Below are 55448 nucleotides of genomic sequence, written 5' to 3'. Positions count from 1 at the left end.
AACCATTGCGCATAAGAACATTGATAGACCAAAGGATAAAACAATGGGTGGGAAGGTCTGGTGGAAGCAAGTTAACAAAATGAAAACATACCGCCTGCAGCAAAATGTAATCAGTCAGCACTATCGAATTTTAGATGAAGATGATTTTCGTTGGTACAGTTCATTTCATAAGGAAGATGCGGTCCAAAAACTAATGGAACTATCTAAAAAGAAAGGACAATGAAAAATGGAAATCAATATTATTTTTCTGATTGTCGTTCTATGCCCTATTTTTCTAGCAGCATGTTATTTATCTGAAATGCTTGATTTGCGTTAATTGATGGTTTTTTCTTTAAGAATTTATAGTGGAGGAGTTTTGAGGTGAAAAAGCGACTTCTCAAGATAATTATAATTCTTATTTTTGGTTCTATCATATTATCGATCTACTCTTTATTTAATGGAATTCCTTTTGGTAGCAATATAGCAAAAGCCAAAATCACTAATTATGTGGAGCAGGTCTATGACTTTAATGAAAGTGTTCCTAAACCACATTACAATTTTAAAGACTCATCTTATGATGTTTCCCTTCCACTGTTAGGAAGTGAATTCTCTTATGATCTTTTAAATAATAAAATTTTTGATGAAAGACTGTCAGATGATGTGTATAACCAATTCCAAGGTGATTACGAGGCGCTAAGAAGCTCGTATAATGAAAATATTGAGATACCACAAGCATTTTTGTTTAGTACAATCTTAGCAAACGGTGAATATTCAGAGAGTATCACACTTCATCAAAAAATTTACCTATTAAGCTTTGTGAACCGAGAGAAGATTGCTCCTGAAGAAAGTATGAAAATGCCGGCAAAACTTACAAAAGAAATAATAGATAGTTTAGGTGAAAGCTATAATATTACATCAGTTCAAGTAATATATAAGGATTTAAATGGTTTATATGAAATTTCATTAGATGGCAAAAAAGCAATTTCGATTGAGATGTTGGAAAATAGTACATTAAAAACGGATCGTTTTGGTGAGGAAGATAGAGAGCTCTTCCTTGAACTAAATGAGCGTTACAACTAATTAGCAATAAAAAACGCAGGAGTATATCTGTGTTTTTTATTGGTTTAATGCGTATCTTCTATGTTAATATCCCTATTTCTTTCACTAAATTCTTCTATCCAATCCCTATCAATCGGCCCATTAAGCACTTTAATAATCTCCAACAAATGTATGTATCACATTTCCTATGCATGCCCTTATTCCCTTTTTCAAAACAAATTTGTTTGAATTTTCTAAAAAAACACTCCTTTTGTACGATATAATATACATATCGTATTTTAGGGGGAATTATATGATACGTACACCAGAATCTCTATTTGAGCATATTGCGCAAGACAATGAAATATTAAGACTTTTCAAGCCTCACTCTTGGAGGGTAATGTATTTATCATCGATGCTAGCGAAAAAGATAGGTATTTATGACGAGGACTTAAGGGTAGCAGCGCTTTTACATGATATTGGGAAGATGGGGATCTCGAAAAAGATACTGTTAAAGCCAGGCCGCTTGAACACAATTGAAAAAACCATTGTGGAAAGTCATTGTCATATTGGGAATATAATCGTGCGAAAAGAGCTTGGAAAAACGCGTGCTGCCCGTTTTATTAGGGATCATCATGAAAACTGGGACGGAACTGGCTATCCCCGTAGATTGGTTGGGGAGGACATTTCTATTCAAGGTAGGATAATAAGAGTCTGTGATTCTTTTGATGCTATGACATATGATGTTAGAAATTATAAGGTTTCAAAAATGACCTACAAGGAAGCATTTAAAGAATTAAGAAAATGTTCCTGGACACAATTTGATGGAAATATAGTAGAGGAATTTATATCATTGCTAATGGACTTACATATACCAGATGATTGGTACTACAATTTTAATCCGAATTTTATTGAAGAAGCGTACGAGAAAATAGAGAAAGCTAACTTAGGTTACAGCACTAATTGAGATAATTCAATTGAGTATAAATGATCACTTGTATCATTTTGTATTCAACATGAATTACCTTACTGTACATCGAGAGTGTACCAACCGTAATAATTTTTTTATGGAGTGGAGATGAAATGCAGTGGTAAACTATCCTTTCTTTAATGACAAGTCACCTTTATTGAAGCAGCTACCAGATGGTTTTAAATCTGCTGCCTTTATACTGAACCCTTTTGAAAAAATGCCGGATGGCTGGGAGAGCAGCAAAAAAAGGATACAAATGAATGGCATTATCCAAATGATGAAGAATTACTTCGTTTAGGAAAGCCTGTAAGTTGGGAATCAATGAGAGAAGCAAGTGGATTAGCAAGCCTGGCAGAAATGGCAATGGCTTTGAGGACATATATTGGAGCATTAAACAGAGATTATGCAAGAGAGGATTTATGTGAAAGGTTAATATCAGTAGTTCAAACTGATATTTTTCTTCCTGTTGAAGATTATACATCCCTTTTTCTTTCAGATAAATTATTGGGATTGTTAGGTTCTAGAGGAGCGACACACTTATACTACCATGACCCTATCTTGGAAAAGAGAGGGAAGCATGAAATTAAAACTATTGACCCGGTTTCCTTTCAGGGGTTAGCACATAAAGAATTATTAGTTTCAGACGAAAATAACGATTTTGCATTCATGGTGGAATTCGACTCCTTTGAAACAATTCTTATGTATAAAGGGGAGAGTTTAGAGGAATTTATTAAAGCCGTAAATGTGGAAGCAAAAATCTGCAGAGAGTCTACTTATGTAAACTGGTATTTAGATGACTTGGAAATTAATAATTAGCCTCTGTTAAAAATTAAAGGAAACCCCCGATAATCTTTTGAGTTTCCTTTAATTCTTCACTAAAGTTCTGTTATTTAATTGTTAAAAGTGTTACTGTCAGTCTGCTGTTGCAAAGGTTTTTCAAAGATTAGTTCGTAATATGTACCTACTGCTACACCTGAAGTGGCAAAGTCAGGAGAGAACACTTGAACAAAACGCCATCCTTCCTCTGCGTGACTTTTAATTACTTCTCGATAGTCTTCCTTAGGCTTACCAGATAATTTTTTAAACTCTATTTTAACGAATTTGTATTCAAACATATTATAACCTCCTTCTATATATAATTATTGTACGGTTTCATATTAATAATAGTTTCAAAGTATTAGAAGCCACATTGCTCCAATACCAGCGTTAATAAAAACATGTTCTAAATCCAGATTGATAGACTTATTCTTTTTTGTATGCAGTAATTTGCCGTTAGACTTTAATAAACTGCTAAAGGCTTTGCTCACACTTGTAAACTCCTGAAGAGTTATGAAAATACGTTCTTAGTTATTACAGAAAGCTTATGGAAAGTAATCATATATCAACATTGTTCTTTAACAGAACAAGTAACTAATAAAGGATCTTGGTGAGACATGACATGAAACAAAACAAATACGATAATCAACATTTTTTTAAACAATATCAACAAATGTCCCGTTCTATAAAAGGTCTAGAGGGTGCGGGTGAGTGGCATGCACTGAAAGAAATGATTCCTTCCATTGAAAATAAGCATGTCCTTGATTTAGGGTGTGGCTATGGTTGGCATTGTAAATACATGATAGACCAACAGGCTAGTTCTGTTATTGGAGTAGATATATCAGAAAAAATGCTAACAAAAGCTAGGGAGATAAATTCCCATTCAAACATCACGTATCAGAACATGCCGATAGAGGATATTAGCTTTGAGAAGAATCAATTTGATCTGGTTTTCAGCTCTCTTGCTTTTCACTATCTTGAATCTTTTAAAGCTGTTTGTGAGAAAGTTTATAATTGCCTAAAAAAAGGAGGATTCTTTGTTTTTTCTGTGGAGCATCCTATTTTCACCTCTCGTGAAAAGCAGGATTGGTATTATGATGAGCATGGTAATCGCATGCATTGGGCGGTTGACGCTTATCAAGAAGAAGGTGTCAGAAACACATCGTTTCTAACAGCTAACGTCATTAAATACCACCGCACACTTTCCACCTATATGAACAATTTAATTCAGACAGGCTTTCGAATAAAAGTAGTGAAAGAGCCAGTGCCGTCTGAAGAAATATTAAATAACATTCCTGAAATGAAAGATGAACGAAGAAGACCGATGTTTTTATTAATTTCAGCAGTAAAATAAGGGCTCTCCTGCATCATAGCAGGAGAGCTCTATTAATTGTTTGAAAATCTTATAGCTGATAGTCCAGCTGCCTAGCATATAATCTAGAATATGGTCCTTCCCGTTTAAGCAAGGTTTCATGTGTTCCTTGCTCTATGATCCCCCTGTCTTGGAGAACCAAAATTCTTTCTGCATTTTTTATGGTCGATAGGCGATGAGCAATGACAATTGTTGTTCGTCCTTTTGATAAAAGCTCAAGAGAATCTTTCACAATACTCTCGCTCTCGTTATCTAATGAACTTGTCGCTTCATCAAAAATGAGAATAGGAGGATTCTTTAGGAAAACTCGCGCTATACTAAGGCGCTGCTTTTGTCCTCCAGATAGGCGAACTCCACGCTGACCAATTTCTGAATCGTATCCATTAGGTAATTCCATAATAAAATCGTGAGCATTTGCTCTTTTAGCAGCTTCTATCACTTCCTGATTTGTTGCATGTGGAAGTCCATATCGAATGTTTTCCATAATGGTTCCGGAAAACAGATAAATATCCTGTTGGACGACACCGATACTGTTTCGTAAGAAGGTAAGGTCTAAATTTTTTACATTTTCATTATCTAAATAGATGCCGCCTTCATTAACGTCGTAAAAACGTGGGATGAGGGAGCATAACGTAGTTTTCCCAGCTCCAGAGGGGCCAACAATTGCCACATACTCGCCTGGACGAATGTCTAAGGTTAAATGCTCAAACACCGGATTTGCTGAGGTGCTATAACAAAATGATACCTCTTTAAACCTAATCTGACCTGTTAGATTGGAAAGCTTCTTCGCATTTACATCATTCTGAATGGCTGGCTTCTGCTTCATTATTTCTATGAAACGTTGAAAACCGGTAACTCCTTCTTGAAATTGTAAACTCATATGAGTAAGCCGTTGTATCGGCTCAATCATGAAGGTGCTGTAAAGTAAAAAGGTAATTAAATCTGGTAAATCCATAGAAATATTCACAATTTGAATCGTGCCGAAAATGACGATCGTAATCGTAATTAGCTGTGTAAAGGCTCCAATTCCATTAAAGAAATACGACTCTGCTAGATATGTCCGTTTTCGGCTTTCCAAAAACCGCATATTCTCTCTATTAAACTTCTCCATTTCAATTGCTTCATTGGAAAATGATTGAACAACACGAATGCCTGATAAAGCATCTTCTACTTGGGCATTAATGTCGGCGATGCGCTCTTTGTTTTGTAAAAGAGCTTGGTTCAGTTTCTTATTGAAAAATAAAGAAAAGAAACCGAGTATCGGGAAAAAGCAAAATACTGCAAGTGTCAGCGGAACGTTAATAAACAAAAGAATAATAAACGCTCCAAAAAAACGAATAAAATATTTTACATAATCTTCTGGTCCATGATGATATAGCTCTGACACCATTAACAAATCATTCGTCACCCGTGTCATCAATTGTCCCGTTTTTTGTCTGTCATAAAAGCTAAAAGAGAGTTTTTGCAAGTGGGAAAATAGCTCACTGCGCATGTCGCTTTCCATTCTTGCACCTAATTCATGTCCTTTATAATCAACAAAAAAGTTTGTGATATTTTGAAAGAGCATAAGTAGTATCATCCACACACCAACCCATAAGCTTGTATGAAGAGCTACTGAGAGGTCCCCTTCCAAAACATCGCTCGTCACATAGCGGACAAGCAATGGAAAAACAAGTGTTAGCAAGGAAGAAACCAATGCGCATGACAAAATGAAAAAGAACATTCTGTAATACGGCTTATAATAAGAAAGAAATTTTTTAATTGGAAAATTCATAAAGTACCCCTTTAAAATGTGATTTAATTAATCACATTTAGAGGCAGGTAAAAACGATTATAGTAGTACTCCACCTCTAAATGTGTGTACGTTTAATCCTGCAATTTTTCTCATGAAAATAGCCTCCTTTTTATGAATTAACTTTATTGTATGCTCTTTGTCAGAAAATTTAAAGATAAAATGAAGAATATAGTCAAATGGTAAAAAAGGTAAAAAGTCAATAAAAGTAGAATAATTTAAACGTATAGGTAGAATGGAGCTGAAAATATTGATATGAAAAGAATCGGTGGTATTGGGATAATGCTAATGATGACCATTTGTTTATTTGTGTATTTCTCATTCGAGGAATCCCAATCATTTGAGGGGTTTCCAATTCCTAAAAGCGCAGAACTGACAAATAAAAAGGTCAATTTTGAAGAATATGATTGGAAACCTGCATCAGAGGAAAATGGCTTGCCACTAAGATACCTTGCTATTATCAAACTGTGGGTTGGAATATAAAAGAACAGATGGGAAGCTTAACGGTTTACGAAAAGGAAGGAAAAGAAATGGATGTAATTTCTCAGACTAGTTATGTATCTATTAGTATTAATGGAGATTAGAAAGCAGTCTTAAATTTTTTATGGTTGTTTGACTATTCATCCCACCATTTAAATAGATTGCAAAGTAGTGATGTTAACATTGTAAGATATGAAAAAGCTACTTTTTATGAATAATTTTATATATAAGTATATTCTTAACAAGAAATAGGGGGATATGATATGAATAACTGGTGGTATGGATTTTATTTTATTATTTTAGGTGTTTTGGCTTTTTTTACTGGGGAAATTGTCACCTTTACTATGCTAGGATTCATTCTAATAAGCTTAAACAATATCAACACAACATTAAAGAAAAATAATAAGGCAACGAATGAGTAAGTATACAAACTGGGGGATTCTTTTTGAGTAGGTCTAGTATAAAACGTATATTCTTCTCCTTATGCATCTCCTTTATTGCAATCATCATAATAAGTATAGCTATCAACTTTCATCAGTATCGCGAACAAAATTTAAGTGATGTGTTAGATTTTCGGAACGTGGAGAAAATTCACTATCATGATACCACCAATACACAATCCGAAACTGTTACATACACAATAGAAGATAAGGCAACAATGAACAAACTAAAAGAGTATTTTAATCATTATAAAGTAAAGGCAAGTAAAGAAAGAGGATGGGTCTCACACAATCCAAGCGATTTCTCCTTTGAATATAAGGGGGGAGAATTTATCCCATTTACATTTGATAGTGAGATTGTTGCATCCTATCGAATTTATCATGTTGTAAACGGCCCGATGGATGATAAATGGTTGAAGGAATTCATTTGAAGTAATATTTAGAGTAGGAGGGGATCATTAGATATGATTGAAACACATTTAGTGAATCTAACAGAGCTAAACAGAGAGAGAATGGTAAAAGTATTACTACCTAAAGGTTATGAACAATCTACAAAAAATTATCCCATTTTATATATGCATGATGCACAAAATCTATTTCGAGACGAAGATGCCTTTTTCGGAGCAAGTTGGGGAATAGAACAATGTTTAAAAGAAAGTGAATTAAAACTTATAGTAGTAGGTATTGATTGCAATACAGTGGGTACAAAACGAAATGACGAATATGGACCGTGGATCAGTGATAAACACGTTAATAAAGGTTTATCTATGGATACATCAATAGACCTTGGTGGAGAGGGAAAGCTTTATATTGATTTTATCGTAAAAGAATTAAAACCTTTTATAGATAGTAAATATAGAACCATCCAAGATGATACTGCTATGGCAGGAAGCTCTGCGGGGGGATTAATATCTACCTATGCTATGTGTAAGTATCCTCACATATTTAAAAAAGTAGCTGCGCTTTCCAATGCTTATTGGTTCAGTCAAAACGATATTGAGAAGTTTGCAGAGAGAAGTGACTTATCAGCAATAGATAGGTTCTACTTTGATGTAGGCACTAGAGAAGAAACTGCAACCTTCGGACCGGATGAGTATATTCATTCTAATGTATCCTTTGAAAAAATAATAAAGAAAAAGAATATCGAATATCGCTTTGAATTAGTTGAGGATGCTGTTCATAATGAAAAAGCTTGGAGAGAACGTTTCCCATCCATTCTTCATTACTTGTATAAAAATTAATTCAAATTGAGGTAGAGATAAATGTTTAAAAACATATTAAATTTCAACAAAAACAGAATAAAAAGACTTACTCTAGCAAACTTACACCAAAAAATGCAAGAAGAAAAATTTGATCCCAACCTAATAGAGCTACTATTAGTAATGTTTAAAAAGAGAATACAAGAAAATGGTGAATGGGAATTCCAAAAATGGTTGAATGACTTAAATTTCAGAGTGCCTGAAGAATTCCAAAACCAAGAAGCATGTCGTAAAGTTTATCTCATGTCACAACCATGGTTGAAGGCAGAAGTGCTTCAATTAGAAAAAGAAACAAAATTGCCATGGGGAGTGCAGGATGAAGATCTAAGCCACTTAGATGAAGAAGTGAGAAAGGTACAGTTAGTGATCAGGCATAGATTGACGGAAATCGTAAATGATCTACTATATTCTTCATAGAACTGCCTATTTAGTCATCTTGGCTAGTTAACATTAATACTTCCTTCTTTCCATCCCATTCTATCGTGACCTCTATTTCTCCATCTTTAGGAATAGGCATGCAATCATAGCATTCCATTGAGGTCCATTCTATTCCTTTTTCTGGATAAGTAGCATCGCCTTCTCGTTTAGAATTCATACCTTCAATGGAGTAATAGATATGTTCGGGATGTTCATCGGAACCTGTATAAAGAATGGAAATTTTACTTTCTACGCCATTACCTGGGGTTGTTACCTGGTACTCCATTTTCCAATTATCGCTTTGACCTGAGAAGCTGTAACTATTTGTGCATGCTGTTAACAATAAAATGACTAAAAACAAACATATTGATCTTCTCAAAAAATCACCATCCTTTTCTGCATTCAATGCTGTCAAATATAATAAACTAGCTAAAAAATACATTTTATGATTTTATGTAAAGTATACCGTATTTAAAAGAGCTCCATCAATATTTATCCATGTTTGGTGAGGTGACAAATGCGCTTTTAGTCTCCACTCCCTTCTTAAAAAAAATTCATTTAATGACAGCATAACACAGCAGTTACAGCAGCTGGGATATCCTATGACATTATTGCTGAAATACAACCAGAGCCAACGATTGGCCATATAGAAAAAATTTTTAGTAAAACGTCTAATAAGAAATATGACTTCTCAGTGGCCTAGGTGGAGGAAGTGTGCTTGATTCCACCAAGCTTCTATCAGTAATGAGTACCAATAATCAGTCGTTAAGAAGTATGGTAGGAACAGATAAAATCGAGTACCCTGGAATCCCAACTATGTTAATTCCAACAACATCTGGTACAGGCTCGGAGGTAACACCTAATGCCAACGTGACTCTTCCAGATGAAGAGTTAAAGGAAGGAATTGTTAGTCGTTATTTACTGCCAATCTAGTTATATTAGATTCACTATTAACGTTGAAATTGCCACCAGCAATTATTGGTGCAACGGGAATGGATGCTTTCACTCATTCTTTTGAATCTTTCATATCTAATAAAGCAAATCCAATTTGCGATATGTTTGCACTAGAATCTATGAAGTTATTATCTCAAAGTATTCTAGAAGCATATCATGAAGGTACAAATGTTCATGCACGTCATAAAATGCTCCTTGGTTCTACTGATGGAGGAATGGCGCTAACTGCTTCAGGTACAGCAGCTGTTCATGCACTAGCGTATCCATTAGGTGGTAAATTTCACATTCCGCATGGTGAAGCGAATTCGATGTTGCTTCCTCACGTAACTCGATATAATCTTGACAAAATACAAGATAGAATGGCAATTATCGCGAAAGAAATTGGATTAATTAAAGACGATACAATCTCAGCAGACAAAGCAGTAGAATTACTCATTGAACAAATGGAGAGTTGGACACAGGAATTAGCTATTCCTCAGGATTTAAAAGCTTTCGGTGTAAAAGAGACTGATATTGAGGAACTTGCTCTTGCAGCCTCTAAGGTGACAAGACTTTTGAATAATAATCCTAAAACTCTAGATATAAAGGATATAGAGGAACTATATCGAAAACTACTGAACTAGAAACCGTCAACGTTCATCTATTCATCATAAAACAAATTAAACTTATTAAAGTTCTTTAAGTAGAATTTTAAAAAAGTTTTTTTGTTGAAGTTTGTAGCTTGTAGCTTTTTTAGAAAAGCTTTCATTATAAAAAAATAGTGAAACCTATGATTCCTTTCTAATGTATATAAATATGAAGGGGGAATCCATATGTTGAATATCGTATTAATAATCGGGGGAATGTTCATTGTCATATCAGGAATATTTTTTGGTGTTTGGACGAGTGGACAACAGCATAGAGCAAATGTTAATTCAGAAACAACTGTGCATAAAGACTTCAGGACAAAAGTTGGGATGTATTCGGGATTATTGGGATTAATTTGTTTTGGATTAGCAGCTATCATCTATTATTTTTAATTGCCGGAAGAACAGGGGGAAGAAAAGTGAAAAAGGAGAAGCTTTTTTCAATATTTTAGGTTCCTTATCTAGAGGAGTGATCATTATTCTTTTATTTGTCGGCATGTATTACCTTATTTACTAATCAAATTAAAGTAGAGGAAATGTTACGATGGATACTTATATTTATATGGTAAGACACGGTGAATCTCCAAAGGAAGGAGACGAAAGAACAAGAGGATTGACGGCAAAAGGATATGAAGATGCTCTATTAATTGGTGAATTGTTACGAAATGAAGAAATTGACGTGGTGCTTTCCAGTCCCTACAAACGCTCAATCCTTTCCGTACAACCTATCGCAAAGCAGATTGGTCAAGAAGTAATAGTGATAGATAACCTCAAAGAAAGAATGTTTACTGGTGAGAATAATAGAATGTCAGATAAGGAGTTACTACCTTTATTAAAAAAGTCGTTTGAAGATCCATATTTTTCTTTATCAGGAGCTGAATCTAATACAGATTGTCAGAAGAGGGCAGTAAAAGTTTTGCAGGAGATTTTGAATGTCTATAAAGGACGCAGAGTAGTAGTAGGGACACATGGAGCCATTATGACCTTAATGATGGGGTTTTATAGTCCTGATTATAGTTTGGATTTTCTACTACAAACCACCAAACCAGATATTTATCGCATGCAATTCAATGTCCAGCAGTTAGTAGAAGTTAAGAAACTTTGGAAGGAATAAGAATGTGAAACACTTAAATGATAAAACATTAGAATCTTTTTTGAAAAGTAGAATTATCAATCGAGAAATAATAGATGATACGAAACAGGAGAGAATCATTGAAAAGATAACAACAAAACATGGTGATGTATTTATTAAATATGGACAGGATATCGCTATACGAAAAGAAATAGAAATATATGAAACGTATTTCAGTAGTCCTGAGACACTTTATGTTCCGCGGCTTTTAACAAGTCGATATTGGGATAATAGTTATTTTTTGGCATTGGAATGGTTAGATGGGATTCATCCAGATTTTCAAAATTCCTCTCATGTTGAAAAGGTTTTTTCAGGACTTGGAAAGTGGGCTGCCAACTGGAACAGACGTATAACGGAAAAGCCTCCACAACACTATACAAACTTTGAGGAACTGCAAGATTTACTTGAAAGTTATACACATGTGCTTGAAGAGATGATTGGTCAGTCACTAGCTCTGTTAAAAGATTGCCTCAGCAGGATTGAAGATATTATTAAAGTGATGGAAAGTACACCTCTAACGTTAGATCCAGGAGATATTTCACTTCTTAATATTTTCATGAATGAAGACGAAATAACGTTTATTGATTTTGAATCCTGTAAAATTGGGACAATGACTTCTTTAGTTGAGCATCTTGGAGAGAAATATCAATCGATTCCTCACCATTCAGTGCATATTCAAATAGCATTAAAGTCTTATTTACATGCATGGAATACTACTTCGAATATTCACCTTAATTGGCATGACTTCTATTATAGTCAGCTTTGTGTAAGGCTATATTATAAATTAGGAATTTACGTCTATTGGATAGAGAGAATAATAAGGAAAAATAACATAAAAGCAACGATAGAGTGGATAAATCAAGACAGAGATAATTTAGCAGCACTACTTGAGAATTTAGATAAAAAAAGAGTCTCGTAAAAGATATTTTACGTGACTCATCATAGTTTAACCGTTTAGAGTTAAATACCTCTAAAATTGTGCTTTTTAATATTCTTTTTAGAAATATGGTTATTGGTTAAATGTCCTGAAATGGAATCTACCATTGATTTTGAGCCTGCAATATAATATTTCCCGTTGTTTTTGTGAGTGGAAATGAAGTTTTCTATGCTTTTATATAACTCATCTCTGGATTCAAGGTATGAAATATCTATAGATGTGTTCTTTGCAATTTGATCCAGTTCTTCCTTAAATGCAAATGATTTCTTACTATCCAAATATAATAGTGTTATTTTATTGTTCTTTCCGTTACCTTCTGTCTCCAGCTGCTTTACCATTGCTCTAAATGGTGTAATGCCAATGCCACCAGCAATCAATAGTGTAGGGCTGTTGTCTTTTAGATAAAAGGAGCCTACAGGACCACTCATGCTAACCTTCATTCCACTTTTTAATTCAAGTAAAGCCTTTTTAAATTCACTTGGATTTTCTCCAATCCTTGTCGTGATTTTTATAACATCTTCATTAGAAGAAGAAGCTACACTGAATGGTCGAATAGAGTCCTTTATCTTTTTATGAGTAATGGTGAACAAGCCGTGCTGTCCAGCGTTCCATGTTAAATCTTTATCTTTTTTGAATGAAAAGGTATAAACATCAGCTGATTCTTTATAGCTTTCAAGTAATTCCAACTCACTCTTTTTAAAAATAGAAAATATGTCATTAAAAAATCCCATTTGCCAATCTCCTTTATTATTTACTCTTGCTCTAACATATTTGTTAACGTATCTACCATATTAGCCCAGCCGTATTTTGCACCATGGAACGCCTGGTTTTCCGCTTCAAAGCCTGTATGATCTAAGTGTAGATGTGTAATATCCCCTTCTTGCTTTAACGTCCATGTAACAATAGTGTCTATCGGACCACCAATCCAGGTGTATGATAATGTATTAGGCTCGTCTACGACTAATACTTCACTTTTCACCACTAAACCAATCTCCCTATTTTGAAACTGACACTTATATCCTACGATAGGTTTGAAATTATTCTCCATCACCCAAAGTGCAAGGGTTTCCGAATGGGTTAATGCATTCCACACCTTATTTACAGAACTTTTGAACTCAAAATCTAGTGATAAATTTGCCATCTTTTATTCCTCCAATAAATTTTTTAGTAGTGCTGCTCGTTCATTCCAAAATTGTTCATAATATGCCAACCAATCTTTTACTTCTTGTAAGGGGGCAGGATTAAGCTTATACCTTGTTTCCCTTCCTATTTTTCGGTTCGTTACTAAATCAGCAGCTTTAAGAATAGCTAAATGCTTCGAAACTGCAGTACGTCCCATTTCAAAATGAGGAGTCAGTTCATAAAGTGGTACCTCATCTGATTCTGCCAACAGCCGAATTAGCTTACGGCGAGTTGGATCTGCAATGGCAATATATACATCACGCTCTTGGTTGATAGTATTCATAACCCTCTCCTCTCAGCTATTTAAAAAGCGACACTTATCGGTGTCTTAATTATATGACACTATTTGGTGTCTAGTCAAGAAATTTTATTACTTAAAAATTACTAGAATTAAAACCATTATGATTTTGTAGTAACTATATTTATCATAGAACTTTGCAAATAGTCAGCAAGAAACCAATTATGGACTGCATAATAACAAACCGCCATTTCAAGGTAGTGAAATGGCGGTTTGTAAATTTTATGATGTTATTACTATTTCTAAGGATAGTGAAGGGTATTCACTCTAACTTAATGTTTTAGGATATTATGGTAAATTAGCATTCGTGAAAACACTGGTTACTTATAATTTGTTGGTAATTAGAAAAACGACTTAAATATTGGGACCTTCATAGTTTCCTTTTTTAATTTGTGCGTCTATTTCGTTAATTTTCTGCTTCATTCTATCAAGTTGGTTTTTTCTTTTCTTGTTAGAACGAAAAAATGACATAATCAAAACTATTATTAGTACAACTAATCCAATACTGAACAATTGAAACAAAGCATCTCCTAAAGTGAAACTCATCTACTTCTCCCCCGTAATCTTCTTTTTTATAGTACTTTCCATTTTAATTGTTTGTCTCCTAACCAACAAGTAGCCGGCTTTTAAAAAATACTCTATTAATGATTATTTTCGTTCAAATAATATTGTGAAAGTATAATTTATTTGAAATAATTGGTATAATGGTCGATCTAATACTATCTTTACAGGGAGGTTGTAATTATTGAATAAAGAATTAAAGCAACTGTTTGAGGAAGACCAAAATGACCTCCGTGAAATGCCTCAAAATAGAATAGAACGTGATCGACAAAGAAGAAATCAAGTGAAGCGAATTATGAATGAAGAAGGAGCAAGTGAAGGAATAGATTTTATCCACGCTGCCATTATCTATCAACATGGTGATATTTTAGATGATTGGTGACAGGCGTATAAATGGAGCCTAAAAGCAGTAGAAATAGGTTTTCGACCTAAGTGGTTAGCAGCCCTTGCTTTAGACAGGTGGCTCCTTTGGCAAGGTAAGCAACTTAAATATGGAAATCAAGTTATGCCTTTTGGTGGAGTATATAGAATCCCTAAAATTGAGGTAAATACCACAGATGAGGAAAGAAATGAGTGGGATGTGCCATCGTTAAAAGATCTTTATTCCTTTCAAAACCTTAGGGGATTTATGAATTACACTGTGATTGGTTCAATTGATAATACTAGCTTTATAGTTAACATATTAAAGTTAGAAAGAGCACCTGTACATAGTCCTTCATTAAAAAGTACTCCATGTGGTGTGACAACTGATAATCAATTAATATATGAAAACCCTTATGGTTGGAAATGGACTGAAAATAGTGATGGTTCATTAGATTTATGCTGGCTTATAATGCCAGAAGTCCCTGTAATAGCTCATGCAGTAGCTGAAGAAGGAACCGCTATAACTCGAACTATCATAATAAATGGGCATTCGTGCGTGTTTATATATTTTAATAACACTAAAACTATTTACTTTAAAACAAATGAAGGAATATGGTCGATAACAGGAAAGAACGAAAAAAACGTTATAAAAAAAGCAGAGGAATTATTAATCTAGGAAGGTAAAGAAACATACTATGTTATTTCAAATCAAAGAATATTTCCGTTATGCCCTTTATAAAATACGGAAGAAACAAAACAAAAGCTACACCAACTTTGCACCACTAACAATCACACCAGAGTATACGAACATTGATAAAATTAATAAAAATGTAACTGGTGTAATAAAGCATGAAAACAAGATTTACTTGACGGTTGTGGTGGATGTAGTGCGTAATAAGGCAACTGTGAAAGGCAGTCTTAGAGGAATTTCTCATCTTACCAAGCCATTTAATAAACGGCATTACATAGAGATAATTCAATCAGATGATTATAGTTTTTTTGAATAGGGGGAAGCAAAATGACAAAAGAAAAGTTTGGCATTGTCGTTTTCATAAGTGTTCTATTAGGCATTGTCGGATTCATCATAATTTTCTTTAGTGTTAATTTTGGAACAACAAGAGCGGAATCATGGTTACGTGAAAGAGGGGGAGCGGATACGGAATATTTCCATCTTATGATAAATGGATATATTACTTCCTTTCTTATAACGGGTATTATGCTTTTTCTCCTCAGTATTGTTGTGTTCACTATAAGTTTCATTCAAATACATACAAAGGGATTCAAAGAGTCTCTTCATCTGGAAGAATAAAATGAGTCAGACTCAAGGTGAAAATCAAATCAAAAAATTAATGATTTTCACTATCCTTTTTGGTATCTATGTTGTATTAAGTAGTGTTGTTATCATTTTTACTCCTCATTTATTTGTAAGAACAGTAAACATATTGGGACTAGTTGTTGCCTCGATTATTATTGGAGCATTCGTGAGAGAGTTATTTTTATTAAAGCATAAGGATATAAAACAATAATAAGATTGGTGGAAAAAAGTGTGAAGAAGACTCATAAAGTACTTATTGGCATAGCATTAGGGATTGTATTATTTGTCGGAGGCCTGACAACAGGAAAACTAATATTTGAAAAACCAACACGTGAGGTATGGATTGGGTATGAAAGTCTAGAACACGAAAGGCAAATTAACTTCCCTCTTATCATTACAGACCTCGATGATCTAAATATTATTGATAATTTACAAGGGATATTTATGTATAGTCAACAAATAGAGGATGATGGTGTGGATAGGGGCATTCCGGATCTTCATATTTATGTTAATAGTCCTCGGGCTTACTATACTCAAACTCATGCAAGAATATGGTTTGATGATGAAGGTGCCATTATAATATTCAATGATGACGATTTTAGAAAAATAGATAGGAAGGATGCGAACTATTTACGGGAAATTGCTGATTCTGATAACCTTTAAGATATTTTTCTCTATAAATATAAGCTTAGTCCGTACAAGTGGAGCGAAATGGTGCTTCACTTTTTTACAATTAGAGAATTTAGCCAGACCGTAAAGGCAAGAATGAGGATGAAAAGGAAGTTCATTACTTGTTAAAATGGCTTCAGTTATACTTATTGATATAAAAATAATAATTGAGAACGAAAGGAAGGTGGCAATATGCTTACTTTTGAAGAAATGTGGCAAAGGATTATCGAGTGCGACAGAAAGTATGATGGCTTGTTTTTTACAGCTGTGAAAACAACGAAAATATATTGTCGCCCCTCATGTAGGTCAAGGAAACCGAAAAAGGTGAATGTGGAATTTTACGATCAGATTGGGAAAGTAGAAGAGGCTGGGTATCGGGCCTGTAAGAGATGCCAACCAGAAGTGGAGCATTCCCCGCAGGTGGCTATTGTTAAAAATGTCGTGACTTTTTTAGTGAATAATTATAAACAGCATCTCCAATTAAAAGATTTAGCAGAAGAAGTTGGCGTAAGTCCGTTCTATTTAGAGCGTGTATTTAAACAAGAAACAGGAGAAACGCCAAGAATGTATTTAGAAAAGATAAGGATTGACAAGGCAGCATATCTATTAAAAAGTACCAAGCTTACAAATTTAGAGATCTGCTTTGAGGTGGGATTCCAAAGCTCTTCTAATTTCTATAAAATATTCAAGAATATAAAAAGCTGCTCACCTAGCGAATATCGAAAGGGCCTGCACTATGAATTGGATGGATCGTGAATCATATGTAGAAATATTTCCTCCTAAGGAATTTAGCTTTGAAGAATGCCTTATTTTCTTAGGTAGGTCTGATAAGGAAGTGCTACATCGTATAAGTGAAGGAACTATTTATAAACTTATTCAGGGTAGTGATGCTATCATTTTATGTAAAATAGGATTTTGGAATGGTGTGATAAAGGTAGAGTTTCCCCTTAATCCACCTGCTTATCATGAACGTATAATGGCTGCCGAATTTATTTGGTATTGGTTTGACTTAGACTTCGATTTAAGCGGGTTTTATCACCTCGCTGAACAAGATAGTGTATTAAAAACGGTTGTTCCAAAATATATGGGGCTCCGAATGATAGGTATCCCGGATTTATTTGAAGCCATAGTGTGGGCGATAATGGGACAGCAAATCAATTTATCTTTTGCTTATACTTTAAAAAAGCGTTTTGTAGAGCAATTTGGTGAAGGTGTAACATCGGCAGGAGAGACATATTGGTTATTTCCCACTTCAGAAAGGATTGCTTCTTTGAAAGTGGAGGAATTAAAATCCCTTCAGTTTACCACTAGGAAAGCTGAATACATTTTAAACATTGCTAAATTAATGGCAAACGGTGAGTTATCAAAGAAAATGTTGCTTCAAAAAGAAACAAATGAGCAAAGAAGAAATGTTTTATTAAAGATTAGAGGCATTGGAGCATGGACAGCAGATTATGTGTTGATGAAATGTCTGCACAACCCAACCTCCCTTCCGATTGCAGATGCGGGTCTCCATCAGGCGCTAAAGAAAATATTAATGTTAGAGAAAAAACCGACTTTAGAACAAATTGGACAGGTTGCGGAAAATTGGGAAGGCTATCAAGCCTATGCAACCTTTTATCTATGGAGGTCCCTATATGACGAAACTTCATAAATTAACATATTCAACTCCAATAGGCATGTTAGAAATATGCGGAACGGCTGAAGCAATTCATTCAATTATGTTCATTGATGATAAAGAGGTGATAGTACAAAATGACACTCCTCCACTATTACAAGAATGCTTAAAGCAGCTCGATGAATACTTTAATGGAGAACGCAAACATTTCACCTTCCCATGTCATTTGGAAGGAACAAATTTTCAAAAATCAGTATGGGAAGCTCTGAAGGAAGTACCTTATTCCGACACTGTTTCCTACAAAAATATTGCAACTTCGATTGGAAATGAAAAAGCCATTAGGGCAGTAGGAAGTGCCAACGGGAAAAACAAGCTGACTATTGTCATACCATGTCACAGAGTTATCGGCTCCAATGGTACGTTAACTGGTTATGCAGGTGGATTATGGAGAAAAGAATGGCTGCTGCAATTTGAGAGATCTAAAATATTATCCTAACAACAATCGCAATTCTATTTTAATAGAGTTGCTTTTTTCTGAAAATTTAGATTGACAATACATGGAATATAAAGTATATTTTCGGTACTACTAAATTTTAAAAAAGGAGTGTTTTAGATGTTTAAATCTGGATTAACCGTTTGGTACAATGTGAGTAATGTAAAACGTACGAAGAAATTTTACACAGAGCAATTGGGATTTGCCTTGGATTTTTATGACGAAGAAGCTGGTATGGCGAGCGTTCATACTAATACAAAAGATTGTTATATTGGATTTTCAGAAGCGGAGCAAATTGTTCCTACTACATCTGCTACTGTTTTTGAAGTAGAGGATATTAAGGTAGCGGTAGAGGCACTGAAAGAGAAAGGTATTACATTTAGTGGAGAAATTACTACTATTCCTGGCTTGGTGAAGCTGATAACATTTAAGGATCCTGATGGGCACGACCTGGAGTTATCCCAAACTTTGATGGAGGCATAATGGTAAAAGAACTGCAACTTGTACAAATTACGAGAGAACTATCTGGTAGGTGGACGATTCCTATTCTATTGTCCATAGATAAATCAGGTGGCAGGTTTACCCCATTAAAGAACAAATTAGAAATTTCACCATCCAGATTAAGCAACAATTTGAAAGATATGATAGATGCAGGTCTTATAAAGAACCTTTCTCCTTATGAGCGAAATCATCCACTGCTACCAGAATACCTGCTTACGGAGAAAGGTTATTTTCTGAAAGAGGCTGCCCTTGTCATTACATCATCTGAAAAGCAATTAAATCGCGGCTTTCTTGCATCAAAGGCATGGAATTGGCCGATATTGATTGCACTCCACTACCAATACAAGGAATTCAATTCGATTCGACAACTTTTACAAACAGCCACACCTCGAATCGTATCAACAAGACTAAATGAATTGAGTAACATTGATTTAGTAGAAACAAGACCATTACCTGGGCTGGCTACCAAGCAGCATTATGCCTTAAGTAACCATAGTGATTCGATACTTCAAACTGCCACTGCTGACTTGGTTTCCCTACTCTAAGCTTTTTAGATAATCTCTAGTAGATAAGACAGTCGCGAACTCATGATGAATGGTAGCAAGAGAAACCATCATGTACCGTTTGAGCGTCGATTACTTCCCCGTTGTGGTTCATTAGCGGATAAGCAACGGTTGCATCAGATATCAAATACGTTTGAAAGCCTAAATTCCCACTCATTCTAGTGGTTGTCGACACACAGTGGGGAGTGGTGAAGCCAGTAATTACCACTTCCTTTATTCCCATGTCTTTTAAATGGCTCTCCAACGAGGTACCGATAAAAGCACTATTTACTTTTTTTGTGATGATTTTTTCATTTTCCAAGGGCTTTATTAAATCTAATATGTTACTAGACTCTTTTTCTTTGTAAAAAAGTGATTGAGGATCTTCTGATAGATGTCGAATAAAGATTACCTCGTACTTTCTTTCTCTCCATTCGGTTAACAATGCTTGTATATTTTTTTCGGCATTGGGATTGTTTCTGTCACCCCATTTAGAATCTAAGAAAGCCTTTTGAACATCAATAAGTATCAGAGCTTTCTTTATCCTCTTCTTTGGCCTCCTTACTAATTCCCCATCACAATTCGGGCATACATATGACATCCCATGTGTGCATTTTTCGCAAAACGTGCATTCATGAACACAAATATATGCATGATTTTTTAATACTGCTTCACATTTCTCGCACGAAGATTTCATTAATAATCCCATAGGTCAACCTCCCTTATATATATTTATTTTATGGTAGCTATTACAATTAACACATACTTTTTAAAAGGATATTTGCGTGATATTCTTTAATAATAAAGGAAAATTATTTGATTTAGTTAGAAAAATAAAGAGGTGATCTGATGGATAGCATTAATCGAAAAATATTAGATATTTTGCAAGTAGATGGAAGGATCTCTATGACAGAGTTAGGGAAAAAGATATCATTATCTGTTCCTGCTGTCACAGAGAGAGTAAGAAAGTTGGAAGACCAGGGGGTTATAGAAGGGTATAAAGCACAAATTAACCCGAATAAAATAAATAAGCCAGTAAAAGCATTTGTGCTAATAAAGACATACAGATGTAAAGCGTTTCGTGAATTTTGTAAGGAGAATCCACTTGTTCTTGAATGCCATCGACTGACGGGAGAATATAGTTACTTAGTAAAGGTCGTTACAGAATCAAATGAGCTATTGGAGGAATTCATTGATGCCTCGATGGAATATGGGGAGCCTTATACAATGATGAATCTTTCTTCTCCAGTTCCAAGCAAAATTATTTAACGAGTGAAATATATTCAACTGGATATTTATGTTAAAATTAAGCAGGGTATGTTTTGAAATTTCTAATAATAGAAAAGTCTACTCGGTACTATTCGGAAAATATGATTTTGAGAGGAATTGCTTTATTCAGTGAATTATCTAGTAAACTTTATTTTAGCTATATCATTGACAGGCTTTTCATATTTTATTGGAAGTTTTCTACTTAGTAAGGGGTTACCGTTATGGCAAGCATTAATTATTGGGTTTTCGGTCGTATCATTAGGCGCCTTAATGGAAGCACTTGGAAGTCCAATCTGGCTAATAGTTTTAGTTCCGTTCCCAGTAGGAATGCTGCTGCTCTATTTTTTTCTCAACACAACGATTCCGCAATGGTTTATTACTTATTCCACTACATTACTAATTTATACAGTAATACATATACCAATGAGTTACTTTTTTCAATTCCATTCTTTAATACCAGCTTGGAAATTATCTTAAAAAAATTTATGTGAATTTGGAAAAAGGATGAAATTCATGAAAACTTTTATAAAAATAAATGCTGTTAGTATTTTTTACGCAATACTATTGTTTGTGCCATTTATATTAATGATCAATGTATATAGGATTAGCAGGTTAACAGGCATGGATATTGAACTAGTTAACTTATTTATTACCGGTACACTAGTCCTTGCAATAATAGCTGGAACATTTTGCATGATGAATTTAAGGAAAATTAGGTTGAGTGGAAGTAAGGCTAACTATTTTACAGCCATTCTCTGGATTCCGTACTTTTTTGTTTTCATGTACACCTTTGCAAACGCCTTACCCATTACCTATGGAGGGGATAAGCCTAATCCAGTTACAGGGTTATTTTTAATGGGATCCTTCATCATTTATCCCATTTATATTTTGGTTTTTCAGTCTATAGCAACCAATTTCAAAGATAAATTCTTCATTACTGAATAAGAATCAAAAGAAGAAATGAGTGAATGAAATGCAAAATGAAAAAGAGATTATTATTCGCCATCATGAGGCTGCAATAGCGTATGCTCATTCTTTAAAGTGCATCAGCAATGCCAAATGGAGAACAAGCATTGGGGATGGTAAATGGACCGTCGCAGAAGTTATTGGACATTTAATACCTTGGGATGAATTTATTTTAGAGCATCGTATCCCATTCCTTTTTTCCAAAAGTGATCTCCAAAAAGCTCCAAATGTAGAGGTTCTAAATGCAGAGTCAGCATCTAATGCTAGAAATTGTGAAAAAGACATTTTACTCGAGAGGTTTATTAACAGTAGAAAAGCAGTTTTAGAAAAAGTAAAACAAATTCCATCAGATAGCTGGGAGAGTAACATAGATGTTGGAAAGACCTCTTTAAGCTTATATGATTATTTTCAGGGATTAGTAAAGCACGATCTGCATCATTTTACACAAATAGATAAGGTCCTCAAGACACCATCCATTAATAAAAAGTAGAGGGGGAGAGCATAAATGATTATTTTCACTTTTGTTGCCATCTTAGCTTTGATTATTTTGATTGTTTCACTGGTGTTAGCTCTCAATGGAAAACATACTTTTTATTGGATAGCAGCAGTTGCAGTTTATATTTTCAGCGCTCTTTCTGGCTTTAGCATTGGGCAATTGACAGTAGGTTTCACCTTTGTATTTTTAGCATTGGCAATTGGGTATTCGTTACGTTTATTGAAAAACAATTACCAGCTTTACACATGGCTAGACATAGATAGGAGTTGTAACTGGTGGTATCGCAGTTATTTTTGTTCATGATTTTAAGTTATTCTATCCAATTGTGACGCTACTTCATTGAAATGGGAGCTACAACGGTTGCTTAGCAGAACTATATTGTGTATTTTCTGCCTGATTTTTATAGCAGGCTGCAAAGGAGATCTATCAAATTATAAAGATGAAGATGTAGCATATGGTGAGAGGGGAAAGGAAACTACAGTTGGTGAACTGAGATTCTTATATCCCGATGAACAAATGTGATAAAAGCTGAAATAGTTATCCAAGAAGCGAAAAAAATGAATATTGATATATCAAATGAAGTGGAAGAAAACGTATTAACGATGTTAAGTATGTATCCCTCTCAAAAGTTGATACCCCAGATGCGAACGCTCTACATGAAGCTGTGGAACCAATGGCTAAAAAAGCTGGAATGTCACCTGAAGAATATTACGCCCAATACCTTCAAATAACCATGGAAATGTCTGCCTACATAAAATACTCGGAGAGCCAGATGACGATTACGAAAAATACGATAAGTTAGCTAATAAGCATTTGGATGAATTAGTGAAAATGCATAAAAATGACATACAGGTGTTTATTAAGTAATTCTACATGGAAGGGATTAAAATGGGAGCATTTCTCACAATAGCTGTCGTTCTAATAGGTGTTTATGCGGTAATAAAAGCAGTAAGAAAGAGAAAATTACCAAGTAACAACTATACGCCATTTGATGATATAACAAATGGGAAAGTGGATAAAGACAATTAGAAGTATTAGGGGGATATCGTGAAAAAAAGAACAATACAAGTAATGATAGTTGTCGGCTTATTTATTGTGGCTCTACTGATTAACCCTATAGACTATTATGTGGGCTATAAAGGTGAAAAAGAATTGTTTTCGGTGTCGGATGGAATTTTATCAGATGCAGGTTTTCATGATGAAGAAATTAAAGCAGTGAACCATTTGGGAAGTAATATATTTCTAATTGAAACAGCTGATAATCATTTTATTATTCAAAGAGAACGAAATAATAGAAGTACTAGTTTTACCGTATTTGAAAGTAGTGATTTTATGGTGGAACGATTAGACGGTTTAAAGCCATCCTTATCTTTAAGAATAAAAGAAATTTTGGGAAGGTAGTTGCTTCAAATACTGCAATTATTATGGCGATATTGATGGCCAAAAGGCCGGTGGAATAGGAAATAAAAGGTTATCATAAAGCCGGTGTGACAGGTGTAAAAAGGTCATCATCAAAGCAGGGAAGCTCATATAACTGGCGCACCAGGAGAAAGCTCCTGATTAAAAAAATCCCTTTTAGAAGGGATTTTTTTAGTTATCTTTAGAGCATTCAAAAGAATTAGAAAAGCTTAAATAACTATTAATTTGCCGGATTTTTATCAAATTTTTTGTTGGTGATTATATTTAAAACAGCCATGCCATCGCTTGGACAACCGTTCAGGTGATTCATTGGAAATAACGAGAAAAACACGAAATAGAAGGAGAAGTAGGTAAATTGGTAAATGAATATGTTTGGTTCGAGAATTTCTCTAGTTATTAATCCGTTTAGTAGTAAGATGGAGGAAATATTAAAAATAGAACCTCCTAAATATACAAATATCTTCTCTATCTTTCTTGTACCTCTGCTGACATTAATGTACTCGCACCAGCCGTCATAAAAGTAGAGCTTTCGAATCTTAAATGATCCTACTTTAAATAATATATTTCCTGTACCTATGTGAATGTTTACTGTACCTCCAAATAATTTTGCAAAGAAGAAGTGACCTAGTTGATGCAGAATCGTAACCAATGGCAATACCAGAAAAAAAGAAAGGAAAAATTTCCATAGGTCATTAAATCCAAACATTTTGCAAAACTCCCTTTCCTGCTATGATTCTATTAAATGGAAATACAATTCCCGAAATGCTAAAGAAAAAAACACATTACCTATTGGATTAATGTGCCAAATTTGTGAATACCGATGTAATTAACTAAGTTTTGTATTATTTTTTTCTGTAATATTTAAGTTCTTCTATGATTTTTTGCTCGATATTTTTAGAGTCCTCTGGATGGAAGAAGTGTGCGGATTTATCAAGCGAAATAAATTGTTTTCCTTCTTTTGCTTCTAAGATTTTGAAGTAATCTTGTACAAGTTCTCCGAAAATATGTACATCTTTGGATCCATGTAAAAAGGTAACAGGGAGAGAGACTTTGGGTATTTGTTCTTTAAAATTAACAGTAGCAATTGTTTTTATGAAATCTAAATTATAAATGAGTTTCATACTTTTAGTAAACGTTTGATAAACATCAATTAATGAGTAATCCTTAGATTGAAATAATGATTTTATTGCGGTCAACATTCCAGGATATTTAATTTCTTCGTCGATATAGATAAGGGAACCAAAGCGCTGTGCCCATTTTCTTAATGTAATCCATTGCTTGGTACTTTCAATAAAAGGGGGGTTACCTATTGCAGTTAATTCCTTTAAGGCCCTTTTATTATTCCTTTTAGTTGCTTCATCTTTTGCCCAATTTAACATAAGCTCGTCGTTTTTGGACCAATTAATAAGCTGGGATATTCCGACATATGAATAGAATTTGTTAGGATATTGGTTTACTAGTGATAAGCCAAGGAGTGTTCCCCAAGAATGCCCCACTAAAAAAATCTTTTCTTGAGAAAATTTACCTCTCAAATAATCAACTAATTCATTTGCGTCTGTTACAAATTGTTGGATGGTCATGGTTTCTTGTTTGATTTTCTTGTTATAGGATTTTCCTGTTCCACGCTGATCCCAGAATACCAATATAAAATTTTTTACGAGCTCTTTTGTATTTGTTGCCACTGTGTAATCGACTCCCATATTAGATACACCTGGTAAAGGCATTGCAGGGCCTCCGTGAAGGAATAATAGCACGGGGTTTGTGGGGTCTTCAGCTTGCAGCAATATATATTGTTCGATTCCGCCAAGTATAACTGGTTCAATTGAACTTATTCCCGTCTCTGGTATGAAAAAGTCAGGTTTTCTTGAAAGAAGTTTCATCGTAATACCCCTCCTATATTAAAATTTAAGAGACCATACTAGGATTTTGAGAAAGTAAATTAGATAGCTTCTTTTGAAATAAAAATGTGGAGGTTCGTAGAGGTAGGACAAAACGAATGGGGATTCATACAATTCAGAATTTAATAGCGTCAAGATTTAATATAACATAATTTACCACTTTTATTGATAACTTTTTTGAAAAAATTACTTCTTTAATAACGAAACTACATGGAGTTATTGCAGTGTGTAGACAAAGGTACATTTTTATTTAAATCCATGCAATTCCCTTGTTGATCGTAGTGGAAGACGCGCAGACTCCTCGAAAATGCTGACACATTTTCTTCGTGCGATGAATGGCTGCCGAAGCCTTCCTTGTCCTGCGGGAGGAAGGGACATGGGAAACCCCACAGGGCGCAGCTCGAGGAGGTTCCCGGACCGCCCGCGGAAAGCGAAGCGTCTGAAACGAAGATCAACAGTTAAATACAAATCTAAAAATAATTTGGGTTTGTCAACAGTCTGGGAGTTATTGTTCTTAAATATTTGAAGGGGAGGGAGGACGATGAAGTATGTAGGATTCGAGCTTATTTTATCTGTTGTGGGTGTGATTGTATCGTTATTTTAGATTGAGCAGATACAATTACTGGTAGAATCGGACTTTTTTTAATCTTCTGTGCCATGTTTTTTCTGGATAAATTGTCGATGAAAGTCAAACAAGAGCAAATTTTACAACTGAAACTGCAAAAGATAGGAGAAAGCGATTCATCATGACAAATCGTTTAGTATTAATCGCTTTTCCCATTTTTATAGTTGCATTTTTGCTTTATATGTTTTTCAGTTGATGTGTAACTTCCCGTCATATCTAGATTAAGGAATATATTAAGCAAGTTCATGGGACCACTATTCCCAATGAAGAATTAACCTATCTGGCCGTACACATCCACCGACTTATGTCACATCAACAGTTGAAGTAAATGGTAGAGCAAAAACCGCTTGCCATTTTGAGGCAGGCGGGTTTTTGAATAGATAAGGAAAATTTTAACTGGGGCAATCTAACATATGATATTCTTATACAGTAATGATCTCGTTAAACAGAAGAAGGGTAGACAGGAAAATGTTCAAGAAGAACTTGAAAGAAGTTATATTCTCATTGGCTTTAGGAGTTTTATTAGGAATCATATCTAAGTACTTAGACACCATCGCTGTTGATGGAAGTTGGTGGAGCATTAGCCTAAGCTACTTTGGCGACCTTTTTACAAGATTGGGCATTTGGATTTTGATTGCAACCTTTATAGCTGCATATAGTAAAACATCCATAAATGCTGCAATTAATACGTTTTTATTTTTTATTGGAATGCTTATTAGCTACTATGTATATTCCGCTTACTTATTTGGATTTTTCCCAACTAGTTATTTTCTTTGGTGGGGCACTTTAGCAATTGTTTCTCCATTTTTAGCAATTCTAGTTTATAAAGGGAAGCAAAAGGAAAAATTCGCTTATATTTTGCCAGCCTTACCTTTAGGGCTAATGTTAAGTCTTTCTTTAGCAATTGGTCCATTTTATATTGATATATCTTATATAGAGGAATTAATCATGTACGTTGTATTATGTGTCATCTTTTACAAGCAACCTAAACAACTGGCAGTCGTAATTTTGTTGTCATTTATCGTGGCACTTATAATAAAACAAATTAGTCCATATCATTTTTGATGATTCATGATCATTTAAAAAGGGTGAGTAACAATGAATGAACAGAGCGCAATCAATAAAAAAGCTTGGGAATACCGTGCATATGAGTTTTGGACGAAAAGTCAAGGTACACCACAGGAAAAGGCTCAGGACATAATAAAGAACCCCTTTGCTAGTCTAAAAAAGCATCAACAATATTTTGAACAGATAGCAGGGAAAAGGATTGCTAACCTTTGCGGGTCAAATGGAAGAAAAGCCGTTCCGCTATCATTATTAGGTGGGGAAGTAACCGTATTTGATATTTCAGAAGAAAATAAGAGATACGCAATGGAGTTAGCACATTTTGCAAATACCAACATTCAATATAATGTCACAGATATTTATGAAATCGATGTAGTGAAATATGGGAGTTATTTTGATGTGCTTTATTTAGAAGGAGGAATCCTACATTACTTTCAAGATATTAATAGATTGATGGATATACTATATGCTCTGCTAAAAGAAGGCGGACAAGTGATTCTAAGTGATTTCCATCCGCTACGAAGGTGTTTGGTAGATGACTATACGAAAATCAATTACTTTGATCAGCAACTGCAAGGTGGAGATTTAGCGTATAAATCATTTTTTGACGAAGGAGAGCAAAAGGAATTTCCGGAGGTTTCTGTTCGACTATTTACACTAAGTGAAATAATCAATGCTGTTATCACTTCTGGTTTTACATTTAAACAATTTGAAGAACATCGTGGTTGGAACAATGAAAATATACCGTGGGAATTTACTATTCTAGCTACAAAGTAATGAGGCAGAAAAACTAATCTCTGTTTTCCTGCCAACAAAATATTATAAATTAACGACATTTCTATCATGAAGAAGGCTCAATTCAAGATCACTAGAGAGAATGCGTAGTGCTTCCCCACCAGCACAACTATTTCCTTTTTTATTTATTGCTGGTCCAATGATTCCGATTCCCATGCGTCCAGGAACTGCCCCTACAATGCTTCCTGATACTCCACTTTTTAATGGGAATCCTACGTTAACGGCATAGGCTCCTGATTCGTTGTACATCCCAGAAGTAAGCATGATGGCTTTAACTGTGCGAATATTATCAGGCTTGATAAGCTGTTTCTTTCCTCCAATGAGTCTGCCATGATTGGATAAAAAACAACCCAATTTGGCAAGGGACAATGAATTGATTTCAATAGAATTCATTCGGTTGTACAATTCCAGTGCGTTTTCGGTTTCTTGGCTGGAAAGGACGCCGGTGCTCTCCATAAAGTAGGTCAAGGCCTTATTTCTGGCGCTATTATTACATTCCGCATTATATACTTCTTCGTTCATTTTTATCTTTTTGTTTTCAGTGATTTTCCGCAGAAGCTCTAGAACTCTTTCAAAACGATCATCCACTGTACTGCCTCGGATTAAGCTTGCTGTAGCGATTGCACCAGAATTAATCAGTGGATTATAGGGTCGTCTTCCTTCATATTCCTCAAGGTGTGATATGGAATTAAAGAGATCATCTGTCGGTTCCATTCCTACCTTTTGAAAAACGATTTCTTTTCCGAAATCCTCTAAAGCCATTAGGAGGATGATGACTTTTGAAATACTTTGCAAGGAAAAATGGTCCTCATCCTCCCCTGCGGAATATGTCTCCCCATCAAGCGTGACGATGGTTACCCCTAAATTGGATAGGTGAGATTGGTCCAAATCGGGAATATGATCGACAACTCTTCCTTTTGACGCAAAAGGTCTGCAAGCCTTGACCACTTCTTCTATATATTCATTCGATAGCTTTTTCATTCATTTTCCTCCTCCGAACAAGTAGGTACCCTCATACCCCTTATACCCGAAACGGAGAGAATTAAAGTCAAATGAAAGAAAAGGAGGTAAGAAGCACCTCCTAATATACTAATCCCATATTCTGATTCTATCGACACCAGCAGTTCTTAGATAATCTAATAATTGCCCAGTATGGACGGATTCATGATATGCCACTCTAAGTAACATGTCGCCTAATGATCTTATGTAGCCTGATTCAGAACGATCAATTTTGATCTTCTCTAAATCTCCTTCAGAAAATGATTTTATAGTTTCCATAAATTGATTTCTGAATGGTTCAGCAAAGTCTAATTCAGCTTGGACAGAAAGGTAGGGACGATTTTCAAAGGGAGAATCAAAAGATGATAAATTGCCTCGATTATTTATGGCTAAGTGATAGTAATGTTCGCTTTCTAACACATGCCTAATCATTTCTATACAATTCATAGCCTCTTCATCTGGTTTCCAAAAGAGTGCTTCCTCAGGAATAGATGTCCACAACTTAATACTTCTTCTTCTAACTTCACTAAAATTCAAAATGAGTAAATCAATAGAATTCATCATAAAGCCTCCTTTTTTATTTATTATACACGAATGTATGTTTGTATCAAAGGGTTGAGCAGGTACTTAGCTTTACTTTCTATGTCATGTATATCGAGTATATATAATTATAGGTAGTTCATTATTAGTTATTCATCAAAATAAGAATTATATGATAAAATTTAAACATTTTGATACAAATAACTATATACTTAGTATATAATTAACGAGGTGAAGTTTGGGAGGGGTTATACTAATATGATTCAAGTGAACAATCTAACAAAGGAATTTTTACAGGGTCAACAAAGCACTCAAGTGTTGAAGGGGATTGATTTAAACATCAAAGAAGGGGAATTCGTGGCAATAATGGGGCCAAGCGGATCTGGAAAAAGTACCTTACTTCAATTATTAGGAGGTCTTGATCTACCTACCGATGGAGATATAGAAATTAATCATAATCTCTTAAATAAAATGAAGGAAAAAGAAAGAACGATTTTCCGGAGAAGAAATATAGGGTTTGTTTTTCAAAATTATCAGTTACTACCTACATTAACGGTAGAAGAAAATATTGCATTCCCACTGCATGCAGATGGGAAATTAACGAATGAAAAAGCTAAAACAATAGATGAATTAATTCGTTCTGTAGGTTTAGAGGGGCTTAATGACAAGCGAGTCAACCTACTTAGTGGTGGGCAGCAACAAAGGGTAGCTATCGCAAGGGCCCTTGTGAATAATCCCACTGTCTTATTAGCGGATGAACCAACAGGGAATTTAGACAGGTCGATGGCAGAAGAAATTCTCGTATTGTTTTCTAAATTCCACCGTGAAAACAAGCAAACGATTGTAATGGTCACACATGATATTTTTGCAGCTGGTTTTGCAGATCGAATAATCCTTTTTAGAGATGGAGCGATAGATCAAGATATTTCTAGAAGGGATGGTGACTATGCTAAACATTTGGCGAATTTCATGGCATAATATAACACTAAACAAAAAGAGGTTTCTCTTCACGCTGCTTGCTATTATTTTAGGAACAGCTTTTGTAACTTCTATGCTGATAGCTCATAAAACAACCAATGACGTCTTTGACTATTATGAAAAAATGTATGTAGCAAATGCTGATTATTGGGTCTTAAGTGATGAACATACTTATTCAGAGGAACTGATTTCGGCTATCCAAAACGATCCTATTGTCACAGATAGCTTACTTGCCCTTGATAAACAGGCTTTCTTTGAATTGGAAGGAGATTACTCACTGAATGAAAGGTCTGTAAGGATTACAGGTGTAAGTGATTTAAATAGTGGGTTGCTAATACTGCCAGTTATTGAAGGCAACTTAGATAATCAAGGAATAGTAATGACAGAAGCTGTTGCAAACCTTTTAGGAAAAGGGGTTGGAGATACTGTCACCTTTACGGACCTTGGGGAAGCAAAAATTTCCGCCATTGTTGAATACACGCAACTGTTGGCCAGTCCTAGTAATTGGGAAAGGGCAGAATCAACTAGTTTTCGTGTGCTGGCTCCCCTAGATATGTTAAGGGAATGGACAGGGAAAGATGGAGAGATTACCTATATGCGCTTCCAAACTGAAGGTGATGGTGAGGAGCTTTTTCACTCATTTCAACAACAGTTTCAAGGTTCAAGTGCATACATAGAACCAGTTGTGGCAGATGATTTCCAAAGCAACGATATAGGAGGCCTCTATACATTTTTCTATATAATAGCTGGATTATCCATTTTTATCAGCGGGTTTATTGTTTTTAATATGATTTATACTAGCGTTATCGAACGGAAACAGGAATTTGCCATCATGAAAAGCTTAGGATATACACAAGGCTCTGTATCTAAACTTGTGCTTATTGAAATGACACTCCTAGCATTCATCGGAACAGTAATTGCTATTCCAATAGGAGTAGGGCTAGGAGATATCTTTATGCAAGCACTTCTTAGTGTGTTTGAATTTGATATGGTCTACACGTTAAACTGGAAGCTGCCTGTATTACTGTCAATTATAATAGGTTTATTATATCCGATTGTTTTCTCGCTTTTCCCAATCTATTGTGCAGGTAAGACATCTATTTTACTAGCACTAAAAAAGGGAAATGGCACTATTTTTACTTCAAAACAGTATTTCTTTAGAGCTATTTTCGGCTTGGGCTTCCTATGCTTTTTATTGATCGATCACCCTATCGCATATATCGCTGTAATAGTGGGAGTCATTCTTCTGTTTCCTTTGCTAATAATGGGTATAGGGGAAATAGCAAAGCCTATTTTGAAGTCTCTTAATAGTTATTCTGGAATCTTGGCAATCAAAAATTTGTTACAGCAACTAAATCGTAATTCAAATACAGCCATTATACTAGCAATAGGTATATCAGTGATCCTATTACTAAGTGCAGTGGTAGAATCAGCTCCTAAAGGATATGAAGCGGAAATTAAAAGTACATACGGTGGAGATATGAGAATTACATCTGAAGCTCCATGGTCTACGGAAGATGTAACTAAAATTCTTTCCTACCTTGCAGTCACAGACGTTAAGTCGTTAAAAGAAGCTACTCCAATTACATGGGATACAGTTAATAAAGTAAAAAGACAATTTTCCGTTATTTCTGTAAGTGAAGATGGACCAATCCTATTTACTCACCCGCACGAAAAGAATTTGTACAACAATTTGAAAACGGAATCTACTGTTTTACTTGGAGAACGAGCCTTTGAAGAATGGGGTGGGAATATTGGACAAAGCATTCTAATGAATACTCCAAATGGTGAACAGAAGTTTGAAGTAATTGGAGTGGTCAAAACATCACATTATTCTGGATATGTAGCATTCATGGATGAAACCAATCTAAACGATGAATTTGGATGGAATAATAGCTTTGATTTGCTCCTTACCGTGAACAATAATGAATATGATGTGATACGTGATCAGTTATGGTCTGATTTTGCAGGTCAACTGTCAAAGGTCCAAACAGCAGATGAAGAAATAGAATCTACTACTTCAGCCATTTCCGGTATGAATGAAATGATCATGGTTATGTTGTTTATCGTTATTGGATTAGCTAGTATTGGCACTGCAAATACTCTGTTGATGAATACGTATGAACGAAGGTACGAGATTGGAACGATGCGGGCGCTTGGTTTAACGAAACAGCAGGTTAGAAACATGATATTAGCTGAAGGGTTGCTTATTGGAGTTGCAGGGGTAATTGGTGGATTTGCAACTGGAGTAATATTCATTTATGTGACAAGTAAATCTAAACTGATGGAGGGATTTATCTCTTTCCAATTTCCAATTAGTGATATTATACTTGCAATGATGGCAGGAGTTGCTCTAAGTCTCTGTGCTGCCTGGGTTTCAAGCAAGTCTGCGAGTAAATTGGATATCCAGTCATCACTAAAAGAAGGTTGATAAATTGTCAGTAAAATATGGAATTTTAACATTGTTATCCCTACAAAGGTTTCATGGATACGAATTGAAATTGGAATTAGATTCCCTTCTTGGAATGAAGGGTAAAATTAACCCTGGACAGATATACACCACGCTTGATCGCTTAATCCGTGATCAATTAGTTTCATCTGCTGGATTGGATGATCAGGAAAGAAAACAATTTGAAATAAAACCCAAAGGGACAGATGAGTTAGAAAAATGGTTAGTAGAACCAGTTCCCTACCATTCAACAAAAGAGGATTTTTTCTTTAAATGGAATTGTGCACGTAAAATGCATTTTAACCAAGAAGAAAAAATGCTTACTCAACAAAAAGAAGTGATTATTAAAGAAGTAATGGAATTAACAAGTTTAAAAACAGAGCTGTTACTTCAAGGGGACGAAACAAAATATCTGTTAATTACAGGTGTATTATTGCATTTAGAAGCAAATTTGAACTGGATTATTCAAGTGGAAAATAGAAATAGATAAGAATTTTTTGGGAATTAAGATTTTGCAGAAAATCATTGCCCCCATTAAAGGGTAGAGGAGGATTTTATGGATTCAGTCGTTGAATATAGTTGGGAATTGTTTATAATTGCTGAGGTTTTGTCTGTCGTTTCCTTATTATTATTTTGTGTATTTCGTTACTTTTATAGTAAACCAAGATTTAGCCTTCTTTTTATTTTCTTCTTTCTTTTATTGTTAGTGTTAGAAGCGCTGCTAGGTTTCTATGTTTATCGTCAAACAGGAGAATTTTCAACCTTTTTAATAGTTATTACAATATTTGTAATTTATGCTTGTACATTTGGTATAGGTGACTTTATTAGGTTAGATCGTTGGATGCGGAAAAAAATAGGGAGCTTAAGAGGCATTGAACTACTTTCAGATAAAGACTATGAAATAATGGAAAAAAACAGTGATCCAAAATATATCGCCAAAAAATATCGGATATCCTCTTTCATCCATTTGGCAGTGTTTGTTATCGCTCAATCGATATTTTGGTTTATGGGTACAGAAAGCATCTCTGAAATGGGACATTATTTAACTGATTTTTCTTGGCTAGATGAAGGTACTGCCGAGGGTTCCCCATATCCAAATGATACTCTTTTCGCAATCGGTGTCATTTGGGGAATTGTTTTTATCGTAGATTTTATTTATTCATGGTCATATACTTTGTTTCCTAGTAAAAAATAAGGCTTAAGTTGTCAAACATAATGAAAGAATCCATTTTAATCTTCTCAAAATGGATTCTTTTTATTATTTATTTTCATCACTTTGTTGTTTTTATAAAATAAGTTAATGAATTTTTAAAACTTCTTAAAGCTTCAAACGTCTATATAAAGATTCTATTAAAATAGGGGGAGTTAGAATGTCCTCGTACAAAGTGAACGATGTGGAAGACTGGTATAACCAATACCATCAACCATTTATAAATACATCATTCTGTTGGTAATAGACAGTCAGCAGGCAGAAGATTTGGTATATGAGACCTTTGTGAGAGCCTATCAGCAATATCATACATACAAAAGGCAATCCTCACCGAAAACGTGTCTTTTTAAAATTGCTCATAACACTACCATTGATTATCTCCGAAAAATGAAGCCTATCAAACTATTTAATCAAGTATTCCAAACGAAGGAGCGTGCCGAATCTACAGAAGACATTGTCGTGTTAAAAGAGAACTCCCGTGAACTTTATGAAGCGTTAAGTAACATGAAGGAAAACTATAAACAAGTAATTATTTTGCGGAAAATTAAAGGTTTTTCTATTTTGGAAACAGCTCATATTTTGAACTGGTCTGAAAGTAAAGTGAAATCCACGTTACATCGTGCACTTGATATACTGGCAAATAAGATGCGTGAGGAGGGTTTTGGTTATGAAAAGAAAGCTAGACGATAACTATCAATTGGAGCAATCACTTAAAAGATTAGAATATGATATGGAGTATAGCTTAAATCGGTCCGATATGGTAAAAAAGAGAATCCTTACTCATATTCGTAAAATATCTAGACGAAGGAAGGCAACAGGAATATTGATTGCCGTACTTGCCCTATTTATTTTGCCCTATTTATGGTTGGAGGAATGTCCACCCTTTTGCCAAATCACACACCTTTAGCATTATTACAACAAGAAGGCAGTGCCGAGCATGTGGAAAAAGCTATATATCCTCTGGATGTTGAAGATAAAATGGAAGCGATTATTGGGGAACCAAGTGTTTCGGGCACCTTTGCAGCCTATTTTTATAAGTTTGAGGATCATCCTGCATTCTTGATTCAAATTCATACGCAGGAATTCAAGAAATCACCAGATGACATGATGGAAAGTTTATTACCTCATAAGAAATATCCAGCAACATCCTACAAATCGGAGGAAGTAAAGATTGGATCTTATCGCGGGATACTCACAGAATCCTATCAAGAATATGGAGGGATTAATTTAATAGTAGTAACAGAGAATGTGCTTTACAGTATTAACCCTGGAGTTCAAAATAAGAACCTCACACAAGCAGAAAAAGAACAATTAAAGGAAGATTTAGTGAAGCTAGGTAATTTGTTGAATTATTAGGCTCTTTACTAAAAACAATTTGCTTGAAAACGTTCGAATTATTTTAGAATAGATGCAGGAAAAGAGCACAATTGTACCGCCCGTAAAAGTCTGTGAAAAAAACCAATTATTTAAGAGGACAGATTTTCATGTTATAATAAAATCTGGTGTAACAACCTATTATATATTTATAGGAGAGTGCCAAATATGATTATTAAATACATTCGTTTACGTTAACCTCAGGTGCATTCCATCTTAGCTCATTCATTTTTTTGCGTAAAATGAATAGGTTTATTTGAGTGTACCTAATTCAAACCTATCAAATTTGAATGAAAAGAGGAAAGAATCATGAGTGAAAAGATAATGAAAATTAACGGTATTGATATATGTACAGAGAGTTTTGGGAACCCTTCCAAACCAGCTATCTTATTAATAAATGGGGCTATGAATTCCATGGTCTATTGGGACGAGGAATTTTGCCAACAATTAGCCGATACAGGGAGATTCGTCATCCGATATGATAATCGTGATGTAGGACGGTCTACTACGTATGAACCTGGTACAACTAACTATACAGTGGACGATATGGCGAACGATGCTGTCGGAATCCTAGATGCATATACTATTCATCAGGCACATCTAGTTGGTATGTCACTTGGAGGCATGATTGCACAAGTCATAGCCTATAACAATCCTGAAAGAGTCCTTAGCATGACAACGATTGCATCAAGTCTTTTTGGAGCAGATGAAAACGACCGTGACTTACCAGGAATGGATCCGAAATTGTTCGAGTTTCACGCTAAAGGTGCTACGTTGGATTGGTCAAATGAAGAAGAGGTTGTGGACTACTTAGTTGAAGGGGCAAAAATGCTTTGTGGCTCCAAACATATTTTTGATGAAGAGCGTGTCCGCAAGCAGACAACACAAGATTTTAAACGTGCAAATAATCTACTAAGTATGTTTAATCACGCAACACTTACTGGAAATGACTTTTATGAAAATAAAATCAAGGAAATAGAAGTTCCAACATTAGTGATTCACGGTACAGAAGATACTATTCTTCCATATGAACACGGTTTGGCATTGGTGAATGAACTGCCCAATTCAACGTTACTGACGCTTGAGGGAGCTGGTCATGAAATTCATCCTGATGACTGGAAGGAAATAATTAATGCTATCGACACCCACACATCATTTGCTAAAGCGGATTAATGCGAATAAATTAAAGAGGAAGGCGCCTTCGAACAACCATGTTCGAGGGGGCTTTTTATTTTCATGAATGTAACTAACTTTAAGAAAAATAGAGTAGTAAAGAAGTAGTAATAAATTGTATATTTAATAAGGATAGATTATTTCAAAATAATGGTCTTTGTTTGATAAAAACAAGAGCATGAAGTTATAAAGTAGTGGATGAGCTATGCAGAGGAAAGGTGTATCAATGTGAAATCAATCGTTAAAATAGGTATATTTTGTTTGCTATTGGGAGTGGTTGCATCTCCATTTGTGTTGTGGTTCCTGACACCTTCAACGAAAATGGGTATTTTAATAATAGATAAAACGGTCCCAGATCAAACATATAGGGAGCATCTTGGCTTAACCTGGGCACTGAATCATCTGAAGATAAAGAAGGATGACGGTACTAATTATCAATTACATGAGGATTATGTTGGGTACCATCCAGCCGCAGATGGTTCACATACTATTAAAGGCTATCCAGAGGGAGAAAAACACGATTTTATCTATGTTGCAGATGGATATGGGGTGTATTCAGAGGATCTTACAACAGGTAATCCAGAAGGAGAGCGATCTGAACTTATATATGGAGGCATGACATTAGAGGATGTTACATATATAAAGCAGCAGTTATATGAACACGGATCAACATTAATTGGGGAATTTAATACATTTGGTAGCCCTACACCAGATGATGTGAAGGAATCTTTTTACGAAATGTATAATCTTACATGGACAGGGTGGATTGGTCGCTACTTTGAAGATCTATCTAATGAAGAAGTACCTGTCTGGGCAAAAAAAAATTATGAAAATCAGTACAATAACGAATGGTCCTTTACAGGAAAAGGGGTCGTGTTTGTAGACGATACCGATAAAATTGTCGTGTTAGAAGTAGAAGAGATGGAAGAATCCTCTGTCCGTTTTACATTTACAGAAAAAGGACAGGACGTTTTTGATTCTCACGAGGAAGCCCTTTATCAATATTGGTTTGATGTCATTATTCCGAAAGATGATACTGAGGTCCTTGCATCGTTTTCACTTTCTTTAACAAAGGAAGCAGAGGCTAAGCTAGAGGAGAATGATATTCCAGCAGTGTTTCCTGCTGTCATTCATCATCAAAATGCTACTTTTGAAAGCTACTATTTTGCTGGTGATTTTGCAGATCAGTCGGATTTACCTTCCCTCTATCAAGCTTATGGTTTGCCGACTTGGAAAAAATGGCAAGCATCAAAAAATACGGCCGAAGCCTTCTACTGGAGAATCTATCATCCTATGTTAAAAACGGTTTTGATGAAAGAAAAAAGTGAACACATAGCGAAAGAGGCACCTCAACCAGTGGTTAGTTCGGATGGGAATTCAAGGCTAGCAGGAATGGTAGGTTCCACTTATCTACAAGTAAATAAAGATGGAGAATGGGAAGACTTTCTTATAAAAGGTGTGAATATGGGGATTGCAAAACCTGGTACTTGGCCAGGTGAAACGGCTATTACGAAGGAAGAGTATAGTCGTTGGTTCCAATACATTGGTGACATGAATGCTAATGCTATTCGTATCTATACCATTCATCCACCTTCTTTCTATGAAGCACTTGCTGAATATAATAAACTTGCAAAAAATCCAATCTATCTATTCCATGGTGTCTGGCTGAATGAAGAAGTCTTTTTGGAAACTGCAGATGCTTTCGATCAAGAGAATGTAGAGGAATTCCAAAAAGAGATTAGAAAAACCGTTGATTTAATTCATGGAAATGCAGATATAAAAGAACAACCTGGACATGCAAGTGGGAAATATACCGCGGATGTTTCCTCATATGTATTAGGCTGGGTTTTAGGCGTCGAGTGGGATCCTGACGTAGTATTAAATACAAACGAAAAGCATGAAGGAATTCCCGAATATACCGGTGAGTATATCTATACGGAACAGGCGGAACCATTTGAAACGTGGTTAGCGGAAATGATGGAGTACACCATTTCCTATGAGTTAGAGAATTATCAATGGCAGCGCCCAATGAGCTTCACCAACTGGGTTACAACGGATCTTCTTACCCATTCTGATGAGCCGTCAGAAAAAGAGGACATGGTAAGTGTGAACCCAAATTTAATTCATGCCCAAGATACATTTGAATCAGGTATCTTTGCATCCTATCATATCTATCCTTACTATCCGGATTTTCTTAATTTTGAAGAGCGCTATGTCAACTATGTCGATCACCGTGGGGAGAAAAACAACTATGCCGGCTATCTACAGCATATGAAAGAGGTCCATGAGATGCCTCTATTAGTAGCCGAGTTTGGTATTCCTGCTTCCAGGGGTAAAACCCATCACAATGTATATGGCTGGAATCAAGGAGGAAACACAGAAAAAGAACAAGGGGCATACATTACCCATCTGTTTGAAGATATAGTCGAAGAAGAAATGGCAGGGGGATTAATATTCTCATGGCAAGACGAATGGTTTAAACGGACATGGAATACGATGGACTTTGATAACCCTAATCAACGACCGCATTGGAAAAATGTCCAAACAAATGAGCAGATGTTCGGACTATTAACCTTTGACCCGGGAACAGAACCCATCATCACCATCGATGGCAGGAAAGGGGATTGGGAGAAGCTATCATCAGGATCGGTCTATAACCCGTCATCTATCATAACAGGCATGCAAGTAGCCCATGACGAAGGATATCTCTATGTGAAAATGGATGCTCCGATTGAAGATAACGAATATAAGATACTGTTTAATATCTTGGAAAATCAAGGCCAGGCCACTGTTCCTTCCACATCTAATTACCAGACTGAAGGAATAGACTTTGTCCTTGAAGTTAACGGAGAAGACAATTCTAGACTACTCGTTGACAGCTATTATGACACCTTTTACTATATGTACGCACATCAGCTACAAATGATTGAAACACATGATTATGCCAATACCAAAAACAACGGCACTTTTCACCCAATTCGCCTTACACTAAATAAAGAGTTGGAAATTGGAGGAACAAGAAAGGTAATTCCTTTTGAAAGCTATGAAACCGGAATTCTACGCCATGGCAATGCAGATCCGAACGCTGAAAATGCTGACTCTTTAGCCGATTTCTTTTTGAATAAAGAAGAGCAATTCATTGAAATTCGAATACCGTGGGCGCTATTAAATATTAAAGACCCATCACATCTTGAAGCAATGGGAGATGTTTGGTCGGAAGGCGGCCTAGAGAACAGTGAGTTCATAGATGGAATTCGCATCGGCGCCATCGCGGTGTCAGACGGAGAAGTAATTGACAGCTTGCCTGCCATGGTTGGAGATACAGCTAAAAGTGCTGACTATTATTTATACCAATGGCAAAAGTGGGAACAACCAACTTACCATGAACGATTAAAGGAATCGTACTTTATGATTCAGGAACTATTTGAACTGCTCAAGGTCCGCTAAGGAGACCTTGGGCAGTTTTATTATTGTCTAGTAAGTGTGGGGGAGGTGTCGAGTCGGCTTTTGTTGAATATTGTCGACTCTTCGATATCCCCCTGTTTTTCGTCGATATATTTTATATTTCCGTCGATAAGAGGGATCGGACCGTCGATATCTATTTGCTTTTCGTCGATATATGGAGCCCTTCCGGAAACTTCTCCTTTTAACCCCACCTAAACCCCATCTGCCTCTCATATATCTTCAAATTCGCATAAATTTTCTCTAAAGTAGGAGCGGCTATTCCGTTTTCCTTTGCAATATTCAACAAATACCCATAAAAGTGATCTGCCTCGACAGGTAATCCCTTTTCCATATCGCGCTGCATGGATGACTTTATTGTCGCTTCAATGGAATGGAGCTTATCCCAGTTATTTTCTACGATTTCCTCCCCTAGTGGTGCACCAATACTCCTCATAATTTGTTCGGCTTCCTGCAACGTTTGTTTCATAGTGAGAGCACCAAGGCTTTCGTCGCGTATTGGGCCAAGAGGTGACCGAAATAGCGTCGTTATTCCAGCTAGAGTAGTAATAAATAAGTATTTTTGCCACATTGCTTGATTAATATTGTCAGAAAGGACAAAGTTACTTTTCGTCTCACTGAATGCTTCCGTTATTCTTTTAATCCGTTCTGTCTGCTCACCATTTCTTATTCCGAACACCAAGTCATGAATGGCGCTTGTTTGGACAACCGCACCATCTTGATCTAATGTTGCTTCCACAAAACAAAGCCCACCAAGAATAGTTTCTTTTCCAAAAGCATGTGCTAATTTTTCTACATGTGCCATCCCATTGAGTAGTGGAATGATCAAGGTGTCAGCTCCAACATATGGTGCAATATCTGAAATTGCAGCATCCAACTGATAGGCTTTCATCGACAAGAGAATGACATCATACGGCTCCGGTTGTTCCCCGCTGACAAGCAACTGAGGTCTAAGCAGTGCATCCCCATGCTGACTTTTTATCACTAACCCGGTTTTCAATAGCTGTTCTTTTCTTCTATTCCTTACTAAGAAGGTGACATCTTCCCCTTTTTCTAACAGTCTACCTCCAAAATAACCTCCAACAGCGCCAGCTCCAACCACAAGAACTCTCATAAGCAACCCCTCCTGAATTTGTATGAGTTGATTGTAACAGGTTTTCTCTTATGAGGCTTTAAAAACGTCTTTAAAGTTAGAATATTTGGTATATTAGAAGTGGGGTGAGCTTATGGAGATTATTTTAACTAAAGCAAACACACTGGAAACGGAAGCATTATCGGACCTTGCTTTGCGTTCAAAAGCATATTGGGCCTATGACAAAACGTTTATAGAAGCTTGTCGGGAAGACTTGACGATAACGAAGCATTACATAGAAAATAACCCAACTTACGTGCTGAAAAATAAAAATGAAATGCTAGGCTTTTTCAGTTTTGATAGGAAACGTGGTAAATTGGACTTTCTTTACTTAGATCCAAGTGTTATTGGAATGGGCATAGGAAAAAAACTTTGGGTTCATGTTGTAACGACGGCCGAGGGTCTAAATATGACAAGCTTTGAGATTGACAGTGATCCTCACGCAGAAGCATTCTATATAAAAATGGGGGCAAAAAGAATAGGGGAGATTGAATCGACTGTTTTTAAAGGAAGAAAGCTTCCTTTATTAAAATATGAGGTAAAAAAATGAACACAGACAAAATCTTTCAACAATATCTACAAGAGGCGGAGACCCACTTTTCTGGGTGGAATTTTTCCCAAATCACAAAAACCGGGAGAATTGCTTATGGGATGCTACCTTGGTCATATGGGAGTATCGCAAGTACATTAATGGTACACGCAAGGTCCATGCTTGATATGGGGTGGAGGAGAGCTACTGGCAAAATTTCAGCCATTTCCACAGACTGTATGTGCTACCGAGGGCTACGAGCCAAATATACCTATTGCCATTGGAGCCGCAAGGGGTAAAGGTCGTGGAGGTAAAAGAAAATAACAAGCTTCAGTTTCCGGATCAATATTTTGACTTAGTCATTAACAAGCATGAAGAATATGAACCTGGCGAGGTCAATCGAGTTTTAAAAAATGGAGGGGTGTTTCTCACACAGCAGGTTGGTGTAGATGATTGTAATCAAATTAATAAGTTGCTAGGGGCACCTATTAACGATGAATATGCTCATTGGGAGCTAGAATTTGCGGAAAAACAGAAGGAGCTGGATTTAATCTCCACTTGAATATAAAAGAACACCCTGTTCAGCGTTTTTACGACGTAGGGGCACTTATCTACTACCTGAAGGCAATTCCTTGGCAAATAAAAGATTTTAGAGTAGAAGACTACATGGATAGACTGTATGAGATTCATTGGCAAATAGAAAAGGATGGCTACTTAGACATTAGGCAGCACAGATTTATTTTAAAAGCAGTAAAAAATACACGAACTCTGTTTTGATGCAGAGTTCGTGTGTTTTTCATTCCACAATACTAATACTGAAGCCATCATAGCCTTTAGAGCCGACCGTTTGCAAGGACGTGGAGCTTACATGATCAAGTGTCGCAAGGTGATCAAATAAGGCACGCACACCCGCTACACCGGTATCCTTGCTTTCCTTGTTGATGAGTTCACCATTTCGGATAACATTGTCCGTGACGATGACCGTTCCTCTTTTGGAAAGCTTCAGTACTGCTTGGAAATAAGGCACACAGCTTTCTTTATCTGCGTCAATAAAAACAAAATCAAAAGGCTCTTCCTTGGAAACAATCAATTCTTCTAATGAAGCATGTGCACTACCGAGCTTGATTTCAACTAAATGGTCGAGTGATGTGTTCTGCAGGTTAGCTTTCGCTACTTCGGCATGATGAGGGTTAATTTCGAGTGTGATAACTTTTCCTTCTGGCTGTACTGCTTTTGCAAGCCAAATGGTACTAAAACCGCCAAGAGTCCCAATTTCCAGGATCCTTTTCGCATCTTTCATTTTGGCTAAAGTATAAAGGAACTTAGCCTCGTTTGGAGAAACATCAATGGCAGGCAGCCCCTGCTCTCTATTATGGTCAAGTACATGCTGAAGATCCTCATCCCTGCTTTGCGTCTTCCTTTGAATATAATCGTCGACTTTACTCCAAGTATTCTCCACTCATCAACACCCTTTCCGTTCAAAGTTACTTCTATTTTGCAACAGATTTTTTGAGATTGGAAGAGATTTGCTAGGGAGATGTTGTGTCTGCTAGTCTGCTGCGTTTCAGAGCAGTTATCGATAGATTCCAGAGGTTATTCGATATATTCGAAGCCTCATTCGATATATTGTCCGGTTTTTTCGATAGATTCAAGAAAGTTACCTTATTTCCGTTCAAAAAAAGCAACAGCAGCCACGGTCATTGGTCGCACCAAGTTTGCTGTGAGATTATTGATAGTTACGGTAGCTTTTGGACTTAATTATTATTAATGTTTACACGGCGACTGATATAGATATCACCCAATCTTATGATTCAGTGGAGAGCCATCCTATTCCACTGGCACTTGAATTTCTGTTACCCATTCGTTGGCATCCTTTGTTATCCATTCTCCTTTATGGTAAATCTCGCGGACTGGACCGCTAATGGTGTAGCGGTTTTCGGTAATCCACTTTTCCAGGCTGGCAAAAGTTTCTCCTATTCTTGAGAATGGCCCTTTATGAACGATGCTTGCCATTTTTTCAACCCTTGGCAATTCGTGTATCGCGACTTCTGTAGATGCCGGAACTTCTCGATATAACGGTTCGACTACTTCCATGTCAATTGATTCGGCCATGTTTACGTATAGGCCGCTATGGTAAATGCTCATACATGGAATGGAACATTTTGCACAAACGACATCCAGGTGGGCATGCATTTTCATCCAAAGTTCTTCACAAAATTGATCAAACGTTTGTTCAACCGGGTTTTGAGTTTTGCGAATAGATGCTACCAACATCGGTTCTACTTGTTTTAATGTAATTTCGTTCATCAATGGTATCCCTCCATTTTTAATCAAAAATAGGTTGGTGCGGAGACGATTCAATCTGCTTGTTTCTTCGACTATGTATGCTTCGAGGGCTTGTGCCTTCTCTTCAAGCATTCGAATTAGCTTATTGTTCACAGGGGCACCTATTAAAAATGAAGCAATTTCCTCGAGAGAAAAGCCAGCATCCTTAAGTGCTAGCACTTTATTCAACTCAATCAACTGGTCTGCGCTGTAATACCGGTAATTGGTCCAATCATCTTTTCGTACTGGCCTTAGGATACCAATATTTTCATAATGGTATAGTGTGTGAACAGATAATCCGCTAAGTTTTGAAAATTCTCCGATTTTATACATACAATCTCCTCCACAACCAAACGGTCCAGATGTGCACCTCTGGCGTCATATTCAGATTAAGGTCTTGGGTTACCCGAAGGTCAATAGCTATTGTAAAAGAAAATGGAAAACATTACAAAGCTTTAGTAAAAGAGGATACGGGTAATGCTTACTATTTAAGGACAGGATGGTGTTAATAATGGTAAAAGCTTTATTTTTAAATTGCTCATTAAAATCTTCAAGTGAAGAGTCCAACACGGAAGGTCTCATGAAAGAGGTAATAAACCATTTCGAAAAAGAAAATGTCGTATCAGAGATTGTAAGAATAGCTGATTACCATATTGCATTTGGAGTAAGTGAGGATGAGGGACCTGGTGATGAATGGCCAGTCATATTTGAAAAAATTAAACAGGCAGACATACTAATCTTAGGGACTCCGATTTGGCTTGGAGAGAAAAGTAGTGTGGCAAAAATGGTGATGGAGCGGCTTGATGGTGGGAGTGGATTAACAAACGAGAAGGGACAAAGCATCTATTATAACAAGGCAGGTGGCGTTGTAATTACCGGTAATGAAGATGGTGCTAAAAATGCGGCCTCTTCCATTCTTTACGGATTATCTCATATAGGTTTTACGATTCCTCCTAATGTGGATACATATTGGGTAGGAGAGGCAGGTCCAGGTCCATCGTATATAGAAGCAGAAGGGTGGAAGAACGATTTTACGATGGATCATGCAAAAATGATGGCATACAACCTGACCCATTTTGCTCGGTTGCTAAAAGAGCAGCCCATTCCGGCAGAAGGTAATGTCGTGGAGCAAGAATAATATTTTTGAGTTGTGCCATTCAACTAAAGGAATCCCCTTTTCTTATGTAGAATAATAGAACAAGTGAAAAGAGGAGGAATCACCTTGTTAGATGGCATAATCCTGACATTGGTTATTGTTTGCGCTACCATTTTTATCAGTCATGTTTCGAAAGAAGCGACTATTTATATATTACTTATTGGCTTTTCTATTTCTAATGTATACATGCTTAATATGATTAGAAAAAGTCGTAAGAATGACTAAAAATATGAAACCAGCGCGCATCCCTAAGGACACTGGCGCTGGTTTTTTCCATGCATTAAAACTGAGGAGCTCTTGGATTGTCGTTTACAGACCATCCTTCATATAAACCGATGTCATCAAATGCACTTAGGAACGCATTGTGCTCGTCACTGCCTTCTCCGTAAAGGTCAATGGCAGATTGCAGGATTGCTTCACGGAACTCCGCGAAGGATGCATCATAATGCAGGTAGTCGTAAGCACGATACCAAGTGTCTGCTACTACAGTTCTACCCATGCCATATTCTACAGCAACTAGATAGGCAGAGTGTTGTAAAATCGTACAGTTGATGTGTACGCCACCGTTGTCCATGTTGGCAGGTAGGTAGTAGTACTCATCCATATGTGCTGGGTAGCGACCTTCGCCATCAATACTGTACGGCCAATATTGGGCACCAACTGGGAATTTTCCAGGGTCTTCGTTACTACGCAGCGCGGTTCTACCGTTAGCTAGCCACTCAGCTCCCATAATGTCTTCCCCTACATCCCAACTGCTATCGTCGACAATCGTTGCAAAGGTGTCAGAGTATGCTTCGTTGATGGCACCAGTTTCAAAACGATAACGCAGACCACCGTTATAATGCGTGATACCATGTACCATCTCATGAGCAGTAACGTCTAGGGACGCAAGTGGAATGAACTGTTTCCCATCTCCATCTCCATATGTCATCATGGCAATTCCGTTACTCCAGAATGCATTGTTATACGCTCTACCGTAGTGAACGCGAGAATTAATCGCCATTCCATTTCCGTCTAGGGAGTTACGTCCATGCTTTTCAAGGAAGTAGTTATAAACAATGCGTGAATTCGCATGGGCATCTACTGCTGGACCTTGTCCAACCGCTTCCCATGAGCTACTGTCACCGGAATATTCAACATCTTTCCAAGACGCACTTTTATTGGAATATAACCAAATTTGGTTGGCCGTATTTTTCATGTTATAAGTGAAGATTCCACCCATCTGTGGGGTAGTATAATCAGCTAGGAAAAAGTGAGTACCATTTCCAAGCTCAGGATCTTTTCCATGGGCAATGTTTAAAAGCTTTGTAACGCCTTTTGTCCCAAGCCCTGACCCTCTAGCAGGCTTTAAAGCACCATCGTTATTCTTTTTAGGATCAGCCTGTAATGCTGAGGAGCCCTCTACTGAATTAGAACCAAGAATATCTTCAAAGAAACCTAAGCCTGTCATTGCGTTATACTTGTCCAAAACTTTTCCATTTTCTGCATCTACATACACATACCAGTTCCCAGGCTCGCCGTCAAAAAACTCCAAATTGACTCGATAAGCCAAATGGTATTCATCTTCTAAAGGATAAATAACTAACTCCGAGCTCTCCACAGGCACTTCCGATGGAGCATCTACTTCTGCTTTTGCCTCAGCCAATGCTTCCTCTGCTTGTAGAGAAGGAATTGTATTTATTTTCAGTGACTCTAACTCTGCATCATAATTACCGTTTACGGTAGTGACGACATTATTTTCATCAAAATGAACATTTAATTCGTTACGATCTACAGGAACACCATTTTTCGTCTGTTGCAAACGAACATGTGTCATACCAAGTTCATCCTTGGTTGTCCTAACTTCCTTCAAATCATTTTCCGGATTATTCATGTTAAAGAAATCCTTATGTTTTCCAAGAAACTTCATTGCATTCTGGCTGTCTGCTTTTGCTTGCTTTTCAGATAAAACTCCTGCTACAAAAGTAGGTGGACCTTGTTGTTCGCTATTGTCGACAATCCTCACCTTACCATTTTTCTTAAACTCTTGGAGTGAGCTTGCCGCATTGGAAGATGGTCCGCCAGAGAAGAGCCCTGCAAAAATTAAAAACACAATGGCTGCCAAAATAAATAATTTTTTCAAAACTAGTTCCCTCCTTTTTATTTAGTAACACGAAATGACATACTTATCGTAAAAGAAAAGTCGAGAAACGTAAACAGACTTTTCTGACTATTTTTAGCATATACAGACTTTAAACTTCGAAAAAATGGCCCAAAAGACAAATTTCCCTATGACTTATGGTACTGTAATTAGTTAAAGCGTGTAGGGAAAATAACCTGTTTTTTCGACAAAAAGGGAGAAGGAAAATGAGTTTTTCACACGATTTTAATAGATTCGTCATATAGACTTTTGCGAATATATGTATATAATAGGAAAATATTACTTGTTTTTAGATGGGGGAGATACAATGGAAACAGAAAATTTAATTTTACGGAGACTACAATTGGATGATGCTGAGAGAGTCGAAGAGCTTGCAAGCGATTATGAGCTCGCCAAAACGACCCTTTACATTCCACACCCTTATCCAAAGGGCTCAGCTGTCGATTTTATTAAAAAAGTCTGGCAAGGCGAGGAAACAGGATTAGTAACCTTTGCCATTGTAGAAAAAGAGAGTAAGAGTTTGATAGGCGTCATCAACATTAATCAAACATTAGCATTTAAACGTGGCGAACTTGGTTACTGGATCGGTCGCCCTTATTGGGGAAAAGGCTACGGAACAGAAGCAGCAAAGGCTGTTATGGAATATGGTTTTGAAGAGCTCCAGCTGAACAAAGTGTTTGCTGGTGCCTTTGCCGAGAACCCAGGCTCTTGGCGCATCATGGAAAAAATCGGCATGAAGCATGAAGGTATATGGCGTCAACATGGCATGCGTGACGGTAAATTTATTGATTTGACGTATTATGGGTTGTTGAGGGAAGAGTATGAGGAGAGCAATTTGAAGTAACTTGTCCATTTTACAAAGAGTATTTGTTTTATTTATGTCGAAAATGTTATATGGAAAGACTTTCTGGAGGATTCGGACAAATAAAGGTGTGATTTTGACAATTATCCATTGTATTCGGCCAAAACAAGAGTTATTTCACCATTTTAAGGAAGGTGAAACAAGAGACATACTTTCATTCGGACAAACTAGGCAGGAATTCGGACAAATGGAACAAGGAGGATCTAGATTTTGAACACTTTACCTATCAGTGTCCGAAATACCTTGGACTTTTATATAAAAGAAATTAACCAACTGAATGTCATTACCGGTCTTTATCTTCACGGATCTATTGCTCTCCATGCCTATGAGGAGGGAAAGAGCGATATTGATTTTGTAGCCACTACAAGTCGAGCACTTACTGAACAAGATGCATATAAGTTACTAGAAATCCACGAAAAACTTGCCCTAGCATGCAACAAGCCGCTGTTAGACGGAATATATATTCTAGCCGATAACTACGATGACGAATGCTACTACTACAATGAAGGTAGATTTACAAAAACTCCTCATCATGTTTCCATCACTTGGTGGCTTTTGAAAAACAAAGGAATTACGATCTTTGGGCCGCCTCTAAAAATTACAGTTCAAACGGATGACTTATTAGTATATGTTAAAAGAAATATGAATGAGTATTGGGGCGAAAGAACAAATGAATTAGAGGAACGATATAAGGGTGCTCCGACTCATTTAGTAGAAGAGGAAGTAGAATGGACAGTCCTAGGTATGCTGCGCCAATATTATACGTTACAAGAGCATGATATTATCTCAAAGCTTGGTGCGGGAGAGTACGGATTGTCAACTTTAGATACACAATGGCATCCCTTAATTCAGGAAGCAATAAATATTCGAAAAGGAAATCCAAAACGATACTTTGCTACTAATGAAGAGCGTATGAAGAAAACTATTGACTTCACAAAAGAGCTGATTCGTTTTAATGGATAATTTAAAAGAAAATGGTCGGTGATAGGATGGTTAATTTAGTTGCATATCACAGTGGTTTTGATAAAAGTCTCGAAAACTATGAGCTTACAGAAGATCAGGTGAAGTATACGGAGTATCCGAAGCAGGCACTTCCAAAATGTGAGCAAGATAGTGGAAGGCATCCGGTGATCATAGAATTAAACGAGGAAGCAGCAGGTTTTTTTGTTTTATACCAGGGAGAAGAATTACCGACATATACTGCGAATGAAAATGCTGTATTATTGCGAGCATATTCTGTTTCATTAGGGTTTCAAGGACAAGGTATAGCGAAAAAGTCACTTGCACTATTACCTCAATATGTAAAAGCTACTTACCCGGAAGCAACCGAAGTAGTGTTAGCTGTTAATCATCGGAACGAGATTGCTCAGAAGGTATACTTGAATGCCGGATTTACTGACACTCACAGGATAGTAATAGGAAGAATGGGTGAGCAATTTATATATCAATTAACGCTTAAGGAGGAAGAGCATAATTGAATCATGAACAAGCTCTACATGCATACATAGAAGCAACGAATACGCACGATTTTACTCAAGTGGAAAAACATCTTCATCCAAACGCGGTTTATTGGTTTACAAGAGAAACGTGCACCACTATTTCAGAGATTCGTAGTTTTTTTGAGAAAACATGGGACACGATCAAAGATGAGAAGTATTCAGCGGAAAATGTGGAGTGGATTGTCGCAGAAACACAAACGGCGGTTTGTCTTTACACGTATCGGTATGAGGGATACCTTAATGGAGAATTTGTTTCTGGAAGCGGAAGAGCGACCAATGTTTTTGTAAAAGAAGCAGGAAATTGGCTGTTGAAACATGAGCATTTGAGCCGATAAAAAGAGAAACTCATAAGGAGGCGGGCCATGCAAACAAGCTACAAAATTGCTTTTTTTGATATCGATGGCACCATTACCAATCACGAAGACGGTACCATTTCTGATAAAACAAAAAGTGCAATTAAATCGTTAAAAGAAAAAGGAATTCAAGTAGTGGCAGCGACAGGAAGACCCTTGTCCATGTGTGAAGAAATCCGTGAACTAGGAATAGACACTTTCATTACGGCCAATGGGGGTCATGTGAAGCATAAGGAAGAAGTCATTCATAAGGTGCCATTAAATCCAAAAGTACTTAAGGAAGTATATGAATTTGCAGCCGAGCAAAATCATGGTCTCTCTTTTTACACAGAAGGATTAAAGGTGAACGGTGTCAGAGAAATTAGGTTTGCCCAAGCGTTGAAGGAGACGCTATTTCTTGCCGATTATCCTTCTGAATTGGACGAAACGGAGGAGGAAGTCTATCTGCTATGCCTATTTGCCGCAGAAGATATGATGGAGCCCTATAATGAAAAATTCCCTGACTTAACTTTTAGAAGATGGCATCCTTTTGTTCTCAATGTACTTGAGGAGGATGTTTCTAAATCCCAGGCAATCATAAATCTACTAGACTATTTTGGTGTCGATAAGTCAGAAGCTATCGCATTTGGAGATGGGGAAAATGATATTGATATGCTAGAACTCGTAGGTTTTGGGGTGGCAATGGGAAATGGCAGTGAGAAACTAAAATCAGTTGCTGATTATGTCACCAAAAAATCTAGTGAGGACGGAATTTACTATGCATTAAAACAACTACAAATTATTTAGGGGGATTTATCATGTTTGTACATAAAATAGACGAAGAACTATCATTGAAACTAACAGAGGAAAAAGATGCAGAAAGACTATTTGAACTAACCGATAATTCCCGCGAGTACTTGCGTGAATGGCTACCGTGGCTTGATTTCACAAAAAACGTGGAGGATTCCCGCAACTTTATCAAAGGAACTAGACAAAGCTATGCAGAAAATAAGGCAGTTACCACCGTTATTCTATACAAAGGAGAAATTGTTGGGGCTGCTAGCTACAACACGCTTGATTGGACCAATAAAGTTGCCTACATTGGCTATTGGCTTGATAAAGATTATCAAGGAAAGGGCATCATGACAAGGGTTGCGTATGCTTTAACGGACTACGCAATTACGGAACTTGGCATGAACAGAGTCGATATTCGGGCTGCTGAGAACAATTTGAAAAGTAGAGGAATTCCAGAGCGCCTGGGCTTTACGCTAGAGGGGAAAATCCGTCAAGCAGAGTGGCTGTACGACCACTATGTGGACCATATAGTGTACGGAATGCTTGCGGAGGATTGGAAAAAGAGGTGAAGGGTATGGCCTTTTATATTTGGGAAGGAACGAAAGTCAGGCTACGACCGATAAATGTAGGTGATTGGGAAAAATACCATCTTGATGGAATGGATTCCGAGATTGCGAGATTAAATGATGCGATCTATGGACCAAGAACTGAAGAGGGAACGAAGGAATGGGCAGCCTCGGAAGCAGAAAAAGGATGGGATGGTCATAACTTCCGCCTAGCAATTGAGACGTTAGGAGGGGAGCTTGTCGGTAGTATTTCTACAGATAAATGTGACTTGCAAAACGGAACCTTCAGTTATGGACTCAGCATCTTCCGTGACCATTGGCGTAAAGGGTACGCTTCAGATGCCATTCATATAGTCCTGCGCTACTTTTTCAACGAGCTTCGCTTTCAAAAGGTGAACGCATCCATTTATAGTTTTAATGAGAGCTCGAAAATTCTTCACGAACGACTTGGTTTCCAAGAGGAAGGTCGCCTTCGAAATATGGTGTACACGAATGGGAGTCATCATGATTTGCTCATTTTTGGAATGACAAGGGAGGAGTTTTTAAAAACTGATTAAAATACTTAGGGGGATGTTCTTTGCTGAATGAATTGAAAGAAAAGCTAGCAGAGATAAGTAAGTATATATACATGGATGTTACGGATAATCTTCATGAGAAAACGTCTGACGTAGGAGCATTCCAAGAAGTAATTAGAAATGCAACGGTGCTTTTAGATAAAACAGAGGATGAAATGGAACGTCAGTTTCTCCTCGGTACGTTAGGAAACTTGAATCGAATTATCGGAGTGCCAGAAAAAGCGATCACCCATTTGACCGAAAGTCTTGCTATTGCTAGAGAAACAAAGGATGTGCCGAGGGAAATTGCCGCATTAATTCGTTTAGGGGAAGCAGTAAAATATGCTTTGCGGCAAAATGAGGCATTAGCATTGTTTGATGAAGCATTGGAAAAAGGTGAAGGAGAAGCTCACAAATATATGGACTTCGCCTTACAGCATAAAGGGAAATGCCTCCTTGAACTAGAACGCTATGAAGAAGCAGAAAACAGCTTTTTAGAAGCCCTGCGACTGCGCAAAGAAAAAGGAGATCAACCTTTGATAGATTCCACACAACTTGCCATCGATTTTGTTGAAAATAAGTAATTAAAGTGCCGTTCCTATTGGGATTCGGCACTTTTAGGGTTGCAGAAAGACATCGGAAAAATAGCAGAAGAATATGTCCTAATCAAGCAATATTAAATCCGAAATTCCCCATAATAAATCCATTTTCACCATTATTAAATCCAAAACCTGCAATATTTAATCCGATTCATCAGTGTAGTCCTTTACCCTGGGGTTAAATATATTTCCGCCAATCCGTCACTTTTTCCAGCACCACGGAAAGAAGCACGCCAATAATTAGGCCATTTGCTATAAATGGCTGTAACAAAACTGGCAGCGAGCTAAACACTGCAGGAGAGGTATTCATTAAACACACACCTAACAGGACTGGTAAAGCCAAGCGGAAAATGGTATCTGAGTTGAATTCTGCACCATTCAAACTAGCATAAGCTGTGCCGAAAAGCTGCAGGTATGCAACAAACAATACCGCATTTCCAACCGTCATGGGCATCGTGACGAGAAAGGATGTAAGTGGTGGCACTAAGCCAATCACTGCAAGTAGAGCGCCACCAAAAAAAAATGGACGTCTTTCTAATATTCGCGTACTTTGTAAAAAACCAATTGTCGAGGTGAATGGTGTGTACGGAACTAAACCAAAAAGTGATGCAATTAAGGAAAAGAACCCTGTAAAAAAGAACGAATTGCGAAATTGTCCTGGCTCTGCTTTTTCTCCGTGTAACGTAGCTGCTGCTTGCACGGATGCAATCGTGTTACTTAAGTTCAACAATCCAGCGAAGAATGCAACAGCAATAATTCCTACTTCCAAATTTGGGGCTCCTAATGGAAACAATACAAAGGAAAATTCAGCTGCTGGTGCTTCAGGACTACTGCCAGGGAATAAGAGAACATATAAAATCCATCCGACTACAATACCTATTAGGATAGAGAAGTTTCCAACGGCTCTTGGTGCTTTTATTTTCAGCAAACTAACGAAAATAACGAGCGCAACAGAAAGCATACTAACAGGAACATTCATGGCTCCATCCTCATTTACCCCGAGCATGCCTTGAAAAAATACCATCATAAGTTGAAAGGTCAGCAAGAAAAGATATACAGTCATCACCATTGGCGTGAAAATACGCGGCAGAATAGAATTCCATCCGAAGATTGCCATAACCATCGTTAAACCAGACGCAAGTAACAATCCAGTGGCAACCCCACCACCAATTTCTGTGTAGCTCATTCCGAGCGAAGAAGCGGTCAATCCAAGGTTCAGCATCACACCCCAGAGGAGACCAGAATGTCCTTCCAATAACGGATAGCGATGCCCCTTCCAGCCTTGAAAAATGCAGGCAAGCCCCGTAAATAATAGCGATGCACTAAGCATTGTCTTAGTGGCCTCAGGAGAAACATCAAAAGCCGCTCCAACCGAAAGTGGAACGACTATCGTGTTGGCGAAAATAAAAAAAAGCCACTGCAAAGATGAAAATAGTGTAAAAGATGAAAAATATTTATTCATAAGAAATAACCGCAATGCCTACATTGCGTCCTCCTAAATTAGAAATGAAGATTCAAGATAATATTATCACACTATACCATTTTTTCATGCCATAAAAACTCGAAAGTCTCCAGTCAATTAATGTATAATAGGAGAAGTTACATTTTTGAATATTGAAAGAGAGTGAATATATATGGGTCGTAAATGGAACAACATTAAGGAAAAAAAGGCTGCAAAAGATGCAAATACAAGCAGAGTATACTCCAAGTTCGCACTTGAAATCTATGTAGCTGCAAAGCAGGGAGAACCTAATCCTGAATCCAACATGGCACTGAAATTTGTTCTAGAGCGTGCTAAAACCTACAACGTACCTCGGAACATCATTGACCGAGCAATTGATAAAGCAAAAGGTGCAGGGGACGAAAAATACGATGAACTACGTTATGAAGGTTTTGGACCAAACGGTTCTATGCTCATTGTCGATACATTAACAAACAATGTAAACCGTACTGCTTCTGAAGTCCGTGCAGCATTTGGGAAAAATGGCGGAAATATGGGTGTCAGCGGTTCCGTTGCCTACATGTTTGATGCAACTGCAGTCTTTGCATTTGAAGGTAAATCTTCTGATGATGTACTTGAAATCCTAATGGATGCCGACCTTGACGTGCGCGACATCATGGAAGAAGAGGATACTGTCATAGTGTATGCAGAACCAGACCAATTCCATGCAGTTCAAACCGCATTAAAGGATGCAGGAATTGAAGAATTCACGGTAGCCGAGCTTACCATGCTAGCGCAAAATGAAGTGGAGCTCTCTGGCGATGCAGAAGCACAATTTGAAAAACTAATTGATGCACTAGAGGATTTAGACGACGTCCAACGTGTTTACCACAATGTCGATTTAGGGTGAATGTGTAAATGAAAAGAGGCTGGGACAAAACTAAAGAACACAAACAAAAAGACGAACAATATAATGGCCGACAATAAATACCGCTATTGATTTCCGTGCAAGACTTCGCTTTCCGCGGGTGACCCGCGAGCCTCCT

General features: G+C 36.7%; 74 protein-coding genes and 5 pseudogenes (1 of these 79 running past the window's edge). 60 read left to right on the top strand and 19 right to left on the bottom strand.

Annotated features, from left to right (window positions below; genetic code table 11):
* The 4 genes and pseudogenes from LRP81_RS10400 to LRP81_RS10380 all read left to right on the top strand — a co-directional run.
* Positions 1-223, top strand: the 3' end of a protein-coding gene (locus tag LRP81_RS10400; protein WP_230501210.1) for a helix-turn-helix transcriptional regulator. Its footprint begins 239 nt before the window's first position; 223 of the gene's 462 nt are visible here — the last part of the coding sequence; the start codon falls outside the window, past its left edge; the stop codon is at positions 221-223.
* Between the two features lie 137 nt (positions 224-360).
* A complete protein-coding gene (locus LRP81_RS10395; RefSeq protein WP_230501209.1) occupies positions 361-1059 on the top strand; it encodes a YfjL-like protein in 699 nt (232 codons plus the stop codon).
* Positions 1060-1330: 271 nt separating this feature from the next.
* Complete coding sequence (locus LRP81_RS10390) at positions 1331-1984, top strand: HD-GYP domain-containing protein (protein ID WP_230501208.1); 654 nt, start codon at positions 1331-1333, stop codon at positions 1982-1984.
* A gap of 121 nt (positions 1985-2105) precedes the next feature.
* Positions 2106-2803 (top strand): annotated as a pseudogene (locus LRP81_RS10380) (DUF2711 family protein).
* 74 nt (positions 2804-2877) lie between these two features.
* On the opposite strand, the gene LRP81_RS10375 reads toward LRP81_RS10380, so the two are convergent.
* A complete protein-coding gene (locus tag LRP81_RS10375) occupies positions 2878-3102 on the bottom strand; it encodes a DUF4177 domain-containing protein (protein WP_230501206.1) in 225 nt (74 codons plus the stop codon).
* A gap of 323 nt (positions 3103-3425) precedes the next feature.
* On the opposite strand from LRP81_RS10375, the gene LRP81_RS10370 reads away from it, so the two are divergent.
* Positions 3426-4157, top strand: a complete 732-nt coding sequence (locus LRP81_RS10370) for a class I SAM-dependent methyltransferase (protein ID WP_230501205.1) — start codon at positions 3426-3428, stop codon at positions 4155-4157.
* Positions 4158-4206: 49 nt separating this feature from the next.
* Here LRP81_RS10370 and LRP81_RS10365 read toward each other — a convergent pair whose 3' ends face one another.
* Positions 4207-5949: an ABC transporter ATP-binding protein gene (locus LRP81_RS10365; protein WP_230501204.1), complete on the bottom strand. Its 1743-nt coding sequence runs from the start codon at positions 5947-5949 to the stop codon at positions 4207-4209.
* A gap of 273 nt (positions 5950-6222) precedes the next feature.
* On the opposite strand from LRP81_RS10365, the gene LRP81_RS10360 reads away from it, so the two are divergent.
* From LRP81_RS10360 to LRP81_RS10340, 5 genes are all read left to right on the top strand, one after another.
* Positions 6223-6450 carry a hypothetical protein gene (locus tag LRP81_RS10360; RefSeq protein WP_230501203.1) on the top strand — a complete coding sequence of 76 codons (228 nt, stop codon included), beginning with the start codon at positions 6223-6225 and terminating at the stop codon, positions 6448-6450.
* Positions 6451-6710: 260 nt separating this feature from the next.
* Entirely contained in the window at positions 6711-6869 is a 159-nt protein-coding gene (locus tag LRP81_RS10355) for a hypothetical protein (protein ID WP_230501202.1), read from the top strand.
* A gap of 23 nt (positions 6870-6892) precedes the next feature.
* On the top strand, positions 6893-7318 hold the full coding sequence (locus tag LRP81_RS10350; RefSeq protein ID WP_230501201.1) for an LAGLIDADG family homing endonuclease: 426 nt from the start codon (positions 6893-6895) through the stop codon (positions 7316-7318).
* 33 nt (positions 7319-7351) lie between these two features.
* Positions 7352-8128, top strand: a complete 777-nt coding sequence (locus tag LRP81_RS10345; RefSeq protein ID WP_230501200.1) for an alpha/beta hydrolase — start codon at positions 7352-7354, stop codon at positions 8126-8128.
* A 93-nt stretch (positions 8129-8221) separates the two neighbouring features.
* Complete coding sequence (locus tag LRP81_RS10340) at positions 8222-8563, top strand: hypothetical protein (RefSeq protein WP_230501199.1); 342 nt, start codon at positions 8222-8224, stop codon at positions 8561-8563.
* Between the two features lie 10 nt (positions 8564-8573).
* Here LRP81_RS10340 and LRP81_RS10335 read toward each other — a convergent pair whose 3' ends face one another.
* Positions 8574-8942 (bottom strand): hypothetical protein, encoded by a 369-nt coding sequence (locus tag LRP81_RS10335; protein ID WP_230501198.1) that lies wholly within the window; start codon positions 8940-8942, stop codon positions 8574-8576.
* 365 nt (positions 8943-9307) lie between these two features.
* Here LRP81_RS10335 and LRP81_RS23575 point away from each other — a divergent pair, with 365 nt between their 5' ends.
* The 5 genes from LRP81_RS23575 (at position 9308) to LRP81_RS10310 (ending at position 12194) form a co-directional block, all read left to right on the top strand.
* A complete protein-coding gene (locus tag LRP81_RS23575) occupies positions 9308-9496 on the top strand; it encodes an iron-containing alcohol dehydrogenase (protein ID WP_230501197.1) in 189 nt (62 codons plus the stop codon).
* A 23-nt stretch (positions 9497-9519) separates the two neighbouring features.
* Positions 9520-10140 (top strand): iron-containing alcohol dehydrogenase, encoded by a 621-nt coding sequence (locus tag LRP81_RS10325; RefSeq protein WP_230501196.1) that lies wholly within the window; start codon positions 9520-9522, stop codon positions 10138-10140.
* Between the two features lie 189 nt (positions 10141-10329).
* Entirely contained in the window at positions 10330-10536 is a 207-nt protein-coding gene (locus LRP81_RS10320) for a DUF5316 family protein (RefSeq protein WP_230501195.1), read from the top strand.
* A 151-nt stretch (positions 10537-10687) separates the two neighbouring features.
* Positions 10688-11257 (top strand): histidine phosphatase family protein, encoded by a 570-nt coding sequence (locus tag LRP81_RS10315; RefSeq protein WP_230501194.1) that lies wholly within the window; start codon positions 10688-10690, stop codon positions 11255-11257.
* A 4-nt stretch (positions 11258-11261) separates the two neighbouring features.
* Complete coding sequence (locus LRP81_RS10310) at positions 11262-12194, top strand: hypothetical protein (protein WP_230501193.1); 933 nt, start codon at positions 11262-11264, stop codon at positions 12192-12194.
* 41 nt (positions 12195-12235) lie between these two features.
* On the opposite strand, the gene LRP81_RS10305 is transcribed toward LRP81_RS10310, so the two are convergent.
* The 4 genes from LRP81_RS10305 to LRP81_RS10290 form a co-directional block, all read right to left on the bottom strand.
* Complete coding sequence (locus tag LRP81_RS10305; protein WP_230501192.1) at positions 12236-12943, bottom strand: FAD-dependent oxidoreductase; 708 nt, start codon at positions 12941-12943, stop codon at positions 12236-12238.
* 20 nt (positions 12944-12963) lie between these two features.
* On the bottom strand, positions 12964-13353 hold the full coding sequence (locus LRP81_RS10300; RefSeq protein WP_230501191.1) for an SRPBCC family protein: 390 nt from the start codon (positions 13351-13353) through the stop codon (positions 12964-12966).
* A 3-nt stretch (positions 13354-13356) separates the two neighbouring features.
* The gene (locus tag LRP81_RS10295) at positions 13357-13677 is read right to left on the bottom strand and encodes an ArsR/SmtB family transcription factor (RefSeq protein WP_230501190.1); all 321 of its coding nucleotides are present in this window, start codon (positions 13675-13677) and stop codon (positions 13357-13359) included.
* Between the two features lie 369 nt (positions 13678-14046).
* The gene (locus LRP81_RS10290; RefSeq protein WP_230501189.1) at positions 14047-14238 is read right to left on the bottom strand and encodes a DUF4083 domain-containing protein; all 192 of its coding nucleotides are present in this window, start codon (positions 14236-14238) and stop codon (positions 14047-14049) included.
* Between the two features lie 199 nt (positions 14239-14437).
* Here LRP81_RS10290 and LRP81_RS10285 point away from each other — a divergent pair, with 199 nt between their 5' ends.
* The 11 genes from LRP81_RS10285 (at position 14438) to LRP81_RS10235 (ending at position 19757) form a co-directional block, all read left to right on the top strand.
* Positions 14438-14635 carry a hypothetical protein gene (locus LRP81_RS10285; protein WP_230501188.1) on the top strand — a complete coding sequence of 66 codons (198 nt, stop codon included), beginning with the start codon at positions 14438-14440 and terminating at the stop codon, positions 14633-14635.
* A 123-nt stretch (positions 14636-14758) separates the two neighbouring features.
* Positions 14759-15292 carry a hypothetical protein gene (locus tag LRP81_RS10280; protein ID WP_230501187.1) on the top strand — a complete coding sequence of 178 codons (534 nt, stop codon included), beginning with the start codon at positions 14759-14761 and terminating at the stop codon, positions 15290-15292.
* Between the two features lie 19 nt (positions 15293-15311).
* Positions 15312-15623 (top strand): hypothetical protein, encoded by a 312-nt coding sequence (locus tag LRP81_RS10275; RefSeq protein ID WP_230501186.1) that lies wholly within the window; start codon positions 15312-15314, stop codon positions 15621-15623.
* A gap of 11 nt (positions 15624-15634) precedes the next feature.
* Positions 15635-15925, top strand: a complete 291-nt coding sequence (locus tag LRP81_RS10270) for a hypothetical protein (RefSeq protein WP_230501185.1) — start codon at positions 15635-15637, stop codon at positions 15923-15925.
* Position 15926: 1 nt separating this feature from the next.
* A complete protein-coding gene (locus tag LRP81_RS10265; protein ID WP_230501184.1) occupies positions 15927-16142 on the top strand; it encodes a hypothetical protein in 216 nt (71 codons plus the stop codon).
* Positions 16143-16162: 20 nt separating this feature from the next.
* Positions 16163-16594 (top strand): hypothetical protein, encoded by a 432-nt coding sequence (locus tag LRP81_RS10260; RefSeq protein WP_230501183.1) that lies wholly within the window; start codon positions 16163-16165, stop codon positions 16592-16594.
* A gap of 198 nt (positions 16595-16792) precedes the next feature.
* Positions 16793-17356, top strand: coding sequence for a bifunctional transcriptional activator/DNA repair enzyme AdaA (locus LRP81_RS10255; protein ID WP_230501182.1), 564 nt, complete (start codon positions 16793-16795; stop codon positions 17354-17356).
* Entirely contained in the window at positions 17337-18254 is a 918-nt protein-coding gene (locus LRP81_RS10250; RefSeq protein ID WP_230501181.1) for a DNA-3-methyladenine glycosylase family protein, read from the top strand. Before LRP81_RS10255 ends, LRP81_RS10250 begins: the two co-directional genes overlap by 20 nt.
* Complete coding sequence (locus LRP81_RS10245; protein ID WP_230501180.1) at positions 18238-18714, top strand: methylated-DNA--[protein]-cysteine S-methyltransferase; 477 nt, start codon at positions 18238-18240, stop codon at positions 18712-18714. The genes LRP81_RS10250 and LRP81_RS10245 overlap by 17 nt, the downstream gene beginning before the upstream one ends.
* A 117-nt stretch (positions 18715-18831) precedes the next feature.
* Positions 18832-19194: a VOC family protein gene (locus LRP81_RS10240; RefSeq protein WP_230501179.1), complete on the top strand. Its 363-nt coding sequence runs from the start codon at positions 18832-18834 to the stop codon at positions 19192-19194.
* Positions 19194-19757, top strand: a complete 564-nt coding sequence (locus tag LRP81_RS10235; protein ID WP_230501178.1) for a winged helix-turn-helix transcriptional regulator — start codon at positions 19194-19196, stop codon at positions 19755-19757. Before LRP81_RS10240 ends, LRP81_RS10235 begins: the two co-directional genes overlap by 1 nt.
* Here LRP81_RS10235 and LRP81_RS10230 read toward each other — a convergent pair.
* Positions 19749-20277: pseudogene (locus tag LRP81_RS10230) on the bottom strand (cysteine hydrolase family protein). The gene LRP81_RS10235 and the pseudogene LRP81_RS10230 sit on opposite strands and share 9 nt — an antisense overlap.
* Before the next feature lie 36 nt (positions 20278-20313).
* Positions 20314-20451, bottom strand: a pseudogene (locus LRP81_RS10225) (DUF1272 domain-containing protein); the annotation flags it as partial.
* Positions 20452-20603: 152 nt separating this feature from the next.
* Between LRP81_RS10225 and LRP81_RS10220 the strand changes: the two are divergent.
* The 8 genes from LRP81_RS10220 to LRP81_RS10185 all read left to right on the top strand — a co-directional run bounded on the left by LRP81_RS10220 (position 20604) and on the right by LRP81_RS10185 (position 23886).
* Complete coding sequence (locus tag LRP81_RS10220; RefSeq protein WP_230501177.1) at positions 20604-21023, top strand: Lrp/AsnC family transcriptional regulator; 420 nt, start codon at positions 20604-20606, stop codon at positions 21021-21023.
* Between the two features lie 129 nt (positions 21024-21152).
* A complete protein-coding gene (locus LRP81_RS10215) occupies positions 21153-21500 on the top strand; it encodes a hypothetical protein (protein ID WP_230501176.1) in 348 nt (115 codons plus the stop codon).
* Positions 21501-21536: 36 nt separating this feature from the next.
* Complete coding sequence (locus LRP81_RS10210) at positions 21537-21968, top strand: hypothetical protein (protein WP_230501175.1); 432 nt, start codon at positions 21537-21539, stop codon at positions 21966-21968.
* Positions 21969-21996: 28 nt separating this feature from the next.
* Positions 21997-22479 (top strand): DinB family protein, encoded by a 483-nt coding sequence (locus LRP81_RS10205; RefSeq protein ID WP_230501265.1) that lies wholly within the window; start codon positions 21997-21999, stop codon positions 22477-22479.
* Between the two features lie 15 nt (positions 22480-22494).
* Entirely contained in the window at positions 22495-22788 is a 294-nt protein-coding gene (locus LRP81_RS10200) for a hypothetical protein (protein ID WP_230501174.1), read from the top strand.
* Positions 22789-23149: 361 nt separating this feature from the next.
* Positions 23150-23287 carry a hypothetical protein gene (locus tag LRP81_RS10195; protein WP_230501173.1) on the top strand — a complete coding sequence of 46 codons (138 nt, stop codon included), beginning with the start codon at positions 23150-23152 and terminating at the stop codon, positions 23285-23287.
* A gap of 71 nt (positions 23288-23358) precedes the next feature.
* On the top strand, positions 23359-23514 hold the full coding sequence (locus tag LRP81_RS10190) for a hypothetical protein (RefSeq protein ID WP_230501172.1): 156 nt from the start codon (positions 23359-23361) through the stop codon (positions 23512-23514).
* A gap of 18 nt (positions 23515-23532) precedes the next feature.
* Positions 23533-23886 carry a hypothetical protein gene (locus tag LRP81_RS10185; protein ID WP_230501171.1) on the top strand — a complete coding sequence of 118 codons (354 nt, stop codon included), beginning with the start codon at positions 23533-23535 and terminating at the stop codon, positions 23884-23886.
* A gap of 238 nt (positions 23887-24124) precedes the next feature.
* On the opposite strand, the gene LRP81_RS10180 is transcribed toward LRP81_RS10185, so the two are convergent.
* Complete coding sequence (locus LRP81_RS10180) at positions 24125-24610, bottom strand: hypothetical protein (RefSeq protein ID WP_230501170.1); 486 nt, start codon at positions 24608-24610, stop codon at positions 24125-24127.
* A 136-nt stretch (positions 24611-24746) separates the two neighbouring features.
* On the bottom strand, positions 24747-25784 hold the full coding sequence (locus LRP81_RS10175; RefSeq protein WP_230501169.1) for an alpha/beta fold hydrolase: 1038 nt from the start codon (positions 25782-25784) through the stop codon (positions 24747-24749).
* A gap of 692 nt (positions 25785-26476) precedes the next feature.
* Here LRP81_RS10175 and LRP81_RS23445 point away from each other — a divergent pair.
* The 4 genes and pseudogenes from LRP81_RS23445 to LRP81_RS10160 all read left to right on the top strand — a co-directional run bounded on the left by LRP81_RS23445 (position 26477) and on the right by LRP81_RS10160 (position 28269).
* Positions 26477-26623, top strand: coding sequence for a DUF5316 family protein (locus LRP81_RS23445; protein WP_399207514.1), 147 nt, complete (start codon positions 26477-26479; stop codon positions 26621-26623).
* Positions 26624-26647: 24 nt separating this feature from the next.
* Positions 26648-26755: pseudogene (locus LRP81_RS10170) on the top strand (transcription antiterminator BglG); the annotation flags it as partial.
* A 155-nt stretch (positions 26756-26910) separates the two neighbouring features.
* A complete protein-coding gene (locus tag LRP81_RS10165) occupies positions 26911-27492 on the top strand; it encodes a hypothetical protein (protein ID WP_230501168.1) in 582 nt (193 codons plus the stop codon).
* Positions 27493-27525: 33 nt separating this feature from the next.
* On the top strand, positions 27526-28269 hold the full coding sequence (locus tag LRP81_RS10160) for a class I SAM-dependent methyltransferase (RefSeq protein ID WP_230501167.1): 744 nt from the start codon (positions 27526-27528) through the stop codon (positions 28267-28269).
* Positions 28270-28311: 42 nt separating this feature from the next.
* Here LRP81_RS10160 and glsA read toward each other — a convergent pair whose 3' ends face one another.
* Both glsA and LRP81_RS10150 read right to left on the bottom strand, forming a co-directional pair.
* On the bottom strand, positions 28312-29268 hold the full coding sequence (gene glsA, locus LRP81_RS10155) for a glutaminase A (RefSeq protein ID WP_230501166.1): 957 nt from the start codon (positions 29266-29268) through the stop codon (positions 28312-28314).
* Positions 29269-29376: 108 nt separating this feature from the next.
* Positions 29377-29847: a DinB family protein gene (locus LRP81_RS10150; protein WP_230501165.1), complete on the bottom strand. Its 471-nt coding sequence runs from the start codon at positions 29845-29847 to the stop codon at positions 29377-29379.
* Between the two features lie 237 nt (positions 29848-30084).
* Between LRP81_RS10150 and LRP81_RS10145 the strand changes: the two genes are divergently transcribed.
* From LRP81_RS10145 to LRP81_RS10105, 9 genes are all read left to right on the top strand, one after another.
* Positions 30085-30804, top strand: a complete 720-nt coding sequence (locus LRP81_RS10145) for an ABC transporter ATP-binding protein (protein WP_230501164.1) — start codon at positions 30085-30087, stop codon at positions 30802-30804.
* Positions 30773-33235 carry an FtsX-like permease family protein gene (locus tag LRP81_RS10140; RefSeq protein WP_230501163.1) on the top strand — a complete coding sequence of 821 codons (2463 nt, stop codon included), beginning with the start codon at positions 30773-30775 and terminating at the stop codon, positions 33233-33235. The genes LRP81_RS10145 and LRP81_RS10140 overlap by 32 nt, the downstream gene beginning before the upstream one ends.
* A 4-nt stretch (positions 33236-33239) precedes the next feature.
* Complete coding sequence (locus tag LRP81_RS10135; RefSeq protein WP_230501162.1) at positions 33240-33743, top strand: PadR family transcriptional regulator; 504 nt, start codon at positions 33240-33242, stop codon at positions 33741-33743.
* Between the two features lie 66 nt (positions 33744-33809).
* Complete coding sequence (locus LRP81_RS10130; RefSeq protein WP_230501161.1) at positions 33810-34448, top strand: hypothetical protein; 639 nt, start codon at positions 33810-33812, stop codon at positions 34446-34448.
* Positions 34449-34730: 282 nt separating this feature from the next.
* Positions 34731-35153, top strand: coding sequence for an RNA polymerase sigma factor (locus tag LRP81_RS10125; RefSeq protein WP_230501160.1), 423 nt, complete (start codon positions 34731-34733; stop codon positions 35151-35153).
* The gene (locus LRP81_RS10120; RefSeq protein WP_230501159.1) at positions 35131-35370 is read left to right on the top strand and encodes a hypothetical protein; all 240 of its coding nucleotides are present in this window, start codon (positions 35131-35133) and stop codon (positions 35368-35370) included. Before LRP81_RS10125 ends, LRP81_RS10120 begins: the two co-directional genes overlap by 23 nt.
* A complete protein-coding gene (locus LRP81_RS10115; RefSeq protein ID WP_230501158.1) occupies positions 35349-35819 on the top strand; it encodes a hypothetical protein in 471 nt (156 codons plus the stop codon). The genes LRP81_RS10120 and LRP81_RS10115 overlap by 22 nt, the downstream gene beginning before the upstream one ends.
* Positions 35820-36146: 327 nt before the next feature.
* Entirely contained in the window at positions 36147-37010 is an 864-nt protein-coding gene (locus LRP81_RS10110) for an alpha/beta fold hydrolase (protein WP_230501157.1), read from the top strand.
* A 228-nt stretch (positions 37011-37238) separates the two neighbouring features.
* Positions 37239-40457, top strand: a complete 3219-nt coding sequence (locus LRP81_RS10105) for a hypothetical protein (RefSeq protein ID WP_317987060.1) — start codon at positions 37239-37241, stop codon at positions 40455-40457.
* A 20-nt stretch (positions 40458-40477) separates the two neighbouring features.
* Here the strand turns inward: LRP81_RS10105 and LRP81_RS10100 are convergent, their stop codons facing one another.
* Together LRP81_RS10100 and LRP81_RS10095 are read right to left on the bottom strand one after the other, a co-directional pair.
* On the bottom strand, positions 40478-40666 hold the full coding sequence (locus LRP81_RS10100; protein ID WP_230501155.1) for a hypothetical protein: 189 nt from the start codon (positions 40664-40666) through the stop codon (positions 40478-40480).
* On the bottom strand, positions 40657-41586 hold the full coding sequence (locus LRP81_RS10095; protein ID WP_230501154.1) for a ketopantoate reductase family protein: 930 nt from the start codon (positions 41584-41586) through the stop codon (positions 40657-40659). Before LRP81_RS10095 ends, LRP81_RS10100 begins: the two co-directional genes overlap by 10 nt.
* A gap of 112 nt (positions 41587-41698) precedes the next feature.
* Between LRP81_RS10095 and LRP81_RS10090 the strand changes: the two genes are divergently transcribed.
* Positions 41699-42154: a GNAT family N-acetyltransferase gene (locus LRP81_RS10090; RefSeq protein ID WP_230501153.1), complete on the top strand. Its 456-nt coding sequence runs from the start codon at positions 41699-41701 to the stop codon at positions 42152-42154.
* Positions 42151-42910: pseudogene (locus LRP81_RS10085) on the top strand (SAM-dependent methyltransferase). The gene LRP81_RS10090 and the pseudogene LRP81_RS10085 overlap by 4 nt, the downstream one beginning before the upstream one ends.
* A 19-nt stretch (positions 42911-42929) precedes the next feature.
* Here LRP81_RS10085 and LRP81_RS10080 read toward each other — a convergent pair.
* Positions 42930-43592 carry an O-methyltransferase gene (locus tag LRP81_RS10080; RefSeq protein WP_230501152.1) on the bottom strand — a complete coding sequence of 221 codons (663 nt, stop codon included), beginning with the start codon at positions 43590-43592 and terminating at the stop codon, positions 42930-42932.
* Positions 43593-43960: 368 nt separating this feature from the next.
* Entirely contained in the window at positions 43961-44791 is an 831-nt protein-coding gene (locus LRP81_RS10075) for a MerR family transcriptional regulator (protein ID WP_230501151.1), read from the bottom strand.
* Positions 44792-44957: 166 nt separating this feature from the next.
* Between LRP81_RS10075 and LRP81_RS10070 the strand changes: the two genes are divergently transcribed.
* Positions 44958-45596 (top strand): flavodoxin family protein, encoded by a 639-nt coding sequence (locus LRP81_RS10070; RefSeq protein ID WP_230501150.1) that lies wholly within the window; start codon positions 44958-44960, stop codon positions 45594-45596.
* An 84-nt stretch (positions 45597-45680) separates the two neighbouring features.
* On the top strand, positions 45681-45839 hold the full coding sequence (locus LRP81_RS10065; RefSeq protein WP_230501149.1) for a hypothetical protein: 159 nt from the start codon (positions 45681-45683) through the stop codon (positions 45837-45839).
* A 55-nt stretch (positions 45840-45894) separates the two neighbouring features.
* Here the strand turns inward: LRP81_RS10065 and LRP81_RS10060 are convergent, their stop codons facing one another.
* On the bottom strand, positions 45895-47736 hold the full coding sequence (locus LRP81_RS10060) for a M4 family metallopeptidase (protein ID WP_230501148.1): 1842 nt from the start codon (positions 47734-47736) through the stop codon (positions 45895-45897).
* Positions 47737-48013: 277 nt separating this feature from the next.
* Here LRP81_RS10060 and LRP81_RS10055 point away from each other — a divergent pair, with 277 nt between their 5' ends.
* From LRP81_RS10055 to LRP81_RS10020, 8 genes are all read left to right on the top strand, one after another.
* Positions 48014-48598 carry a GNAT family N-acetyltransferase gene (locus LRP81_RS10055; RefSeq protein ID WP_230501147.1) on the top strand — a complete coding sequence of 195 codons (585 nt, stop codon included), beginning with the start codon at positions 48014-48016 and terminating at the stop codon, positions 48596-48598.
* 228 nt (positions 48599-48826) lie between these two features.
* A complete protein-coding gene (locus LRP81_RS10050; protein ID WP_230501146.1) occupies positions 48827-49579 on the top strand; it encodes an aminoglycoside adenylyltransferase domain-containing protein in 753 nt (250 codons plus the stop codon).
* Between the two features lie 26 nt (positions 49580-49605).
* Positions 49606-50094, top strand: coding sequence for a GNAT family N-acetyltransferase (locus LRP81_RS10045; protein WP_230501145.1), 489 nt, complete (start codon positions 49606-49608; stop codon positions 50092-50094).
* Positions 50091-50450 carry a YybH family protein gene (locus tag LRP81_RS10040; RefSeq protein ID WP_230501144.1) on the top strand — a complete coding sequence of 120 codons (360 nt, stop codon included), beginning with the start codon at positions 50091-50093 and terminating at the stop codon, positions 50448-50450. The genes LRP81_RS10045 and LRP81_RS10040 overlap by 4 nt, the downstream gene beginning before the upstream one ends.
* Before the next feature lie 27 nt (positions 50451-50477).
* A complete protein-coding gene (locus tag LRP81_RS10035; protein ID WP_230501143.1) occupies positions 50478-51254 on the top strand; it encodes a Cof-type HAD-IIB family hydrolase in 777 nt (258 codons plus the stop codon).
* Positions 51255-51265: 11 nt separating this feature from the next.
* On the top strand, positions 51266-51811 hold the full coding sequence (locus LRP81_RS10030; RefSeq protein ID WP_230501142.1) for a GNAT family N-acetyltransferase: 546 nt from the start codon (positions 51266-51268) through the stop codon (positions 51809-51811).
* Between the two features lie 5 nt (positions 51812-51816).
* On the top strand, positions 51817-52365 hold the full coding sequence (locus tag LRP81_RS10025; RefSeq protein ID WP_230501141.1) for a GNAT family N-acetyltransferase: 549 nt from the start codon (positions 51817-51819) through the stop codon (positions 52363-52365).
* 20 nt (positions 52366-52385) lie between these two features.
* Positions 52386-52946 carry a tetratricopeptide repeat protein gene (locus tag LRP81_RS10020; RefSeq protein ID WP_230501140.1) on the top strand — a complete coding sequence of 187 codons (561 nt, stop codon included), beginning with the start codon at positions 52386-52388 and terminating at the stop codon, positions 52944-52946.
* Between the two features lie 193 nt (positions 52947-53139).
* Here LRP81_RS10020 and LRP81_RS10015 read toward each other — a convergent pair whose 3' ends face one another.
* Complete coding sequence (locus tag LRP81_RS10015) at positions 53140-54423, bottom strand: uracil/xanthine transporter (protein ID WP_230501139.1); 1284 nt, start codon at positions 54421-54423, stop codon at positions 53140-53142.
* A gap of 172 nt (positions 54424-54595) precedes the next feature.
* On the opposite strand from LRP81_RS10015, the gene LRP81_RS10010 reads away from it, so the two are divergent.
* Positions 54596-55312 (top strand): YebC/PmpR family DNA-binding transcriptional regulator, encoded by a 717-nt coding sequence (locus tag LRP81_RS10010; protein ID WP_230501138.1) that lies wholly within the window; start codon positions 54596-54598, stop codon positions 55310-55312.
* Positions 55313-55448: the final 136 nt, after the last annotated feature.

The organism is Sutcliffiella rhizosphaerae, assembly GCF_917563925.1.
GTDB classification, from domain to species: domain Bacteria; phylum Bacillota; class Bacilli; order Bacillales; family Bacillaceae_I; genus Sutcliffiella_A; species Sutcliffiella_A rhizosphaerae.
The sequence above is the reverse complement of the archived record's forward strand: the minus strand, read 5'-3'. Positions and strand labels throughout refer to the sequence as shown.

Bases quoted from the DNA above. Each gene is read 5' to 3' on its own strand.
- LRP81_RS10180 (WP_230501170.1), bottom strand. From the start codon at position 24,610: ATGTTTGGATTTAATGACCTATGGAAATTTTTCCTTTCTTTTTTTCTG.
- LRP81_RS10390 (WP_230501208.1), top strand. From the start codon at position 1,331: ATGATACGTACACCAGAATCTCTATTTGAGCATATTGCGCAAGACAAT.
- LRP81_RS10280 (WP_230501187.1), top strand. From the start codon at position 14,759: ATGCCTTTTGGTGGAGTATATAGAATCCCTAAAATTGAGGTAAATACC.
- LRP81_RS10320 (WP_230501195.1), top strand. From the start codon at position 10,330: ATGTTGAATATCGTATTAATAATCGGGGGAATGTTCATTGTCATATCA.
- LRP81_RS10250 (WP_230501181.1), top strand. From the start codon at position 17,337: ATGAATTGGATGGATCGTGAATCATATGTAGAAATATTTCCTCCTAAG.
- LRP81_RS10355 (WP_230501202.1), top strand. From the start codon at position 6,711: ATGAATAACTGGTGGTATGGATTTTATTTTATTATTTTAGGTGTTTTG.
- LRP81_RS10015 (WP_230501139.1), bottom strand. From the start codon at position 54,423: ATGAATAAATATTTTTCATCTTTTACACTATTTTCATCTTTGCAGTGG.
- LRP81_RS10055 (WP_230501147.1), top strand. From the start codon at position 48,014: ATGTATATAATAGGAAAATATTACTTGTTTTTAGATGGGGGAGATACA.
- LRP81_RS10235 (WP_230501178.1), top strand. From the start codon at position 19,194: ATGGTAAAAGAACTGCAACTTGTACAAATTACGAGAGAACTATCTGGT.
- LRP81_RS10110 (WP_230501157.1), top strand. From the start codon at position 36,147: ATGAGTGAAAAGATAATGAAAATTAACGGTATTGATATATGTACAGAG.
- LRP81_RS10160 (WP_230501167.1), top strand. From the start codon at position 27,526: ATGAATGAACAGAGCGCAATCAATAAAAAAGCTTGGGAATACCGTGCA.
- LRP81_RS10175 (WP_230501169.1), bottom strand. From the start codon at position 25,784: ATGAAACTTCTTTCAAGAAAACCTGACTTTTTCATACCAGAGACGGGA.
- LRP81_RS10255 (WP_230501182.1), top strand. From the start codon at position 16,793: ATGCTTACTTTTGAAGAAATGTGGCAAAGGATTATCGAGTGCGACAGA.
- LRP81_RS10240 (WP_230501179.1), top strand. From the start codon at position 18,832: ATGTTTAAATCTGGATTAACCGTTTGGTACAATGTGAGTAATGTAAAA.
- LRP81_RS10220 (WP_230501177.1), top strand. From the start codon at position 20,604: ATGGATAGCATTAATCGAAAAATATTAGATATTTTGCAAGTAGATGGA.
- LRP81_RS10150 (WP_230501165.1), bottom strand. From the start codon at position 29,847: ATGAATTCTATTGATTTACTCATTTTGAATTTTAGTGAAGTTAGAAGA.
- LRP81_RS10045 (WP_230501145.1), top strand. From the start codon at position 49,606: ATGGTTAATTTAGTTGCATATCACAGTGGTTTTGATAAAAGTCTCGAA.
- LRP81_RS10265 (WP_230501184.1), top strand. From the start codon at position 15,927: ATGAGTCAGACTCAAGGTGAAAATCAAATCAAAAAATTAATGATTTTC.
- LRP81_RS10090 (WP_230501153.1), top strand. From the start codon at position 41,699: ATGGAGATTATTTTAACTAAAGCAAACACACTGGAAACGGAAGCATTA.
- LRP81_RS10130 (WP_230501161.1), top strand. From the start codon at position 33,810: ATGGATTCAGTCGTTGAATATAGTTGGGAATTGTTTATAATTGCTGAG.
- glsA (WP_230501166.1), bottom strand. From the start codon at position 29,268: ATGAAAAAGCTATCGAATGAATATATAGAAGAAGTGGTCAAGGCTTGC.
- LRP81_RS10190 (WP_230501172.1), top strand. From the start codon at position 23,359: ATGGAAGGGATTAAAATGGGAGCATTTCTCACAATAGCTGTCGTTCTA.
- LRP81_RS10210 (WP_230501175.1), top strand. From the start codon at position 21,537: ATGAAAACTTTTATAAAAATAAATGCTGTTAGTATTTTTTACGCAATA.
- LRP81_RS10140 (WP_230501163.1), top strand. From the start codon at position 30,773: ATGCTAAACATTTGGCGAATTTCATGGCATAATATAACACTAAACAAA.
- LRP81_RS10030 (WP_230501142.1), top strand. From the start codon at position 51,266: ATGTTTGTACATAAAATAGACGAAGAACTATCATTGAAACTAACAGAG.
- LRP81_RS10245 (WP_230501180.1), top strand. From the start codon at position 18,238: ATGACGAAACTTCATAAATTAACATATTCAACTCCAATAGGCATGTTA.
- LRP81_RS10145 (WP_230501164.1), top strand. From the start codon at position 30,085: ATGATTCAAGTGAACAATCTAACAAAGGAATTTTTACAGGGTCAACAA.
- LRP81_RS10290 (WP_230501189.1), bottom strand. From the start codon at position 14,238: ATGAGTTTCACTTTAGGAGATGCTTTGTTTCAATTGTTCAGTATTGGA.
- LRP81_RS10205 (WP_230501265.1), top strand. From the start codon at position 21,997: ATGCAAAATGAAAAAGAGATTATTATTCGCCATCATGAGGCTGCAATA.
- LRP81_RS23575 (WP_230501197.1), top strand. From the start codon at position 9,308: ATGAGTACCAATAATCAGTCGTTAAGAAGTATGGTAGGAACAGATAAA.
- LRP81_RS10345 (WP_230501200.1), top strand. From the start codon at position 7,352: ATGATTGAAACACATTTAGTGAATCTAACAGAGCTAAACAGAGAGAGA.
- LRP81_RS10370 (WP_230501205.1), top strand. From the start codon at position 3,426: ATGAAACAAAACAAATACGATAATCAACATTTTTTTAAACAATATCAA.
- LRP81_RS10270 (WP_230501185.1), top strand. From the start codon at position 15,635: ATGACAAAAGAAAAGTTTGGCATTGTCGTTTTCATAAGTGTTCTATTA.
- LRP81_RS10025 (WP_230501141.1), top strand. From the start codon at position 51,817: ATGGCCTTTTATATTTGGGAAGGAACGAAAGTCAGGCTACGACCGATA.
- LRP81_RS10035 (WP_230501143.1), top strand. From the start codon at position 50,478: ATGCAAACAAGCTACAAAATTGCTTTTTTTGATATCGATGGCACCATT.
- LRP81_RS10075 (WP_230501151.1), bottom strand. From the start codon at position 44,791: ATGTATAAAATCGGAGAATTTTCAAAACTTAGCGGATTATCTGTTCAC.
- LRP81_RS10120 (WP_230501159.1), top strand. From the start codon at position 35,131: ATGAAAAGAAAGCTAGACGATAACTATCAATTGGAGCAATCACTTAAA.
- LRP81_RS10340 (WP_230501199.1), top strand. From the start codon at position 8,222: ATGCAAGAAGAAAAATTTGATCCCAACCTAATAGAGCTACTATTAGTA.
- LRP81_RS10375 (WP_230501206.1), bottom strand. From the start codon at position 3,102: ATGTTTGAATACAAATTCGTTAAAATAGAGTTTAAAAAATTATCTGGT.
- LRP81_RS10070 (WP_230501150.1), top strand. From the start codon at position 44,958: ATGGTGTTAATAATGGTAAAAGCTTTATTTTTAAATTGCTCATTAAAA.
- LRP81_RS10300 (WP_230501191.1), bottom strand. From the start codon at position 13,353: ATGGCAAATTTATCACTAGATTTTGAGTTCAAAAGTTCTGTAAATAAG.
- LRP81_RS10275 (WP_230501186.1), top strand. From the start codon at position 15,312: ATGTTATTTCAAATCAAAGAATATTTCCGTTATGCCCTTTATAAAATA.
- LRP81_RS10200 (WP_230501174.1), top strand. From the start codon at position 22,495: ATGATTATTTTCACTTTTGTTGCCATCTTAGCTTTGATTATTTTGATT.
- LRP81_RS10365 (WP_230501204.1), bottom strand. From the start codon at position 5,949: ATGAATTTTCCAATTAAAAAATTTCTTTCTTATTATAAGCCGTATTAC.
- LRP81_RS10295 (WP_230501190.1), bottom strand. From the start codon at position 13,677: ATGAATACTATCAACCAAGAGCGTGATGTATATATTGCCATTGCAGAT.
- LRP81_RS10305 (WP_230501192.1), bottom strand. From the start codon at position 12,943: ATGGGATTTTTTAATGACATATTTTCTATTTTTAAAAAGAGTGAGTTG.
- LRP81_RS10360 (WP_230501203.1), top strand. From the start codon at position 6,223: ATGAAAAGAATCGGTGGTATTGGGATAATGCTAATGATGACCATTTGT.
- LRP81_RS10315 (WP_230501194.1), top strand. From the start codon at position 10,688: ATGGATACTTATATTTATATGGTAAGACACGGTGAATCTCCAAAGGAA.
- LRP81_RS10095 (WP_230501154.1), bottom strand. From the start codon at position 41,586: ATGAGAGTTCTTGTGGTTGGAGCTGGCGCTGTTGGAGGTTATTTTGGA.
- LRP81_RS10010 (WP_230501138.1), top strand. From the start codon at position 54,596: ATGGGTCGTAAATGGAACAACATTAAGGAAAAAAAGGCTGCAAAAGAT.